Consider the following 55,576-nt stretch of genomic DNA (forward strand, 5'->3'; position numbering starts at 1 on the left):
AACGGCAGATCGCGCGCGAAGCCGTGCATCGGCAAGGGCCGCACGACGCCGCTCGCGTCGCGCCACTCGCCGAGACGGCCGTCCACGCGATGGCGCGCGAGGAACGGGAAAAGCAGGGGATTGCCGCCGCGCACGTGGGCAGGCCGGCTCCAGTCGGCCTCGTCGGGCCAGAAGATGATGGGTTCCGTGCCGACGCTCCACGAGAGCAGCCGTGCACCGAACTGCGGTGCGAGGCGGATCAGCGAATCGTCGAGGGCCAGTTCTACGATGTCTTGGTTCTGGAATAGCGTCATGGATGGACCGTTAGCAGTGACGAGTGGGCGCCCGTTGCGCCAAGCCGTGATTTTGCCCGCGTATCGGCTCGGGAAAAACCCTTGATCGGGAAATCTCGACTTTGGCCGACGTTCGCGCTTCGCCATAATCCACCGTTCGCGCGGCATTGGCCGCGTCGCACGTCACCGGAGTGGGCATGGATCTCGCCATGGCAATGGCGCTCGCGATGTTCGGCATGTTCGCCGGCAGCACGGCGCTTTTCTTCTATCGGATCGGGCGCTGAGCGCGGCGCAGCCGCCCGGCGCGCCTCCCCGTTTTGCCTTGCACAGGGCCACCGGCTCTGCCTTGTTCGCGCTTGCCTTCCACGGCCAGCCCCGCGAGGGCATGTGTCGATCGCGGCGCGCCGGTCCGGGTCGGCATGAACAGGCCCCGCCGGGCGCGCTCGGAGTTTCCCGTTCGAATCTCGTGACAGTTTGTCCCGCTCGGGCGTGACATCGCCCGCAGCCGCACGCCGACGATACCTCGCGCGGCCATGGCTGCCGCGGTCGTTATTGCCCCGGCATGGACCGTGCTTTCCGCCTGCCCTGCAAGCCGCGCGGCACGTGGCCGAGGGGAATCGATCGATGGCATTGGGCGAAGAGCTTCAGGACTGGCGCGGCAACGCCTTGCGCCTCGAAGACGAGGTCGGCAAGGTCGTGATCGGCCAGCGGCAGACGATCCGCTTGATCAACGTGGCGCTCTTCGCGCGCGGACACGTGCTGCTCGAAGGGGGCGTGGGCGTGGGCAAGACGACGATCCTGCGCGCATTCGCGCGCGCGGTCGGCGGCGACTTCGAGCGCGTGGAAGGCACGATCGATCTGATGCCGGGCGATCTCGTCTATCACACGTATGTCGATGCGGAGGGGCGGCCGCGGATCGACCCCGGCCCGCTGCTGCGCCACGGCGAGCGGCTCACCACGTTCTTCTTCAACGAGATCAACCGGGCGCGGCCGCAAGTGCAATCGCTGTTGTTGCGCGCCATGGCCGAACGCTCGGTATCGGCCTTCGATCGCGAGTACCGGTTCGCGCACATGACCGTGTTCGCCGACCGCAACAAGGTCGAGAAGGAGGAAACGTTCGAGCTCGCGTCGGCCGCGCGCGACCGCTTTTTGTTCGAGCTGAACATGCCGGTGCCGACCGATCGCGAGGCGAGACGCTCGCTCGTGTTCGATACGGCCTATCACGACGTCGACGCGCTCGTTGCCGAAGTACGCCCCGGCGTGGTCGCCTGGGACCGGCTCAACGACGCCGGCGCGGCAATCCAGCGCGGCATCGGGGCGAGCGAGGCGATCGAGGGCTACGTCCTCGATATCTGGCAGGCCACCGAGACGCCGCACCGTTTCGGCATTGCGCTCGACGGCGTCGACATGGAACGGCTCGTGTTGGCCGGCGCGAGCCCGCGCGGCATGAGCTCGCTCATGCGTGCCGCCCGCGTCAGCGCCTGGCTCGGGGGCCGCTCGCACGTGAGCCCCGAGGACATTCATGCCGTTTTGCCCGCCGCGCTGGGCCATCGCATCTTTTTCACGCCCGTGTACGAGCTGCGCCGGCACGAAATCGCTCAGGCGCTGCTCGACGAGATCGTCGCGCGGCTCGCGGTGCCCTGACGCATGAACGGACCGCGCGAGATTCACTATCGGCTGCCCGGACGCGCGAGCGGCTTCCGGCCCGGCTCGCACCCCGGCACGAGCTTCGGGGCGGGGCAGATGTTCGCCATGCACGCGCGCCTCGTCGACTATCCCGACCCGCGCCGGCTCGATCTGCGCGCGAGTGTGGCCTCGCCGCGCCGCGAATGGCTCGTGCGCCTGCAGCAGCAGCGCGTGGCCGTGCCCGTGCAGGTGGTGGTCGACGTTTCGCCGTCGATGTATTTCGGTACGGCCTGTACAGGTACGGCCGGCGCAGGGACGGCCCGCTCGAAGCTCGATGTGGTGGCCGATTTCGTCGAGGCACTCGGCTACAGTGCGTTTCGCTCGGGCGATCGCGTCGGCATGTCGGCCTTCGACACCGACGAGCGCGAGGACCTGTTCATGCCGCCGCGCGTCGGCCGCGGCGGCGGCGATCTGATGGCGGCCATGCTGCGCGGCGCTCGCGTCGACGCTCCTGTCCGTGCCCGTCGCCATGCCCGCGACGGCGCGCATGGCGCACACGGCCTTGCGCGCGCGCTTGCGAAGCTGGCGGGCCGCGGCGGGCTCGTTTTCATCGCCTCCGACTTTCACTGGCCGCTCGACACGCTGCCGTCCGTGCTCGACGCACTCTCGCATGCGTGCGTCGTACCGATCGTCGTATGGGATCGCGCCGAGCTGGAGCCGCCGCGAGCCGGCTCGTTGCTCGCCGTGCACGATCTCGAATCGGGGGCGCGCCGCACGCTTTGGCTCTCCGAGCGCGTGCGCGCCAACTGGCGGGCGGCGGTGGCGAAGCGGCGCATGGCTCTCGACACGCTTTTCGGCCGACGAGGCATGAGGCCGTTTTACGTCGAGGGCGAGTTCGATGCCGATGCGCTCTCCCGCTACTTTCTGGAGCAGACGGCATGAGCGCCGGCCGGGGCGGATCGGCGGCAAGAACGGGCGCGGCAGCCTTGCTCGGCGTTGCGGCGCTTGCATATGCCGTATGCGGGTGCGCGGCCGCGGGTGCGCCGCCAGTCGCGTTCGTCGACGAACCGCGCGCGTTCGGCCATACGATTGGCGACGTGCTCACGCAGCGCGTGCTGTTGCATGCGGCGGGGCGCGATTTCGCCGACGTCGCGGCGCCGTCGAGCGGGCGCGTGGGCGTGTGGCTCGAGCGCCGTCCCGCGCGCATCGAAACCGATGCGCTGAAGCGCCGCTGGATGATCGTCGACTATCAGGTCACGAATGCGCCGCGTGGGCTCACGCAGCTCGCGCTTCCCGCTCTTTTGTTGCGTACGAGGGCGGGCGACGTGCTCTCGGTGCCCGAATGGCCGATCAGCGTGGGGCCGCTCGTGCCCGACGGCGCGGCAGGCCCGGGGCTTCCCGCCATGCGGCCCGATCGCGGCCCGCCGCCGCTGGATGTCCGGCCGATCGCGCGGCGGCTCGCGCTCGCGCTCGGCGCATTGGGCGCAACGCTGGCGGCGTGGCTGGGCTGGTGGGGCTGGCGCAATCGGCGGGAAGCCGCACAGCTGCCTTTCGCGCGCGCGTGGCGGCGCATCGAGCGGCTCGGGGCCGATCGGGGCGGGGCTCGCGGTGGTGTCGGCGGCCCAGCGGGGGGCGGCGTGCATACCGATGCGGACGTGCTGTGGCGCATCGTTCATCGCGCTCTCGACGAGACTGCCGGCCGCGTCGTCCACCATCGCTCGTTACCGTCGCTTTTTGCACGCGAGCCATGGCTCGAACCGCTGCGTGCGGAGATCGAACAGTTCTACGTGCGTTCCGACGAGCGTTTTTTCGCCGTGGGCCGGAGCGGCACACCCGAAGGCTCGGCCCCCGGGCATGCCGGCGACGATGCCGGCGAAGCGCTCGTCGCCTTTGCGCGCACGCTTTATCGCGCGGAGAGGAGGCGGCACCGATGAGCATGTCCATCGATTTCGCCACGCCGTGGATGTTGCTGTTGTTGCCGCTCGCGCTGCTGCCGTTCGTGCCGCGACGCGACGACGCGCTGCCGTTTTCATGGTCGGCATTGCTTCCGCCGGATCGGTTCGGACGTATGCTGGACCGGGCGGCGCGCGCGGCGGCCGCGCTTGCAATGGCGGCGATCGTCGTCGGGCTCGCAGGGCCGGGCAATGCGCATCTCGAGGCGCGGCGCACGGGCCATGGCGCGGAAGTGCTCGTGCTCATGGATCGCAGCGGCAGCATGTCGGGCGTCATGGCGAGCCGAGGCGTCAACACCGGTGGCGACTCCAAGAACAAGATCGCGCGCGAGGCGCTCGCCGCGTTCGTCGACGCCCGCCCGAACGATCGCTTCGCCTTCATGTTGTTCGGCATCAGCCCCGTTCTTGCGATGCCGTTCACGTACGATCATGCCGTCATCCAAGACGCGATCGCGGGTACCGCGATTGGCCGCGGTATGCCCGATACGCAGCTCGGTCGAGGGTTGATCGCGGCGATCGCGCAATTCGACGGGCGCGACGCGAGTGCGCATCGTGCGATCGTCATGGTTTCAGATGGTGGCGCGCGGCTCGATGCGGCCGAGCGCGAGCGGATCGCCGAGGGGCTCGCGCGCAATCGCATCGCGCTCTACTTCATTTACCTGCGCAGCAGCGTCTACAGCGCCGCGCTCGATGCGGCCGTGCGCGCCGGCGACGCCTCCCCCGAGGCGGACCTTCATCGCTTCTTTCTGACGCTGCATACCCCTTACCGACTCTTCGAGGCGCGCGACGCGAACACGATGTCCGCGGCGATGAGCGAGATCAACCGGCAGCAGCGTTTTCCGATCACGTTCGTCGAGCGGCTGCCGCGGCAGGATCGCAGCCCGTGGTGCTTCGCGGTGGCGCTCGCCTGCTGCGCCGCGCTCGTGGCCGTGCGCATGGTTCAGGTGCGAGGCTGGTATGAGGCGTAAGACCGTTCATGTTGGATTCGCCGCCGTCGCGTGCGTTTGCGCGGTTCTCGCCGCTTACGAGGCCGTGAGCCTTGTGCGCGCGAGCCGCATCAGCGATGCGCTCGCCGCGGCATCGTCCGCCCGTACCGTTGCCGTCTCGGCCGGTGCCGCGCCGCGCATCGATGCATTGCCTCGACCCGTGGCACTCGCGCAGGCCGTCGCGCTCGCGGCGAGCGGCCAGTACGGCGAAGCGGGGCGGCGTTACGAAGCGCTGATCGCGGGCGGTCCATTGGACGAGATTGGCCGGGCCGCGCTCTTCGATCTCGGCAATCTGTATCTGCGCCAGGGCGCAGGCAACGAAGCGGCGCTCGTGCGCTCGGTGCCGATGATCGAGCAGGCCAAAGCCCGTTACCGCGCCTTGCTGCGCGTCGCCCCGGACGATTGGGATGCGCGCTACAACCTGGAGCGTGCGCTGCGTCTCGTGCCCGAACTTGCCGGCGACGCGGACGAGGCGAACGGGACGACGAAGCGCAACATCAAGTTGCGCGGCGCGAAGAGCGAGGATCTGCCATGACGCGGCGCGCGCGCCTGCGGCACTTCGCGGCGACACGCCACTGGGCGCTCGCCGCGGCGCTGGCGCTGCTCGCCGCCTCGCTCGTGCTGCCGCCGGTACCGCTTTCGCGCGACACGTTCAGCTACCTCGTGACGCTCGACATCACCCAGAGCATGGATACGGAGGACGTGACGCTCGACGGCGCGCCGGCAAGCCGCCTCGCGTTCGCCAAGGCATCGATGCGCGAGGCGCTCGCAAGCCTGCCTTGCGGCTCGAAAATCGGATGGAGCATCTTCACGGGGCAGAGCACGCTCGTGCTGGTTCCGCCGATCGAGGTCTGCCGCAACTTCGATGCGCTGATTGCCTCGCTCGAGGGCATCGACGGCCGTATGCGCTGGACCAACTGGAGCCGCATCGCGGAAGGCGGCGTGTATTCGGCCGTGCGCGTGGCGCACGAGATCGGGCAGGGCACGGCGGTCGTCTTCGTGACGGACGGGCAGGAGGCGCCGCCGCTCCTGCCGTCGAATGCGCCGGAGCGCGACATTGCGGTGCCGGGCGTGGGCGGCTGGCTCATCGGTGTCGGCGGCGACGAGCCGGCGCCGATTCCGAGAACCGACGAAAACGGCGATCGGCGCGGCTACTGGAGCGCTTCCGACGTCGTGCAGATTCCGCCCGCTGCGCGCGAACCGGCCGGCAGCGAGAGCCACGAGGAGCTTTCCGCGCTGCGTGGGCAATATCTCGCGAACCTCGCGGCACGCATCGGCTTCGGCTATCGCCGCCTGCTCGGGCCGGCCTCGATCGCCGAGGCGCTGGGAAACGCCCGCTATGCACGCAGGATGGCGGTGCCCACCGACGTGCGCTGGATCCCGGCACTCCTTGCGCTCGCGCTGCTCGCGTGGCGCTATCTGCCTGCCTTGCGCCGGCCGCGCCGCGCCCGCGCGATTCGGGAATTCCTCCCGGCCGCACCCGTTGCCAGCGAAACGCGCAATGGGCTACCTTGAAGAGGCACCGGCAACGTAATGGTGCGGCGGCGCGCAATCACGGTCACAACGGACGGTCACAACGGACGCTCACAACGGAGAACGAACGATATGCAGGAGACTCGAATCGGAACGAGGCGGCATTGGCGGCCTCGTGCGTTGGCCCTCGGCGCGGTGCTCGCTGTGTGCGCGGCCGCGTCGTCGGCGGCGCCGCTTGCCTATGTCACGAGCGAGAAGGCAGGCGTGGGCGTCATCGACCTCGACAACATGACGCTCGCGAAGACCTTCTCTCTCGGTGCGAGCGGGCCGCGCGGGCTCGGCCTGAGCGACGACGGCAAGCGCTTGATGGTCGCAGACAAGACGACGGGCGAGCTCGCGGCTATCGATACGGAGACGGGCAAGGTCGTGGAGCGTGTCAAGATCGGCAAGAACCCCGAGTACGTGCGCGTCTACGGCGGCTATGCCTATGTGACCTACGAGCCAGGCGACAGCGGCAAGCCTGCCGACAAGCCGGCGGGCAAACCCGCCGGCAAGGCCGGGGCCGATGACGACGAGAACAAGGTGCCGGCGGAGATCGCGGTCGTCGATCTGAAGACGTGGCGCGTGGTGCGTTCGGTGAAGAGCGGCCACGAGACCGAGGGCGTCGAGTTCTCGCGCGACGGCAAGCTCATGCTCGTGACGAACGAGGGCGACGATACGGTGTCGGTCTACAAGACCGGCACGGCCGCGCCCGTCAGGACCATCAAGGTTCAGGCCGGTGGGCGGCCGCGCGGCATCAAGGCCTCGCCTGACGGCAAGGAATACGTCGTCACGCTCGAATCGCTCAACAAGCTCGTCGTGCTCGACGCGAAGGATTTTCACGTCATCAAATCGGTCGACACGAAGCTCGGGCCGTACGGGGTCGCGTACGATCCGTCCGGGCAGCGGATTTTCGTGGCGGCGGGGCGCGACAAGACCTTGCAGGTGTTCGATGCGCACAGCTACGAACACGTGGCCGATGTGCCGGTGGGGCAGCGCTGCTGGCATTTCAGCTTTACGCCCGACGGCAGCAAGGTCATGGTTGCCTGCGGTCGCTCGGACGCCGTTTATGTCGTGGATGCCGAGTCCTATTCGGCGATCGGCCAGATCGGCAACTTGCCGCTCGCGTGGGGCATCGTCACCTATCCGCGCAGCGACGGTTCGATCGAGACGCGTTGACGGGCAAGGCAGGCTTGGGTTGCGGCGCCTGGCAGGCAAGCGCCGCCTTGCTTCGTTTCACGTCGCCGCGACTTTCTCTCGATTCCCGTCAATTCCACGCGTAGCGCATGCCGAGCCAGAAGCCGCGCGGCGCGCCCACGCCGACGAACTGTTCGTTGACGGGGTTCGCGCCGTCGAACGTATGGCCCGGCCCCGTGAACACGTTCGAGCCGAGCACGCCGAAGCTCGCGTAGCGCTTGTCGAGCAGGTTCGTCACGCGCGCGAACACCTGCAACTGCTTCGTCACGTGGTAGGTCGTGTCGAGATCGATGAGGAAATAGCCGGCCAGCTTGCCGTTCACGTCCTCGTTGTTCTCGTCGCCGCGCGCGAAGATACTGCTGCGATAGGTCAGGTTCGAGCCAATATCCCATTTCGGCGTGACGTCGTAATCGAACCGCACCTTGATCGTGTGCGCGGGAATGCCGGGGATATGGTCGCCGCGCTTGACCGTGATGTCGCCATTCGCATCGGCGCTCGAGTTGCTCGCGCTGTTTTCGGTCCAACTCGTGCGATAGGTGGCATCGACATAGCTGTAGCTCGCGCCGACCGCCAGTGGGCCGAACTTCGTGCGTCCAGCCAGCTCGACGCCCTGGCGGCGGGTCTTGCCGACGTTTTGGAAGTAACCCTGCGAGCTGCCGGCGCTGCCGATGAATTGGATGTCGTCGACGAGCGTCGTGCTGTAGACCGCGGCGCTCCAGGTCGTGGCCGCGCCGAGTCGGCCGCGCGCGCCGAGCTCGAACGTTTTCGAAACCACCGGCTTGAGCGCCGGATCGGCGAGAAAGTCGTTCGGCAGCGAGCACGGGGCGTTCGGGTCCGCGCAGGCAAGCTCGATGGCCGTCGGCGCGCGCATGCCTTCGTTGTAGGTCGCGTAGACGGTCAGGGCGTTGGTCGGATTCCAGTTCAGGCCGACGGCCGGGTTGAAGCGCGAAAACACATGGCGTCCGTCGAGCGCCGGCTGCGTGCCGCTCGCGTCGCCGATCGATGCGCTCGACCAGTTATAGCGGCCCGCGAGCGTGAGCGTCCATTGTTTCGTAAGCGAAAGCGTATCGCTCAGGTAGATGCCGTAGTTGGCGCTGCGCGTCTTCGCATCGGTTTTCTGTGTGAAGTCGCCGACGCCGATCGTGGCGCGCGACGCCGTGAAGAACGCGTCCTGCGACGCAGCGGTATAGCGCGAATTCGCGATGTCCGCGGCCACACCCGCGACGAGCTGATTGTCGTGGCCCGCCACGTTGCCGAGCACGGTCATCTGCAGGCTCGCGCCGTAGCTGTCGGTGCTCACCTCGGAGCGCTCGTTCGTCCCTTGCACGGTGTCGATGTCGCCCGTCGTTGCATCGACGGTGCCGTATTCCTCGTTCGTATTGCTGCTGAGGTTGCGATTCCGGTAATGGCGATAGTAGGCGTTGCCGCTCAGCTGGATATGGTCGTTGATGGCGTGCTCGCCCGAAAGCGTCAGGTAGCCGACGCTGTTTTCGTTGCGATCGGGAAAGGTATACGCCTGGCCCGGATTGTCGAGAAACGAACGCGGCAGCGTCTGCGAGCCTTCGAGCGTGTTGTCGGCGCCGCCCGCCGAAAGCGAGAGTGTGGTATCGGCATCGGTATAGCGCAGCTTGCCGAATGCCTGGCGTACGCGGCTCGAGTTGTGATCGGCCCAGCCGTTGTCGTTCGCCGCGTTCGCGGTGAAGTAGTAATCGAGATTCGAGCCGATCGTGCCGCCTTGCTCGATCTGCGCCGTCTTGCGCCCCCGGGAACCGATAGACACCTCCGCTTCTCCGCCTGGGCTCGTCTTGCCGTTCTTCGTCGTGATCGCGAGCGCACCGCCGAGCGTATTGAGCCCGTAGGTCGGGTTCGAGCCCGGAATCAACTGCATCTGGTCGATTGCCGCTTCGGGAATGAGGTCCCAGTTGACCACGTCGCCGAACGGCTCGTTTACGCGCACCCCGTCGAGGAACACCGAGAGGCCCTGCGGGGTGCCGACGAGCGGAGAGGCCGTGAAGCCGCGGTAGTTGACGTCGATCTGATACGGGTTGCCCTGCGCCTCGTTGATGTCGACGCTCGGCAGATTTTTTTCGAAATACTCGGCAAGCGTCTGGCGGTGCTGGCGCTCCAGATCCCGTGCGCGTACGGTCTGCACGTTCGCGGGGACTTGCGCGAGCGGCGTGCCGATGCCGAGGAGCGGTGTCGTGCCGACCACGACGATCGGCTGGAGCCTCGTCGATGCGGCTGCCGCCGCGGGCGGCTCCCCGGCGGTGGCGGACTGCGGCGGTGGTGTGGATCGTGTACCCGCGGGCGAGACGGCGGGCGCTGTCGCAGTCGCCGCGCTTGCCGACGCCGCAGCCGCCGCCGGAGTTTGCGCTTGTGCCGGAATCCATGCGGCGAGCGGCAGGCTCGCCAGTGCCCCGCGCGCCGCCCGGCCGAATGCCGGCCGAAGCACGCGCCTTTTCTTACGGCTCATCGTCTCCACCTCCTGCCCGATATGTTTCGTCGTATTTCGTTATGTTTAGTTGTGCGCACAACCTGTTTCGCGAAAGCGCCATCCGTTGTCTGTCTTTTCCGGTACGGCACGATCGAAAGCTTCGCATGTATAAAACGCGTCGCACTCAGGAGCTTTTCCCGAATTGCCAGGGAACGGTTCCCCGCCCGATGCGACGCACCGTCCTGGCGCGCGCCGCCGGTACAATGCCCGGGTGAGCACACTCGAGCGCAAGACCATGTCCCGTTCTCCGGAGTTGCCGCATCGGCCGCCCCCGCCGGATCGACCGCAAGCGTCCGAGGGCGGCTTTGCACCGCGCCGTGCGGCATGGCGCGATCTCGCATGGGTCGTTGCGGTGACGCTTGCCACGTTCGCGCTCGCCACGCGCTTCGAGCTCGGCGAACATCTCTACCGCTGGACGCGCGGTGCCGAGCGCTTCCAGCTCGACGAACTGCCGGTCGTGCTATGTGTGCTGGCCGCGGGTCTCGCCTGGTTCGCCTGGCGGCGCTATCGCGATGCCGGCCGCGAAATCGCACACCGGCGCATGCTCGAGCACAAGGCCGAGCAACTGCTCGCCGAAAACCGCCGGCTCGGTCATCAGGTGCTGCAAGCCCAGGAACAGGAGCGGCGGCACCTCGCGCGCGAACTGCACGACGAGCTCGGGCAATACTTGAACGCCATTTCGCTCGACGCTGCGCGCATCCGCGACCTCGCGGCGGGGCGGGAACCCGAGGTCCATCGCGTTTCGCTCGGGCTCATGCAAAGCGCCACGCACGTCTACCGCCAGATCGGCGGCATGATTCGCCGCCTGCGCCCCATCGGGCTCGACGAGCTGGGCCTGCCGAGTGCGCTCGAGCACTGCGTCGAGGGCTGGCGCGAGCGCTTGCCCAACGCGTCGTTCGCGTTGGCGATGGAAGGGGATTTCGCGGGCTTGAGCGAGGTCGTCAACATCACGCTCTACCGACTCGTGCAGGAAGGGTTGACGAACGTCTCGAAGTTCGCGGGCGCCTCGCGCGTGGAAATTTTCGTCGTCCGTGGGCCACAGACGCACGGAGGCGGCGCGGGGGCCGACGAGATCGTCGTGACGATGGCTGACGACGGCCCGGGGACCGATCTGAACCTGCCGCGCAGCGGACTGGGCCTCGTGGGCATGCGCGAGCGTGTCGAGGCGCTCGGCGGCGAGTTTCATGTCGCCAGCCGGCCAGGCGAAGGTTTCGTTCTGTGCGCGAGGGTGCCCGCTCAGGCGGGGCTTGAGGAGCCCGTGAGCTGAAGTCCGAGCCGGTTCGCGATCTGCGCGAGCTGCACGCCGTTGTCGACGCCGAATTTTTGCCGGATCGACGACTGATGGTTGGCCACCGTCTTTTGCGAAAGCCCCAGTTTTTCGGCGATCGTGGGCAGCGTGAGGCCCTGCACGAGCATGCGCAGCACTTCGAATTCGCGCGCCGAGAGCTGGCGGCCCGGCATGCCGTCGATGGCGGCCGCGCGCATCGCAAGCGAACGCGAAATGTCGGGGCTCAGGTAGGTGGTGCCGCGCGCAACCGTGCGCACCGCATCGACGAGCGCATCGGGAGCGCTCGCTTTCGTCACATAGCCGAGTGCGCCGGCGTCGAGCGCGCGCCGCACGAAGAGCAGGTCTTCGTGCACGCTGAAGATCAGTATGCGCGCGTCAGGCTCGCGCGCGAGCATGCGCCGCATCGCTTCGATGCCGCTGGCGCCGGGCAGCGAGACGTCCATGACCACGACGTCGGGCGCAAGCGCGCAAAAGCGCTGGTAAGCCTCGGAGGCATCGCCCGCTTCGCCGCATACCGAAAGGCTGCCGCTCAGCTCGAGCAGGCGCCGGTAGCCCTCGCGCACGACGGCGTGATCGTCGACGAGCAAGACGCTGATGCCCCCTCCGTTCACCGGCTTGCCTCGGAGTCGTCCGGCCCGCTGCCGCCGCCCCGCTCGGGTGCTGCCTGCGGCCCACGCGCCGCAAGCATGCGCGAGTTCGCATCGTTGCGGAAAAGAATCGGCTGCTCGGTGGCGCTCGCCATGTCCTGTTGCGCGTGCGCGCGCTCGACCACGCGCACGATCTTCTCGTGCGAGGCCGATTTGTCGCAAACGGGATCGGCCTCGGCCGCGTCGCCGGTGAGCATATATGCCTGGCAGCGACAGCCGCCGAGGTCCTTCGTCTTCTCCTCGCAACTGCGGCACGGCTCCTTCATCCAATCGAGGCCGCGAAAGCGGTTGAACGCGTCGCTCCCGTACCAGATCTCGGCAAGCGGCGTCTCGGCCACGTTCGGAAAGTCGAGCCCGGGCAGGCTGCGCGCCGCGTGGCAGGGCAGCGCGGTGCCGTCGGGCGCCACACCGAGAAACACGGAGCCCCAGCCGTTCATGCAACGCTTCGGGCGCCGCTCGAAGTAATCGGGCACGACGAAGAAGATCCGGCACTTGTCGCCGTGCGACTGGCGATAGCGTTCGACGATGGCTTCGGCGTGCTCCAACTGGGCCTGAGTGGGCATCAGCTGGGCGCGATTCGCGTAGGCCCAGCCGTAGTACTGCGTATTGGCGAGCTCCAGATATTCGGCACCCATCGCGAGCGCCATTTCGATGATTTTGTCGACGTGCGGCAGGTTGTAGCGATGGAGCACGCAGTTCATCACCATCGGGAAGCCGTGCTGCTTGATCGATGCCGCGACGCGGCGCTTGAGCTCGAACGTGCGCGTGCTGCTGAGGAAGTCGTTGAGCTGCTGGGTCGAATCCTGGAACGACAGCTGGATGTGGTCGAGCCCGGCTGCCTTCAAATCGTCGAGCCGCTTGTCTGTGAGACCGATGCCCGAGGTGATCAGGTTCGTGTAGAAGCCGAGTTTGCGCGCTTCGCCGACGAGCACCTCGAGATCGTCGCGCAAAAGAGGCTCGCCGCCCGAGAAGCCCAATTGCGCCGCACCCAGCGCGCGCGCCTCGCGCAGCACCTCGATCCACTGGGCCGTGTCGAGCTCGCGCCGGTTCGCGGCATAGTCGACCGGGTTGTAGCAGAACACGCAGTGCAGCGGGCAGCGGTAGGTGAGCTCGGCCAGCAGCCACAGCGGCGGGGCGATGCCCTCGCGCGCGGGCGCGGCCGACGGCGCGGGAGGAGTCGATAGATCGGTCATGACGCTACTCCAGCCAGCCGCGCCTTTGCGCCTCGGCAATGAATGTGCGGACTTCGTCGCCGATACCGCTCGCGTTGAAGGCCGATTCGAGATCCGCGACGAGCGCGTCGACATCCCGGGTGCCGTCGCAGCGTTTCAGGATCTCGGCCGCGCTCTGGTTCAGCTTGACCATGCCTTCGGGGTAGAGCAGCACGTCGGCGTTTTGCGCGGGCTCCCATTGGAGGCGAAAGAGCGGCTTCAGACGTGGCCGCCCGCTATCGGATGAATGCTCGCTCATGACGGGAACGCTCTCTCGATGGCGTCGAGCATCGACCAGAGAATGTCGAGCTTGAACTGCAGAATGGTCAGCGCGCGCTCCTGCTGCTCGCGGCGCGTGAAATGGTCGAGCGTAACCTTCAGACCATGCTCGACATCGCGTTGCGCGAGCGGAATGCGCGAGCGGAAGTAGGTGAGCCCCTCGGGCTCGATCCACGGGTAGTGCTGCGGCCACGTGGCGAGGCGATCCTTGTGAATCTGTGGCGCGAACATCTCCGTGAGCGACGAGCATACCGCTTCCTGCCAGGGCGCGCGGCGCGCGAAGTTCACGTAGGCGTCGACGGCGAACCGCACGCCGGGCGCGACGTGCTCGAGCGACCAGATCTCGTCGCGTGCGAGGCCGACCGCTTCGCCCAGGCGCGCCCATGCCTCGATGCCGCCCGCGTTGTCGCCGTAGCCGTCGTGATCGAGAATGCGCACGACCCACTGGCGGCGCGTCTCGCGATCGGGGCAGTTTGAGAGGATCGCGGCGTCCTTGATAGGGATATTGATCTGGTAATAGAACCGGTTCGCCACCCAACCGCGAATTTGCTCGCGCGATGCCTGCCCGCTGTTCATGCGGACGTTGAACGGGTGATGAATGTGATAGCCGGCGCCCTTGGCGCGCAACTGCGCTTCGAACTCTTCCCGGCTCCACGCGGGCAGCGTGGGGTCCACGGCGCGCACGGGCGCGGTCCCGTAGGTGTCTTTGGCGTTCATCGGCCTTTGTCTCCTTCGTATGGAGCGGGCGCGGCAGCGCCCGCTCGTGCGGCTCGCTCATGTTCGAGCCGTCTCGTTCAACCTGCCGAGCGCGCGCCTCGCTGGCCGGGCAGGCGGTCCCGCCTCAAAGCTCGAACATCATTCCGTCTTCCGCCACTTCGATGCCGTGCTCGGCCAGCGCGCGCCGCTCGGCTCCATCCTCTATCAGAATCGGGTTCGTGTTGTTGATGTGGATCAGCACTTTGCGTACGGGGCGCGAGGCAGCCGCCGTGATCGAGTCGAGCACTTCGATCATGCCGCCCGGGCCCGATTGCGGCAGATGGCCCATGTCCGCAGCCGTCTTCTTCGAGAACCCGAGCCGGATCATTTCGTCGTTGGTCCAGGTCGTGCCGTCGACGAGCAGGAGGTCGGCCTCGCGCATGGCCGCGAGCACGTGCGGTTCGAGCACGCCGAGGCCCGGCGCGTAGAACGCGCGCTTGCCCGTTGCGACGTTCTCGATGACGAGCCCGATGTTGTCGCCGCGCTCGGGCGCTTCTCGATGCGGGGAATAGGGCGGTGCCTTGCTCGTGAGCGGCAGCGCGACGATCCGCACGCCCGGCAGCGCATCGACCGACAACGGCGAGCCGTCGAGGGCGATCGTGCGATGATCGACGCCGCAGTAGTGGCCGAGAATGGGGCCGATCGGAAAACCGGTGCTGAGATCCTGCCAGACGGGGGCCGTCGTGTAGAGCGGCAGCGGCGTGCCGCGCTCTCGCAGCATCAGCAGCCCCGTGACGTGATCGATCTGCGCATCGATGACGAGCGCGGCCGCGATCCCCGTATCGCGCGCTTGCCGCGCGGGTTGCAGCTCCGGGTTTGCGGCGATCTGGGCAAGCAGATCGGGCGATGCGTTCACGAGCAGCCAGTCTTCGCCGTTCGCGCTCACCGCAATCGACGACTGTGTGCGGCGCTTCGCTTTCACCGTGCCGCGGCGTACGCCGTCGCAGTTGCGGCAGTTGCAGTTCCACTGCGGAAAGCCGCCCCCGGCTGCCGAGCCGAGTACCTTGATCTTCATACCGTGCCGCCTTTTGCGCGTGTTCGCCGCGATTTCGAGCGCCGCGGCAGCATCGTCTCCATGAGGCCGTCGCGGTCGATAAGTTGATGCTTGAGCGCACCCAGCATATGGAGCGCAACGAGTCCGATCATCGCATACGCGAGCACATCGTGCGTTCCGAAGAAGACTGCTCGCAAACCCGGATCGTCCCAACCCCATTTCGGCAGCAGCAGCCCCCAAAAGCGCGTGCCGTACGTATTGAACGAGGAGCCGAGATAGCCGGTGAGCGGCAGCGCGAGCATCCCCACGTATAAAAAAACCTGCGTCGTGCGCGCGGCGGCGCGTTGCCACGGTCGCATCGGCGGCAACGGCGGCCGATGGACGGCCGCGCGCACCATGATGCGGATAAGCACAAGCAGGAAAACCGTCAGCCCCAGCGACTTGTGCAGATTGATCAGCGTCGCCTTCATGGGCAGCCCTTTCGGCAGCCCGACCATGTAAAGGCCGAGCGCCAGAAGGGCAATGATGCAAATCGCGATGAGCCAATGCAGCACGATCAGCGAACTCGCGTAGCGGTGCGCATCGACGCCCGCAGGCAGGGGCTCGCCGCGCGGGGAATAAGGGGTCGTCATCGCCATGTCCGTGTTTCGTCCATCCATATCCTCATTGAGCGCCGCGATGCGCGCGAGTTCGATCGCAGCGTGCCGGTTCAGGCCGCGATCAGTATTTCCCCCCGTCCGTCGACGGCGAGGTCGCCTGCGAAGCGCACCGGAAGCCGTCGCGGGTCAAGCGTCGAAAACGGTGCCATTTCGGTGGCGAGGTGCTTCACGAACAGGGACCAGAACACATCGAAACCGCGCCCGCCCGCGACGAACGTCTCCGGTAGCCGGTCCGGCCGGCGCGCGAGCACGAGCGTGCCGCGCCGCATGCCGTAGCCGTAGTGCGCCCCCACGCGGCCGGCGACGCAGATCGAGCCGGCCACGAGCCGCGACGCCGCATAGGCGCCGCAGTCGCCGCCCACGAGCACGAGCCCACGCCGCATGCGGTCGCCGAGGCGCTCGCCCGCGTTGCCCGCGATGGCGATCGTGCCGCCTGTCATGCCTTCCATTTCGCCCGCCCGCGCGCCTGCTGCGAAGTCGCCGCAACGGCCCGCGACCGTCAGGCGGCCACCGCGCATTTCGCAGCCGAGGTAGTCGCCCGCGTCGCCTTCGATCGCGAGCGTGCCGGCCGTCATCTGCGCGCCGGCATAGTCGCCCACCGCGCCGCGCACGATCAGGCGGCCGCCCGCCATGCCCGCAGCCAGATTCACCAGCCAGCGCACGTCGCCCTCGATGACGAGCGCGGGCCCGTCCTGGGGCGCGCCGGCCGCATTCGACGCCGCGGCCGCGGCCGCGTCGGCGGGCTCGGGCGGATCGGCCGTCGCGCTGCGCGATATGTCGAAAAGATCGCCGGTTGCGACCGATTGGTCGCGCGAGCGCAATCGCAGTCGCGCAATCGCATCGAGCGGCATGTCGGCGAGCGCGGCGGGCACGAGCGGTGCGCCGTCGATCGAAAAGCCGGGGGGCGCCTTTACGCGCAAGATCGTCGTGCTCATGTCGAACGGCTTCCTGCGACGCCTTCGGAAAGGCGGTGGAGAGGAAAGTGATAGGGGCCGAGCTTGCCGCCGTAATTGCCGGCCGAGATGCGCAGCACGCCGGCCGCGCGGCCGAGCCCCGTGGCCGCGGCGATGCCGGCTGTCATCGCGGTGCCCACGTCGGCTTCGGTCAAGCCGTCGATCACGATCTCGAGCACGCTGCCCACTTCCGCCGTGAGCTCGCTGCGCGTCGAAAGGCCCGTGAGCGTCGGGCAGAATGCGTCGTTGGTGGAAGCCGTCGCACCCGCGTATTTCGAGCCCACCTTCGAGCCGGAGCGCACGACGCCGCCCGGAAAGGGAAGGATCACACCGCGCAGCGCGCGCATGGCCGCGACGGCTGCCTCTGCCGCGGCGAGCGTCGCGTCGATGTCGCGCCCGAGCAGGAGCAGGTTGCCGCCGCCGACGGCCTTCACGGTCTGCACGGCATCTTCGCAGACGAACTCGCCGTCCATTACCGGCACGCGCCAATAGCGTTTGCCGCCGATCATCTTCGCGATCTGCCAGCCGTCGCCGAAAAAACGCAGCCGGCTGCCGAGCCCCGCGTTGTCGGAGAGCGGCGCGGTGCTCGTCGCGGCATCGATACCCGCGTAGACAGCCGTGGTCGGGCACGTCAGCACGCATTGGCCAACGCGCCGTTCGAGCTGCTTGGCGAGCTCCTTCGAGGAGACGGCGAAGAGCAGTACCGATACGCCGGGCCGGCCATCGGGGGTTTCGTCGGGGCTGCAGTCGCGCTCGATACCGGCCTCGCAGCCGCAGCCGATCACGGAGGTGGCGAATCCCGCGAGCGTGTTCGCGGCGTGGCGCGCCCAGACCGGCGTGTGCGCCGTGATGACGAGGCGCGTGGCCTTCATCGGGAATGCTTCCGCGAACGTGTCGTCGATGACGGTGCCGTTGATCGAATAAGGTGTGCTCATCGTCGCTCGGCCGTCAACGTGGGGTTTGCGCGGCGCGCGGGTGGACCAGGCATTCGACGGGCAAAAGCCGCCCGCCGCGGCAGCAACTGCAGATCTCGTCGTCGCTGATCGCCGCGTGGGCGGCGTTCGTCGTCAGCTGCCGCTCGGCAAAGGCGCGCAGCGTCTTTTCGATGCCACGATCGTACTCGGGCTTCACGAAATGAATGCCGCCCGTCGGCGCCGCGAGCAGCGTGCCGTCGCGCGCGATCAGTTCGCCATCCTTGAACACGTAGGCGGGGCGCGAGAACATCCGCTCGCGATCGGGCTCGTCGCGGTAGACGGCGATGTCGGCCGCCGCGCCCGCGCCGAGATGCCCGCGATCGGCGAGGCCCAGCAGGCGTGCCGGGCCCGCTCGCGTGACGATCGCAACCTCGTAGAGCGAGAACTCGCGCGTGAGCTCGGGCAGCGCGCTGGCCACCTGCGCCTCGGGGTGCAGCTTCGCGAGTTGCTCGGCGCGAAACGACTTGTCCATCAGCAGGCGGATCAGGTGCGGATAGCTCGTGAACGGGCCGCCGTTCGGATGGTCGGTAGTCATCGACACGCGCCACGGATCGTCGACGAGCAGGAAGATCTCGAGCCCGATGATCCATTGCAGCGCGTTGACGTAGCTTTGCTCGCGATAGCGAAACGGCACGACGCCGCAGCCCGCGTCGCATTCGATCTCGCCGAGCACCCACTTGCGCGGTTGCGCATAGGGTGCGTTCTTGAACTGCATCATGGTGTCGCCCGACGCGGTGACGGTCTGGCCGAAGATCACCTGGCCGACGTCGATCGTGACGTTGGGCCGCGCATTGACCGCCTCGGCAATCGCGCGCGCACCCGACGAGAACTTGCGCGGGCCTTCCACGCCGTAGCTGTGGAACTGAATGTGCGTCAGGTGGATCGGCAGCCCCTCGGCCGCGTCCATCGTCGCGATCGTCGAGGCGACGTTGCCGGGCACGCCGAGGTTGCTCGAATGCACATGCAACGGATGCGGCACGCGCAGCTCGGTGAGCGCGCGCGTGAGCGTGCGCAGCACGTCGCGCGGGGTGATGCCGTATTTCGCGTGCGCTTCGTCCACGTCGAGCGAGCGCTGATTGAACTTGAATGCGGAAATGCCGCCGGGATTGACGACCTTCACGCCGAGCGCCTTGCTCGCGTCGATGGTCCAGCCCACGTAGTCGCGCACCCGCTCGAAGTTCTCGCGGGCGGACAGCAGTTGCAGGAACAGCTCGTCGTTGCCGAGCATGACATAGGCGCCGTGGTCGATGATCGGCGTGTCGCCCATTTCGAGGTGCGTGTGGCGCGCGTTGCTCGGCATCATCGCCGGCTCGAATGCGGCCGTGTAGCCCATCTCGGCGTAACGGTAGCCCGTTGCCAGCGTGCCCGGCGTGCAGGTGCCGCACGACGGCAGGCGCAGATAGCGGCCCGCACCGTCGCGCTCGTTCTCGATCAGCGCATCGACGGATGGATCGTGCGCAGCGGCCGCGATCTCGCGCGCGCGATGGTCCTCGGGCAAAAGCAGGCGGGAAAGGTTCGTCTTGCCGCCGCCGATGTGCGAGTGCAGATCGATGCCGCCCGCCATGACCACCATGCCGCTCGCGTCGTACTCGCTGTCCACCGGTGTGCCGGCCGGCAGATCGACGATGCGGCCGTCGCGAAACACGAGGTCGCGGCGCTCGCCGTTCACGCCGTGGATCGGGTCGTACACGGTGCCGCCTTTCAAACGGATCGTCGTCATGACTGCGCGTTCCCCCGGCTCGGTGTCAGTCGTTCGGTCAGGCGCGCGGCAACCGCCGCCACCGACGCGAGCGGAGCACCGCGCGCGGCCGTCAGCGGTGCCACGACGGAGCCGTCCAGGCGGAACAAATGCCCGTCGGTATCGATGGCCGGGCTCGCCGCGGGAATGAAGACGGTGCCGCTGCCGCGTGCGCTGGCTGCCGCGCCAAGCGACGGATGCCCGATGACGATCGCCGGCATGCCCGCAGGCAGCGTATCGGGCAGCGCGAGCGGGCCGAACGTTGCAATCCAGACGAGCGCATCGGCATCGCCCTGTGCCAGAAGCCGCGCGCTCCGATAGCGGTGCGCATCGTGCTCGGGCTGGCCCGTGCCGGCCGTGCGCGCGACGCAAGGGACGACAAGCGGCAACGGCAGGCCCGAGAGCCAGGTGACCACCTGATTGGCCGTTGCCGCGCCATCGTCGCCGCCGAGCGCGAGCGCGCCGGCGCGCGTCGTGCGGTTGATCGTCTTCACGATGCGCTGCAGGCCTTCGATCAGCAGGGCGGGTTGCGTGCCGGGCAGCGCGGCCGGCTCGTAGACGAGCACCGCATACTGTGCCGCGGCCACACGCGCAGCCAGTTCGGCGAGCGTGTCGGCCATGGCGTGCGCGCCGCCGCCGAGCGTTTGAAGCGTTTGCGGCAGGCGGCCTTCGGCGAGCGCGGACCAGACGGCGATAACGTCGAACGGGTCGGCATCGGGCAGCAGCGTTTGAGTGGCCGCCTCGGGCACCGCCTGCGCGGCTTCGGGGTCTTGCTCGCAGCAGAGGAACACGCATTCGCGTGCGAGCGCGTCGTTCCCGCCGAGCGCGCGTGCGTAAAAGCGCGGATAGCGATCGGACGGGCGGCAGCCGAAGACGATGACGAGGTCCGCGCGGCTGCGCACTTCGGAGAGCGTCGTGAAGAACGCGCCGCGGTCCTGCATGACGCGTGTCGCCGCGCTCAGCGAGGCGCCATGCAGATGATCGAGCGTGGCCCCGCACGCGGCGGCGAGCGCATAGAGCGCGCGCGTGCCGGCCACGTCGGTCGCGAGGCCGCCGACGAGAGGCCGCCGCGCGGTGCCGAGCATCTGCGCGGCGCGATCGAGCGCCGCATCGAGCGTGGCAGGCTGGCCGTCGACCGAGGCGCCGGCTTGCGCATCGCCGGGTCCGAATGTGGCCAGCGCCTCGGCAAGACGCGGGCAGGCGCCGGCCGACGCGAGCGTGCCGTCCGCGCCGACTTCGACCGTGAGGTCGTCGCACAGCAGCGGGCAGAACGGGCAGGTCCAGTCGTGCACGGTTCTGGGCGCCGGTGTGGCCGAGGCGCCGGCCGTCGAAGGATCGTTGGACGAATGTGGCATGCGGCCCGTCCAGCAAGGTCTATGCCGACGCGTACCGCATGGATGGCCTGGGCACCGCGCCGCGCGCTTGCATCGGTACCGGCACGCCGCAGGGGGCCGGCGATGCGTGTGGTTTGCGGATGCGAAACCGCGCCGCCGCCGCTATCCGGCGTTCCATCCGCGTACAGGTTGTGTGCCGAACTGGAGCAGAGTGTCACCTGCTCCCGGGCTTTGGCGGCATCAGCTTGCCATTCGTTTACACCCCGCTGCCATGCGGCATGGGTGGCATGGAACTTGTGTGCCCCGGGCCTGCATCAAGCTCGAGGTTGCTGCGCCGCAACGAGACCGAGCCGTTCATCGTGCAGCGCGGAAGCGACGAGCCAGGCGCGCGCGCCCGCCGCGGCGGCGCGGGCGAGGTCATCCGCCGCGCGAATCCCGCCCGCGCCGACGATGGTCGTCTCCGGTGCGGCTTGCGCGCCGATGCGTGCGAACGTGGCGAGGTCCGGCCCGCCGTAGCTGCCGACCTGATCGAGTGTCATGACGATCACGCGTGCGGGCCACGCGGCTGGCCCGAGCGCGAATGAGGAATCGGCAACGAGCCGTCCGCCGCGATGATCGAGCGAGAGGATCGGCTCGAAGCCGCCCGCTTCGGCCTCGGCGATCGCACGGACGTCGCGCAGCGATTCCGTGCCGAAGACGGGTACGAGCCGTGCCTGGCCGGCGTCGGGCGCGGGGCCGGCCGCCTCGATGCGTTCGAACATCGAGCGCATCGAGCGGTAGTCGGCAAAGCCGCCATCGAGCCAGATTTCGGCTTCGGGCAGCTCGGCGCGCAGCGCGGCGAGCACGGCGGCGTGGTCGCCGTGCCCGAGAATGGCGTCGAGATCGGCGATATAGAGCGCGCTCGCGCTGCATGCGTGAACGAGCGCGCGAGCGAGCGGAATCGGTTCGCTCGTCGCGGCGAGAGCCGAGCGCAGCGGGCGATAGTTGGCGCGCTCGCCGCGAACGGCGCGTACGGCTTCGCCGCCGAGCAAGTCGAGTACCGGTATGACCAGCATGGGGTGCGTCCTTTGACCAAGATCTTTGTTTACGAGTATCTCACCGGCGGCGGTATCGACCCCGAACTGGCAACAGACGGCAGCCTTGCCGACCTCAGCGCGCTGATGGGCGATGGCCGCATCATGCGCGACGCGCTCGTGTCCGAACTGCGCAAGCTCGGCGGCGTGCGCGTGAGCTTCGCGAGTTCGCGCTTCGAAGCGCTGAGCCTGCGAGACGGATCATGCTGCCCCGCGCCCGGCGAGTCGATTCCCGCATTCGTCGCCCGCGTGGCGCGCGCCCACGATTATGCGTGGGTGATCGCGCCCGAGTGCGACGATCTGCTGCTTCAACTGCACGACGCGGTGGGGCCGCAGCGCTGGCTCGGCTGCACGCGCGAGGCTATCGCGCTGGCGTCGAGCAAGCGTGCGACGGCAGCCTGTCTCGCTGCGCATGGCATCGCGGTGACCGAATCGCTCGATCCCGCCGGCGACGGCGAGCCAGGCGAAGGGCCGTGGGTCGTGAAGCCCGATGACGGCGCCGGCAGCCTCGATACGTTCGTTTTCGATTCCTACGCTGCAGCCTGCGCCGACTACGACACACGCGCGAGCGCGGGCCGCGCGCCGGTGCTGCAGGCCTGGGTCGAGGGGGAGCCGCTGAGCCTTTCGCTGATTTGCCGCGAGGATGGCGTCGAGCTCGTCAGCGTCAATCGGCAGCGGATCAGCTTCGTCGAGCGCCATGCACCGGGTGCGCACATGCGCATCGTCGAATGGGGCGGCGTGGCGGTCGATCAGATCGATCTCGGCAGCGTGCGCGCACAGACGCTCGCCTCGCTCGCGCGGCGCACGGCGGCCGCGCTGCCCGGGCTGCGCGGCTTCATCGGCATCGACCTCATCTGGCATCCCCGGCGCGGTCCAGTCATCGTCGAAATCAATCCGCGGCTCACGACGGCTTATGCGCATCTCGCCACCTCGAGCGGCGGGCGCCTTACGCGCGCGCTTCTGGCGGCGCACGGCGTGCCGTTCGCCGAAGAACGCTCGCCGCGCATCGCGTCGGCCTGGGGGCGGCCCGAGCGTGGAGTGCAGCTGTGAGCGCCGCCTGGCTGGGCACCTCGAGCGGGCCGCTGACGTTCGGTTGGGATGTGGGCGGTGCGCACCTGAAAGTCTGCGTCGCGGATGCGGCGGGCTGCGTGCTCGACGTCGGGCAGTGGGCCTGCCCGCTGTGGGAAGGGCTTCATCATCTGCGCAGCGCGATCGATCTCGTCTTTGCCCGCTGGCCTGCCGCGCTCTCCGACGATGCGCACCATGCGGTCACGATGACGGGCGAAATGGTGGACCTCTTCCCGAGCCGCGAGGAAGGCGTCTGCATGCTTGCCGATGCGCTTGCCGAGCGATTGGGGCGCCGCCTGTCGTTTTTCGCGGGCGCACAGGGCTGGGTCGAGGCCGGGCAGTGCGCCGAACGCTGGCGCAGCGTAGCCTCGGCGAACTGGCTCGCGACCGCGAGCTGGGTCGCTGCGCACCGGGGCGACGCGGTGCTCGTCGATATCGGCAGCACGACGACCGACATCGTGCCGATCGCCGGTGCACGCGTGTGTGCGCGTGGCGCCGACGATGCCGGGCGGCTCGCGACGGGCGAGCTCGTCTATCAGGGCGTCGTGCGCACGCCGTTGTGCGCGCTCGCATCGCGCATCGAGTTTGGCGGCGTGCAGGTGAACGTGATGAACGAATGGTTCGCGACGACAGCCGATGTCTATCGGCTGACGGGCGAACTCGATGCTGCCTGCGACCTCCATCCGAGCGCCGACCGTGGCCCGAAGACCGAAGCGGCGAGCCGCGTCCGTCTCGCACGCATGATCGGGCGCGACGCGAACGAAGCGACAGCCGATGACTGGCATCGCTTCGCGATGGCGTGGCGTGCGCGGCAGCTCGAGGAGGTAGCCGAAAATCTCGCGCGCGTCGAAGCAGCCGTGGGCCGATCGGGCCGATCGGGCGGATGGGCCCGATCGGGGGGCCCGCCGCTCGTGGGTGCCGGTTGCGGCCGTTTTCTCGTGGCCGGGCTGGCGCGCGATCTGGGCCGCGAATACATCGATTTCGCCGATCTGGTGAAAGCGCCGAATGCCTGCGGCGACTGGGCCTCCACCTGCGCGCCAAGCGTGGCCGTGGCGCTCATTGCCGGCCAGCGGCGGGTGTCGATCGGGCGGGCCGCATGAGGGCCGCCGCGCACGTCGCCATGTCAGGCAAGGCAGGGCAGGCAGGGAAGGGAACACGTAGTCAACGGATGCGAGGATAACGGTCATGTGGGTGGTCAAGATCGGGGGAAGCCTGAGCCACGACCCGGCGCTGCGCAAGTGGCTCATCGAGCTCGTGGAAGTAGGCGGCGGCCGCGTCGTGATCGTGCCGGGCGGGGGCGATTTCGCGGACAAGGTCCGGCAATACCAGGCCGAGTGGCGCTTCAACGATCTCGCCGCGCATAACATGTGTCTGCTCGCGATGACGCAGTATGCGCTGCTGATGCAGGGGCTCGTGCCCGAACTCGTGCTGGCCTCGAGCGAGGCCAAAATCCGCCGCGCGTTGCGCGACGGCCGCGTGGCGGTGTGGGTGCCGACCGCGCTCATGCGCGATGCGCCCGATCCGATGAGCAACTGGGAAACGACGTCGGACAGCCTCGCCGCGTGGCTCTCGACGATGCTCAACGCCGAGCGGTTGACGCTCGTGAAGTCCTGCCCGATCGATCCTGCCGAGCCGCTCGAATCGCTCGCGGCAGCCGAGGTCGTCGACCGGCGCTTTCTGAGCTACGTTGCCGACGCGAACTACGTGGTGGAAGTCTTCAACAAGGACAACATCGACGGGATGCGCGACCGCCTGCCGGACGCGCGTGCCCCATGGGCCGCCGATCAACCCGGCGGCACGCTTTAGGACGGACAGGCTTCGATAGAAGAAACGGCGACGCGCCGGCGCTCAGGTCCTTGCGACAGGCTGCCTGAGCGCATCGAGGGCACCGTCGGCACCGTCGGCGCCGGCGCCCGCGCTCGTGTGCAGCGCCTCGGCCCATTGCGCGACGCGCGCGGGATCCAGCGCCGAGCCGCGTCCATCCACGCACAGCGCACCGCGAAAGCCTGCGATATCGGGCGCCAGCGCGCGGATCTGGGCGAGTTGCGCCCAACCGAGCGAGCCCGCGATGCCGCACATCGTTCCCTGCTTGCGAGCGCGGGCAAGACAGCGATCGAGCGTGGCCGCGTCTACGTGATCGAAGAGCGTGCGCCCGTCTTTGCCGGCCGTATCGAACATCAGCCCGACGAAGCCGAGCGACGCGGCATGCTCGACGAGTTCCGCATCGAGCCCGGTATCGCAGAGCAGGACCGGTACCACGGCCGCGGGCAGGCTCGCCAGTGCGTCGAGGCAGCGGCGCGCCTGCGGCCCCGGTGTGATCCCGACCTTCACGTAATCGACGCCGGTGCCGGCCACGTCGATGGTGCGTGCGACGATCTCGTCGACGTCGCAGCTTTCCACATCGCCGATCGTCGCGCTGATCGGCTTGACGGGATACTGCGCACGCAGCGCGGAGGCGATGCGCCCGATCTGGCTCACGGGCAGGGCGCCGAGCGCGCCCGTGCGCGGCTCCTTGAGGTCGATCAGTTCGGCGCCGGCCTGTGCGGCGGCAAACGCCTCTTGTTCCGAGCGAACGCTCGCAAGCAATGCGGTCATACCGTTTCTCCGAAAAGATCTTGAGGGGATTTCACCGCGGCGCGCGTGCGCCGTACGAAAAAGAGTCGTGGGTACGTGGCTCAGTGCGGCACGCGCGGTGTGTTCCACTCGTTCGCGCCGGCCGGCGTGCTCGCGCGATGGCGGGCAATGGCGGCGACGAGCCAGCCCCATGCCGTGCGTTCGTGCTCGCCGGCCGTCTTGTCGATGGCGATCTGCAGGTAGCTCATCTCGCGATCGACCTTCTCGGTCGACAGCATGAAGAGGCGGCTCACGAGCACAGAGCCTTCGATCACCGCAGCCTGCGCGCGGTTGAAGCCCATGAACGGTGCGTGCTGTTCCTGATGAACGGGCCGCAGGTAAAGCACGGGTCGTTCGGCGTCGTCGTCGATGCGTTCGAGTTCGAGCTCGGTGTGCGCGAGCGATTCGGCCAGCCGCGCGCATGCCACCCGCGTGGCGGCCACGGTGGGCCACTCGGTGGCGCAACGTGTCACACAGCCGGCGAACACGCGCACGTCGGCCGTGAAATTCAGCACGGCCGCACGCGTCGCGACGATGTTATCGAGCGTGACGGACGGCCGGAAAGGGGAAAGAACGGCGAAGCCGCCCTCGTAGCGCACGCCCATCGGAGCGATGTGCGGCCGGCCGTCGCTGGAGGTTGTGGTAACGATCGTCTCGAAGATCATGGCGGTCATCAATCACAGTGCCGATCGGCCGGCCGGGTTTTCACGAAGGGACAGCTCAATTCCGAAGCAGGGGCCGCATGACGCGGCCCACGCCGGCTTATCGAGTCGCGATGTACATCGTGATTTCGAAGCCGAAACGCATGTCGGAATAGCTAGGTGTCGTCCATTGCATCGAAAGTCCCTCCATACAGTGTTTCGAGAAGTTGCCGTGGGCGCCGGCACCATACCGGACGTCCGAGCGGCGGCCCGGTTCACGCAAGCTTCGTGCCCGGCGCAATCCGGAATCGGACAGCGCACACCTGGCGGACGGCATTCGCCACAGCGGCACTTGCGAATCAGTATGACAGCTGGTTCGCTCGGATGCACGCCTCGCAAACACCAATAAAGGCAACGACGAGGACGGTGCGGCGCGCCTCGCGAAACGTGCTTCCGCAGGGGTGGCATCACTGTCGCGAAATCGCAGCAAAGTGTGCCATCGCATGCGCGCCGACCACGTTCGTCTGTCACTGCCCAGGCGTCGATTCGCTTCGCGGGCATCGTCATCATGAGCGAACGCATCGTTTTCGACATACGTCGATTTCGCAATCGAGCTTCACGATCCGCAATCGATAATGCATCGCTTAATTCCTGGGAATGAAATCGTGATTTCCCAATGGCTTCGAGCTTGCCTAGAGTGCGAATCAAGCGCTTCGCTTCCAGACACTGCAAAGCGCGCTCTCGTCAAACTCGAGGACACGTCATGAACGATTTCAGCAAGGCCGCCGTCGAGCCGGCACGCACCCCGCGCGAACGCTATACCGCCGGCGTGCTGAAGTACCGCGAAATGGGCTATTGGCAACCCGACTATACGCCGAAGGATACGGACGTCATCGCGCTCTTTCGCATCACGCCGCAAGCAGGCGTCGAACCCGAGGAGGCCGCGGCGGCCGTGGCAGGCGAATCGTCGACGGCGACGTGGACCGTCGTGTGGACGGACCGCCTCACCGCATGCGACATGTATCGTGCAAAAGCCTATCGCATCGATAGAGTGCCTTCATCGCCCGACAGCGAGCCGCAGTACTTCGCCTATATCGCTTACGAGCTCGATCTGTTCGAGGAGGGCTCGGTTGCGAACCTGACGGCCTCGATCATCGGCAACGTGTTCGGCTTCAAGCCCTTGAAGGCTTTGCGTCTCGAAGACATGCGCATTCCGGTGGCCTATCTGAAGACGTTTCAGGGCCCGCCCACCGGGATCATCGTCGAGCGCGAGCGTCTGGACAAATACGGCCGGCCGCTGCTTGGCGCCACCGTGAAGCCGAAGCTCGGGCTGTCGGGCAAGAACTATGGCCGCGTCGTATACGAAGGCCTCAAGGGAGGGCTCGATTTCCTGAAGGACGACGAGAACATCAATTCGCAGCCGTTCATGCACTGGCGCGACCGCTTTCTCTTCGCGATGGAAGCCGTCAACCGCGCGCAGGCCGAAACGGGCGAAGTGAAGGGCCACTACCTGAACGTGACGGCCGGCACGATCGAAGACATGTACGAACGCGCCGAATTCGCGAAAGAGCTGGGCTCGTGCATCGTGATGATCGACCTCGTGATCGGCTGGACCGCGATCCAATCGATGTCGAAATGGGCCCGTCGCAACGACATGGTCCTGCATTTGCATCGTGCAGGCCATGGCACCTATACGCGGCAGCGCAATCACGGCATTTCGTTTCGCGTGATCGCCAAGTGGCTGCGCATGGCGGGCGTCGATCACGCTCACGCGGGCACGGCGGTGGGCAAGCTCGAGGGCGATCCGCTCGCAGTGCAAGGCTATTACAACGTGTGTCGGGAATCGCACAACGAGGTCGATCTGTCACGCGGGCTCTTTTTCGAGCAGCCGTGGGCCGGGCTGCGCAAGGTGATGCCGGTCGCTTCGGGCGGCATTCACGCGGGGCAGATGCACCAGTTGCTCGATCTGTTCGGCGACGATTGCGTGCTGCAGTTCGGCGGCGGCACGATCGGCCACCCGGCCGGGATACAGGCCGGGGCGATCGCGAACCGCGTGGCGCTCGAAGCGATGGTGAAGGCTCGCAACGAGGGCCGCGACATCGTGAACGAGGGACCAGACGTGCTCGAGGCCGCCGCGCGGTCTTGCACGCCGCTCAAGCAGGCGCTCGATGTGTGGAAGGACGTCACGTTCAACTACGCATCGACCGATACGCCCGACTTCGCGGCGACGCCGAGCGTCGCAGCCTGACGTACACGCCGCGCCGCGATGCGCGGCGGCCGATGAAGCGCCGCGGCCCGCATGCGCGGGAGGCGGCAACCCGATAAACGGTGCCCGCCGAAGGCGGGAGCGAGAGCGATGCGCAAGCACCGCCGGGGCGCCCGTGTTCGTCGTTCGGTTCGGAAGGATAGGGCGGGCACCGGGGCATCAACCATAGAGAGGTTTTGTCATGCGAATCACGCAAGGGACGTTTTCTTTTCTGCCGGAGCTGACCGACGAGGAAATCGGTCTGCAAATCGACTATGCGCTGCAGCAGGGCTGGGCCTGTTCGGTCGAATTCACGGACGACCCCCATCCGCGCAACACGTACTGGGAAATGTGGGGCCTGCCGATGTTCGATTTGCGCGACGCCGCCGGCATTCTGCAGGAGGTGCGTGCCTGCCGCACGACGTATCCCAACCATTACATCAAGGTCAACGCATTCGATTCGGCGCGCGGCTTCGAAACCATGCGGCTCTCGTTCATCGTCAACCGTCCCGCGCACGAGCCGGGATTCAAGCTTACACGCACGGACGACAAGGGCCGCATGCAGCGCTACAGCATGACGAGCTACGCGAGCAACGCGCCCGCAGGCGAGCGTTACGGCGCAAAGGGTTGAGCGAAGACGCCGCTGCGCGCGATGGCGCGCGGCGGCGCGAACCGAACGGAGGATTTCGATGACTGACCTTGCCACGCTGTCACCGCCCGAGACCGCTGCCGATGCCGCGCATCGCGCATCGCCGGCTCCCGAGGCGCCGCCGCGCGCGCAAAGCGTCGACCTGGCGGGACTCTATCGCGACTCCGGCATCGCCGACGTGCTCGACGAGCTCGATCGCGACCTCGTCGGCCTCGTGCCGGTCAAGACGCGCATTCGCGAGATCGCGGCGCTGCTCATCGTCGAGCGGGCCCGCTCGCAGCTCGATCTCGCGAGCGGGGCGCCCACGCTGCACATGTGCTTCTCGGGCAACCCCGGCACGGGCAAGACGACGGTGGCGTTGCGCATGGCCGAGGTGCTGCACCGGCTCGGCTATATCCGCCGCAATCACCTCGTGTCGGTCACGCGCGACGACCTCGTCGGCCAGTACATCGGGCATACGGCGCCGAAAACGCGCGACGTGCTCAAGCGCGCGATGGGCGGCGTGCTCTTCATCGACGAGGCGTATTACCTCTATCGCCCCGAGAACGAGCGCGACTACGGCCAGGAGGCCATCGAAATCCTGCTGCAGACGATGGAGAACCAGCGTGACGATCTGGTCGTGATCCTGGCTGGATACGCGTCGCGCATGGAGACTTTTTTTCAGAGCAACCCCGGATTCCGCTCGCGGATCGCGCATCACATCGAATTTCCCGATTACGAGGAGCCCGAGCTCGTCGTAATCGCCGAGCGGATGCTCGGGGCGATGCACTACGAGTTCGACGACGGCGCGCGCGAGGCGTTTGCCGAATACGTCGCGCGCCGCACGCGCCAGCCGAATTTCGCCAATGCGCGTTCCGTGCGCAACGCGCTCGATCGCGCGCGGCTGCGCCAGGCGCGGCGGATTTTCGCCGCCGCGCTGGCGAGCGGCGCCCCGGTATCGACCGACGCGTTGAAGCGCATCGGCGCGGAGGACATTCGTGCGAGCCGCGTCTTCGGCGACGGCGAGCAGGCGGACGACGAAGCGGACCAACAAGCAGGCGGAGCGGGCGGGGCCGAGCGGCCGGCGCACGCCGGAACGTCGCCGCCGGGAAGAATTTAGACGAGACTCAGGAGAGCGCCATGCAGGACGGACGTACGACCCTATCGAAGTTTCTGATCGACACACTGGACCGGCAGCCGTCGCCGGTCGCGGCCGCCGGGCTTTCGGCGCTCTTGATCGACGTCGCCGCGGCGATCAAGACCATCTCTTCCGCGCTCACACGGGGTGCGCTCGGCGGTAATTACGGCTCTGCGCAATCGGTCAACACGCACGGCGAAGAGCAGAAGAAACTCGATATTGCAACCAACGAGATCTTCGTACAGCACTGCGAGTGGGACGGCCTGCTCGCGGCGATGGTCTCCGAGGAAATGGAGACTGTCTATGCGATCCCATCCGAGTACCCGCGCGGCGAATATCTGCTCGCGTTCGATCCGCTCGACGGCTCGTCGAACATCGACATCAACGGTGTGGTCGGCTCCATTTTCTCGGTCCTGCGCTGCAAGGAGGGCAAGGGCGACGAAGCGGCTTTCCTGCGGCCGGGCCATGAGCAGGTTGCGGCCGGGTATGCCATCTACGGACCGTCGACGATGCTGGTTCTCTCCGTGGGCAACGGCACGCACGGCTTCACGCTCGAGCGCGACGTCGGCAACTTCGTCCTTACTCATTCGGATATCCGCATTCCGGAGGACACGAGCGAATTCGCGATCAACGCGTCGAACGAGCGATTCTGGGAGGCACCGGTCCGGCGCTACGTTCAGGAGTGCAAGGATGGCCGCACCGGTTGCCGCGGGCGCGATTTCAACATGCGCTGGATCGCGTCGATGGTCGCGGAAGTGCATCGCATCCTGATGCGCGGCGGCGTATTCATGTACCCGCGCGACTTCAAGACGCCGAACATGCCGGGCCGCCTGCGCCTGCTTTACGAGGCGAACCCGATGAGTTTTCTGATCGAACAGGCCGGCGGGGCCGCGAGCACGGGGCGCGAGCGGCTGCTCGACGTGGTGCCGGGCACGCTGCACGAGCGCGTGCCCGTGATTCTCGGCTCGCGTGTCGAGGTGGAGCGCATCGGGCGCTACCACCGCGAGTTCGATCGTGGCGAAGACAAGCCGTTCACTTCGCCGCTCTTTCAGCCGCGCTCGCTCTTTCTGCCCGAAGCGCCGGTTTGACGGTACGCGCGAGAACGCATCGATCAGATCACTATCAGGAGACTCCACGCATGTCCGTCAAGCATCCGATCATCGCCGTGACCGGCTCGAGCGGCGCCGGCACGACGACCGTCATGAAGAGCTTTACCCATATCTTTCGACGGGAGCACATCAACGCGCAGGTCGTCGAAGGCGACGCGTTTCACCGCTACGACCGCGCCGGCATGCGCGAGGCGATGGCCCGGCACGAGCGCGACGGCTTTCGAAACTTCAGCCATTTCGGTCCCGAGGCCAATCTGCTCGCGGAACTCGAGGGGTTGTTCGCGAGCTACGCCGAAAGCGGCGCGGGCCGTTATCGACATTACGTTCACGACGAAGGCGAGTCGAAGCTCTACGGCCAGGAGGCCGGCACCTTCACGCCCTGGAAAGACGTGGATGCCGAGAGCGATCTGCTTTTCTACGAGGGGCTGCACGGCGCGGCCGTGACCGACGAGGTCGACATTGCGCGTCATGCGGATCTGCTCGTGGGCGTCGTGCCGACCATCAACCTCGAGTGGATCCAAAAGCTGCATCGCGACCAGACGATGCGCGGCTACTCGCACGAGGCCGTGGTCGATACGATCCTGCGTCGCATGCCCGACTACGTGAACTACATCTGTCCGCAGTTCTCGCGCACGCATGTGAACTTCCAGCGCGTGCCGACCGTGGATACGTCGAATCCGTTCATCGCGCGCGAGATCCCGCAGCCCGACGAGAGCTTCGTCGTGATCCGCTTCGCGCGGCCGAAGGGCATCGACTTCCAGTATCTGCTGACGATGCTGCACGACTCTTTCATGTCGCGGCCGAACGTGATCGTCGTGCCGGGCGGAAAAATGGGGCTGGCGATGCAGCTCATCTTCACGCCGATGATTCTTCAATTGATGGACCGGCGCGCGCGTGCCTGAGCCGGCACCGCGCGCCCCATGGGAGGCATGCTCATGAATGCCGCAGCTGAACCGTCCGTGTCTTCGTCGTCCGCAACCGCGCGCATGGCCAATGCGCTGCGCATGCTCGCCATCGACGCCGTGCAGCAGGCGAACTCGGGCCACCCGGGCATGCCGCTCGGCATGGCCGAGATCGCCGTTGCGCTGTGGGACCGACATCTGAAGCACAACCCGCGCAATCCGCACTGGCCCGATCGAGACCGCTTCGTACTCTCGAACGGTCATGGATCGATGTTGCTCTATGCCCTCCTGCATCTGACGGGCTATGAGTTGCCCATCGACGAACTGCAGCGTTTTCGGCAACTGCACGCCAAGACGCCGGGGCATCCCGAAGTGGGCGTTACACCCGGTGTCGAGACGACGACGGGGCCACTCGGTCAGGGGCTCGCGAATGCAGTCGGCATGGCGCTGGCCGAGGCGCTGCTCGCGCGTGAGTTCAATCGGCCCGGGCACCGCATCGTCGATCACCGCACGTACGCTTTCGTCGGCGATGGCTGTCTGATGGAAGGCATCTCGCAGGAGGCGATTTCGCTGGCGGGCACGCTGCGGCTCGAGAAGCTCGCCGTGCTCTACGACGACAACGGGATATCGATCGACGGCCATGTCGAGGGGTGGTTCGCCGACGATACGCCGGGGCGGTTTGCCGCGTGCGGCTGGCACGTGGTGCGCGACGTGGACGGCCATGACGTCGAGGCCGTCGACCGCGCGATTGCCGAAGCGCGCGGTGCCGGGCGGCCGACGCTCATCTGCTGCAGGACCGTGATCGGCCGTGGCGCACCGACCAAGGCCGGCACACATGACGTGCACGGCGCGCCGCTCGGTGCGGCCGAGATCGCGGCCACGCGCGCGGCGCTCGGCTGGTCGCATCCGCCGTTCGCCGTGCCGCAGGACGTGCATGCGCTGTGGGACGCGACGGTGCGCGGCGCGCAGGCCGAAGCGCAATGGACGCAGCAGTTTGCCGCCTATCGCGAGCAGTATCCGCGCGAGGCGGCCGAGTTCGAGCGGCGTACGCGCGGCGCGCTGCCCGAGAGCTGGGAGGCGGCGCGACGCATGATGGTCCATACGGCCAACGATGCCGCGCAGTCGATCGCCACGCGCAAGGCTTCGCAACTCGCGATCGAAGCGCTTGCGGCGAGCCTGCCGGAGTTGCTCGGCGGCTCGGCCGATCTCACGGGCTCGAACCTCACGAACTGGTCTTCGGCGAAAACCGTGCGCGTGGATGCCTCGGGCCTGCAGGGCGGCAACTATCTGCATTACGGCGTGCGCGAATTCGGCATGTGCGCGGTCATGAACGGCGTGGCGCTTCATCGCGGCTATCTGCCGTTCGGCGGTACGTTCCTCACGTTCTCGGACTATGCGCGCAACGCGCTGCGCATGGCCGCGCTGATGAAAACGCGCACGGTCTTCGTCTTCACGCACGATTCGATCGGCCTGGGCGAAGACGGTCCGACCCACCAGCCGATCGAGCACGCCGCAAGCCTGCGGCTCGTTCCCGGCCTCGATGTCTGGCGCCCCTGCGATACCGTGGAGACGGTTCAGGCGTGGGCCAGCGCGGTCGAGCGGGCGGGCCCGTCGTGCCTGCTGCTGAGCCGGCAGAACCTGCCGTTCGTCGCGCGCGGCGCGGCGCAGATCGAAGCGATCGCGCAAGGTGGCTACGTGTTGCGCGACTGGCCGCAGAGCGATGCCGCAAGGCAGAGCGCGCAGGTGAGGCGCGTCGTGCTGATCGCGACGGGCTCCGAAGTCGCGCTCGCACTCGCCGCACTCGAGCCGCTCGCCCGCGAGGGCGTCGCCGCGCGCGTCGTGTCGATGCCTTCGACGACGGTCTTCGATCGCCAGAGCGCCGCCTATCGCGATGCGGTGCTTCCGCCGGGCGTGCCGCGTGTGGCGGTGGAGGCGGGCGTGACGGGATTCTGGCGCCAGTACGTCGGGCTCGAGGGGGCCGTGGTCGGCATCGACACGTTCGGCGAATCGGCGCCGGCCGGCGCGCTCTTCGCGCACTTCGGGCTGACGGCACAGGCCGTGGCCGACGCGGCGTGCCGCGTCGCCGCCCCGTGAGACAAAAACAGCGAAGCACAGACGGTTTCGAATCGGAAGGAGTCCACCATGGCATTCATCGCTTTGCGTCAACTGCTGGACCACGCCGCCGAACACGGCTACGGCGTGCCCGCGTTCAACATCAACAACATGGAGCAGATCCACGCGATCATGGAGGCGGCCGAGGCCACGTCGAGCCCCGTCATCCTGCAGGCGTCCGCCGGCGCACGCAAGTATGCGGGCGAGCCCTATCTGCGCCATCTCGTGCTGGCCGCGCTCGAAGCGCATCCCGACATCCCCGTCGTGCTGCACCAGGATCATGGCGCGAGTCCATCGGTCTGCCAGCAGGCGATCCGCTCGGGATTCACGTCGGTCATGATGGACGGTTCGCTGATGCCCGATCAGAAGACGCCGGCCAGCTACGAGTACAACGTCGAGGTCAGCCGCCGCGTCGCGGATGCGGCGCATGCGGTCGGCGTATCGGTGGAGGGCGAACTCGGGTGCCTGGGCTCGCTCGAGACCGGGCAGGCAGGCGAGGAGGACGGCGTGGGTGCGCAAGGCACGCTCTCGCACGATGCGCTGCTGACCGACCCCGATGAAGCGCGCGCGTTCGTCGAGGCCACGGGCGTCGATGCGCTCGCGATCGCGATCGGCACCTCGCACGGCGCCTACAAGTTCACGCGCGAGCCGACCGGCGACATTCTCGCGATCGATCGCATCGCTCGGATTCACGAGCGCATTCCGAATACGCACCTCGTCATGCACGGCTCGTCGTCGGTGCCGCAGGCGTGGCTCGAGGTGATCCGCGAGTACGGCGGCGAGATACCGACCACCTACGGCGTGCCGGTGGAGGAGATCCGGCGCGGCATCGCGCACGGCGTGCGCAAGGTCAACATCGATACCGATATCCGGCTCGCGATGACGGGCGCGATGCGCAAGACGTTTGCCGAGGCGCGGTCCGAATTCGATCCGCGCCGTGCGCTGAAGGCGGCCACAGCCGCTGCGAAGAGCGTTTGCGTCGAGCGCTTCGAGGCATTCGGCTGCGCGGGCCAGGGCGCGCGCATCAAGCCGCTGCCGCTCGAGGCGATGGCCCGGCGCTATCACTGACTGCTTGCCGCGGCGTGACGTCCCGCGTTTCCGGTACCGGGCGGCCCGGATGCGCTGGACTGCCGCGGCGGCAGCCCCACGGGGGCGAACGACTCATGCGCGCGAGGTGCGGCGACCGGCTGCCTGCCGCGGCGTCAAGCCTTTCGATTCGGCAAACGGGCGGCCCGAATCGAAGGCTGCCGCGGCGGCAGCTTTGTCCCCGGATGGCTCGACGGGCTGCTGCGCGCTGTTGCAAGTCAATTCGAATCGGCCCGGCACGCTCGCTTATTCTTTCTGAGCCTTCATCGTGGTGCCCGGCGCGCAATAAGCGCCGAGATCTTCCTCGGGCTGGTCGAGCGCGCATCCCCAATCGAGCGCCTGGTCCTGGTTGAAGCGCTTGCCGAGCTGCCAGGCGATCTCGGCGCGCGCAAGCTGCACGCCCATGTAGAACGCGTGGCCCGCATCGTCGCCGAACGAAAGACGCGGGTAGAGCGCGAATGGATCGGTCTCGCGCCAATGTCCGTCGCGGTTATAGACGTGCAGGCCGTCTTCGGCCACCTGCACCCGAAAATTCGGGTCGCGCACGCCGCGCGCGAACTCGTCGATTTCGTCGCGGCTATAAGGAAACGGCCGTTTGTCGTGCACGGTCGCGAGCGCGCCGCCCATGCCTTTGGGCAGCACCTTCGCCTCCCGCGCCGCATGCATGACGCGCCGCGCGACATCGGCTTCGCGCACCGCGCGCCGCGCATGCAGGCTCACCGACGTGGTCAGGATCGCCGCGACGCGCAGCTCGGCCGCGAGCCCGAGCAGCACCGCGTTGATGCCGCTCGTATCGGCCTCGGTCAGCTCGGTGACGTTGCCGACGCCCATCATGATCGGTGCATCCGGGTAGCGCTCGCGCAACGCAACGTAACGTGCGATCGAGGTGGCAAGGCCGAACGGGATCGGATCGAGAATCGGATCGGCGAGATAGGCGCGCCCGCGTGCGCTCATCGCGTCGATCGCGGCGTCGAGCGACGCCGTATCGCCCGGCTCGCGCGCGACGAGGATCGGCGTGGCCGCCACTTCGTCGGCGATCCAGAGCGTATCGACGTTCAGGCTCATCAGATAATCGGCGCCTGCGCGCCCACCGCGCAGCAGCTCCTCGCTGCGCATCGAATCGACGCTGACGCGAAATCCGTCGGCCTTCAATGCCGCGACGGCATCCTCGAGATGGGGAAAGGGCGTTTCGGGCAGGCAGCCGACATCGATGACATCGGCACCCTGCGCCGCATAGACCTTCGCGCGCGCGACGATTCCGTCGACGCCGAGCCGCGGCGCGTCCACGATCTCGGCGAAGATCGCCGTGTCGTAGCGCGACAGATCGACGGGCCGGGCCTCGCGCCCGAAAAACTGCGGCAGGTCCTTGACTTCCTCGGGGCCGCGTTCGATTCGGATGCCGTAATGCGCGCTCAACGCCTCGAGATCGCCGCGGCAGCGGCCCGGCACTATCACGCGCTGGGCCGCGATGGGCGCGGGCAGTCGCCTGCGGATCATGTCGGCCGTCATCAGCGCGGCCACCTGCAGGCCGAGTTCGCGGATTTCCCAGGTGAACGGCGTGGGCGCCATGCCGTCGAGCACGCGCTTGAGGCTCGGCTCGGCAAGGCGCCCGGTCAGGAAGAGGATATGGTCCATGCGAGGTCGAGCGTGGCGAGCCGTTCGTCGAGCGCCGTCTTCAGTTCATCGAGCGAGGTGACGAGCGTCGTGTGCTCGAAGCGCGCGAGGCGCGCGACGTTGTCGAGCTCGATCGCGCGCGGCTTCAGTTCGACCCATTCGTTCGGGCTTTGCGTGACGACGGTCGGCTCCGTATCGCACGCGTAGACGATGCCTGGAATGCACTGTTTGCCGGCCTGTGCATACATGTTCGTGGGCAGGGTATCGGAGATGCCGAACGCGCACTTGGCAACGGTGTTGCTCGTGGCCGGCGCGATGACGACCGTGTGATAGAGGCCGTGATAGAGCATGCCGACGGGTACGCCGCTCGCGCTGTTGTCGCGAATCACGCGGAAATGCTGCCGCAGCCGCGCGATCGGCCAGCCGTAAAGCGGCAGCACTTCCTCGCCGGCGCGCGAGAGGAAGAGGTCGGTGCGCGGCAGTTGCAAGGCGAGCGCGAGCGATTCCTCAAGCATGTGACCCGAGCCGGTCACGCACCAGGCGAAACGTGCATCAGGTTTGAAGTCGGTGAGTTGGCGAACGGGCTCTCGGGTCATGCGTTCAAGGTCGGAGGGCAGCCGTCGTGCGACAGCCGGATATGCAGGCGATGCATCTTGCGGTAGAGCGTGTTGCGGCTGATGCCGAGCGCCTTGGCCACGTTGCTGACGTTCCATCGGTACTCGTCCAGCATCGAGAGCACCGTTTCGCGCTCGTTGAGCTGGATCGCGTTGAGCGAAGAGATGTCGGCGTCCTCGGTCAGGTGCGGCATGCCCGGCGCCGATTCGATGCGTGCCGGGGCCTCGGGCTGCTGCGCCGCGACCGGCTGGCCCTGCAGTACTTCGGGGGGCAGGTGCGCGAGCTGGATCGGCTGGCCGTCGGAAAGCGCGACCGCCATCTGCAGGACGTGGCGCAACTGGCGGATGTTGCCGGGCCAATGATAGCCGAGCAGCGCGCGTTGCGCGTCGGGCGTGAGCTCGGGCGGCTCGTCGGTTTCGGTTTCGAGCAGATGATGGATGAGCGGCAGCTTGTCCACGCGTTCGGCGAGCGGCGGCAGATTGATCTCGATGCCCTTCAGGCGGTAGTAGAGATCCTCGCGGAACTGGCCGCTCTGCACGAGTTCGAGCAGATTGCGGTGGCTCGCGCTGATGAGCTGGAAATCGACCTTGACCGTCGTCTCCGCGCCGAGCGGCGTCACTTCGTGCTCCTCGATCACGCGCAGCAGGCGCGCCTGGAGCGCGAGCGGCATGTCGCCGATTTCGTCCAGAAAGAGCGTGCCGCCGTTGGCCTGCACGATCTTGCCGCGCCGGCCCTCGCGCTGGGCGCCGGTGAATGCGCCCGCCCGGTAGCCGAAAAGCTCGCTTTCGATCAGGTTCTCGGGCAGCGACGCGCAGTTCACCGGGACGAACGGGCCGTTGGCGAGCGGGCTGATGCTGTGCAGCGCTTGCGCGAACACTTCCTTGCCTGTGCCGGTCTGGCCGCGCAGGACGATCGGGATCTTGCGCTGGATCACCCGCGCCGCGAGCTGGATCTGCGAAGCCATGCGCGGATCGCCGAATTCCAGGTGCGCGATCTTGTCGAGGCGGCTGGCCGCGGGGCTCGCCTCGCGCCCACCGCGCCGCGTGGCCGCGGGCTCGGGTGTCGGGATGCGCGTCGTGCTTGCCGTACGTGTGGCGCTCGCGTTTTGCGGGGTTTGCGCAACCAGGAAGAAACGGTTCGTGCCGTTCGCGCTGTAGACCGTGATCGGATGGAACGAGCCGCGGATGCTGCGCGCGATCATGTCCTCGATCGACGCGTTGAACGCTTCGTCGATGCGTTTGCCGCGCAGCTCGTCGAGCGTGCGGTGGCCGAGCTGGAACGCCGCGCTGCGGTTCGCGGCGAGGATCGTGCCTTCGTCGTCGACGGCGAGCTTGCCGCCGTGCAGCGTGCCGACGAATTCCGGGCGGCTGTGAAACTGGATCATGTTGACGTGCCGATAACGCGCGCTCAGCAGACGGTTCTCGATCATCTGGCGCGACATGCCCACGAGCACGAGCGAATGCTGCTGCAGCAGGCGTGAGCGGCTCGTCACGTCGAGCACGCCCGCTATCTCGCCGCGATCGTCGAAGATCGGTGCGGCGGAGCAGGTGAGCGACGTGTAGCGCGCATAGAAATGCTCGTGCTGGCACACGGCGATGCAGTCGCGCTCGGCGATGCAGGTGCCCATGCCGTTCGTGCCCGCCTCGCGTTCGCTCCAGAGCGCGCCGATGCGAAAGCCGTCGGCGGCCACCGCCTCGGCGAACGGCGCGGAGGAGACCTGATGGACGATCACGCCTGCGGCATCGACGAGCACGACGGCCAGCTCCGGGTCTGCGAGCTGTTGATAGAGCGTCGTCATTTCGAGCTTCGCGCAGGCGATCAGGTCGCTCACGGCCTCGCGCCGCGCGTCGAGTTCATAGTCGGTCAGCACGGGCGGGGTGACGAAGCGGCCCGGGTCCAGCTTGAAATCGTTCAGGCAACGTGCCCACGATTGAGTCACGGGCTCGCTCATCGGGTGAGACGGCAGGTGGTGATTGACGACGTTGAACACTTCACGGACATGCGAGGTGGCGTCGGCGAGCAATGACATGGGGTTGTCTCCATCGGCACCGACTCGCGCGGCCTGCTTGCGGCCGGCGCGGTCAGGCGCTCCGTTTCACGTTGTCCCCTGACGCCGCGGTTTCTTCTGTCCGCGTGCGCGACGACTGTTTTCGGGTTTCCATATCACCGGATACAACATTGTTGGCCCCGGCGTGCAAAAACTCTACCCTCGATGGCGCCCGTGTTCAATAAGAAGTCGCATCAGGTACGGATGACCGCGCCCGCTTCTTGCTTTACTGATACGAGCCGTCGCTGGCCGGTCGGCCGCCCCGGTCAATGTTGCAGCGGCGGTACACGTTGTCGCGCACGACCGCGCACTGTCTTCATTTATACGATATTTGCCGCATGCCGGTGGAGCAGCAATTATGGACCGCATCGATTCGACCCGCCTTTCGAGCACGACTTCCGAGCCCGAGCCTCGCTACGGCGGAGCGCCCGCTGAGCAATCCGCTGCCGCGGATGCGCTCGATATCGTTTTCATCGAGGATTTCGTGGGCGAGACGGTGATCGGCATCGATCGCAGCGAACTCGATACGCCGCAGCCCGTGCGGATGAACATCGCGATCGGCCTGCCGTCGTTGCATGCCTGCACGACCGATCGCATCGAGGACACGATCAACTACGCTGCCGTGCGCGAAGCGCTGCATGCGCTTCTCGCCTCGCACGGCGTGCAATTGCTCGAGGCGCTCGCGGAGCAGGTGGCCCAACTCGTTCTCCGGGATTTCGGTGCGCACTGGGTGCGCGTCTCGCTCGCGAAGCCGGCAAAGTTCGACGACGTGCGCGCCGTGGGCGTCGTGATCGAGCGGCGGCGCGGTGCGCGGCGGCGCGACGAGCCGATTTGGGCTTCGCTCGGCGCGGGGCTCGTGCCGAAGCGGCCGAACTGACGAACCGGCCGAACCAGCCGAACCGACGAACCGGGAGAGAGCCGACACCGGTAAGGTGCCGGATAGCCGGCCGCCAGCGCGCCCGCGCGCTATTGCGCAGGGGTCACTTCGCGGCGGTTACGTCGCCGGTGAGCCCGCAGGCACGGTACGCGCTCGCTTGCAACGTACGGAATGCCTTCGTCTGCTTCTTCGCGTGATCGACGCGGAACTCCGCGCCGCCTTCGCCGCCCAGCGACGCGTACCGGGCGAACGTCGACTGATCGACGAATTCGTCATAGGGTAGCGCCGCCGCCATCTTGTCGATGACGCACGAGCATTTGTAGACGTTGGCAAAATCGTGACCGTTGTCGTCCATGCACGTGAGCACATACTCGACGCGGCCTTGCGTGGGGTAGTCGTAGCCCGTATGCGAGGCGGGTGACGGCGTGCCGCCGCCTGCGGCCCAGCTCTGGGCCGCCCAGACGAGGCAGGCGCCGGCCAACGTCGCGCGACGTGTCTTGATCATACGTGTGCCTCTTTCGAACGTCTCCTGCCCACCTACGATACGCCGCTTCGCATTCGCGCGCATCCGGGCGGTTGTGCTGCCGCGCGGCTCTCGCGAGCCGCGCAGGTCGAATGCCGCCTGATCAGTTCGGGGCGAACGGGTGGGCGACGGCTGCCTTCTTCTCGACGACCTCGGCTGCGGTCGGCGTGCCCGCGACCGCGCGCTGGATTGCTTCGCGCGTCGCCTTGTAGTTGTATTCCTGGATCTTCTTGTCGTCGTCGGCCAGCCAGTGGATGAACACGCCCACGCAGACGAAGATGTCGTCGGCTTCGTCCTTCGGGATCGTGCCGTCCTCGACGCTGTCCGCCACGGCCATCGCAACGCCGTGCTGAGCCGGGCCGAACATCTGCACGGCCTGTTTCGCGCCCTTGATCGTGACCTTGTTGAACATCACCGTATTCGGCTTGGTCGCCAGGTTCGGCGCGACCACCGCGAGCAGCGTCGTGAAACCGTCCTTGTTGTTGGTGAGCGCGTTGCAGAAGGCGGTCTCGGCGGCCGAGCCGCGCGGCCCGAGGATGAGGTCGATGTGCGCAACCTCGTTGCCGTCCCCGACGAGCGATTCACCTACCATGACGCGGTTGATCTTGGCCATGCTGTTCCTCCGATTGGGTGGATATGGAGTTTCTGATTGGCGCCCTCGAGCGATGCGTGCGGCGCGCCACTCACGCGAGGGCGCATGCTGGGCGCGCGCTTGGACAAGCGATGCACGGTGGCCCTACCTAACAGGTTTCATGCCAGTCACGCGGTGCGCTCCGGCGAGGCGGTCCGTGCGCCCGACAGGGCGAGCGCGACGAAGAGTGTCGCGACCGTGAGGTCCGCGCTGGTACCGGGGTTCAGTCCGCGCGCCTTGAGTTCGGCGTCCCATCCGGCGAGCAACTCGCCGGCTCGCGCGGGCTCGCCGCGGGCCATCAGATCCCGCCAGAGGCGCTGGTATCGGCACGCCTCGCCCGTGACACTCTGCGCCACGGCCAGGCCGTGCTTGCGCACAATGTGCGAATCGGGCCAGCCGGCGAGGAACGTCAGGAACACGTCGAGTGTGGCGTGCCCGGGCGCCTCGCCGGGGCCGGCCGCGCAGGCGGCTGCGAGGCCCGCGCCGAAGATGTCGGCGAAACCGTTCGCGTACTGGCGGGCGATGCTGTCGCGCTCGGCGGCGAGCGCCATCGCCGCACGCAGGCCCACGCTCGGCGGCGCATGCACCGATTGTTCGGGCGCGTCGCCGAGTCCGCCCGGGTTGGCGAGCGCAATGGCGCGATAGGCCGAGCGCGCATCGTCGAGGTCGAGCCGCGCAAGCACGGCTTCCGTGGCGGCGTGCCAGCCTTGTGCATCGGGCTGGGCGGCCAGGGTATCGAGCGCGGCGGCCAGCGGCGCAACGAGCAGCACGATGCCGAGATTCGTGTTGCAACCCACGGCCGCGCGCGTGCGTTCCACCGCGCCGAGCACGCGCGCGCCAACCGGCGCGCCGCGGCAAAAAAGCGGTGCCTCCGCTGCGCGGGCCGACTCGATGAACTGGGCTGCCACCATACCGTGCCCCGCGCTGCGCTCGCTGACGTTGCCGGGTTTGGCGACGGCCACGTCGAGCCGGCAGGCCGCGAGAAAAGCTTCGCGCGCGAACGCCGGGGCGCGATCGCGGAGTTCGTCGATGGCCTCAGGCATGGCGCGGGGCCAGCTCGACGACGTGTGCGCCGCGTGCGCCGGCGAGCTTGCGCTCGAGGAGGTCGTCCACGAGCGCTGCGGCGATATCCACCGGGGTGACCGACTGCAGGCCCCGCCAGGCGGCCACGCCGTTGACTTCGAGTACGAGCGGCCGGTTTTCGTCGCCGGCATCGGCGATCAGGTCCACGCCGGCGTAGTCGAGATCGAGCGCCCGGGCCGCGCGCAGCGCGGTTTGCGCGAGCGCCGGCGCGAGCTCGGCCCCCTCGCAGCGCGCACCCTGCGCGAAGTTGTGGATCCAGCCGTTGCCGCCCACGCGGCGCATCGCGGCCACCGCGCGCGCCCCGATCACGAGCACGCGCCAGTCGAAGCCGGGTGCGCCGCTTTCGACGTAGCGCTGCAGGTAGGCGACATGACGGTAGGCACCGAGCGGCGGCAAGGTGGTGGCGTGGAGCGGCTCGGATTCGTCGGCCGGCGTTTCGGCGGTTGGCGATGCGCAACGCGCTGCGGCGGCCGGTGAGGCGGCAACGCGCGGGCGGGCGGCGCCGAGCCGCAGCAGGCCATGGCCTTGGGAGCCGAAAAGCGGCTTGAGCACGAGCGCGCGGCCGGCCGCGGCTTCGCGCATCAACAGCCGCTGAGCGAAGGCCGTCGATTCGCCGGCCCACGCCGCCGGCGTCGGCACGCCGTGGCGATGGAGCAAAAAGCTCGTCATCGATTTGTCGACGCTGCGCTCGATCGCGCGTGCGTCGTTGTACACGGGCACGCCGAGTTCGCGCAGTGCGTGAAGGATGCCGAGCCGCAGCGTCACCTGTTCGAACGTGCCGCCCGCGATGCCGCGCACGAACACGGCATCGGGCAGCGCATGGCCGAAGCCGGGGATGACGAGGCCGTGCGGCGCCCACGTCGTGTCGATGCGGCAATCGGCAAGATCGACGCAGCGCGCATCCGCGCCGCGCGCGCGAAAGGCTTTCTTGAGCCGGCCGGTATGCCACCCGGTCTCGTCGGTCATGATCGCGATGCGCAGCCCGCGGTCGGCCGCGCCCGCATCGATGGAGCAGGACGGGGGCATCGTCATTCGGTCCGGTCCGCAGCGGCGTTCCAGTGGCGTTGCAGCACCGCGTACTCGAGGCTGCCGCCATGCCATGTCTTGCCGCTTTCGAGGCTGCTGACCCACACTTGCGCCGGTGCGAAGAGCGCCGCGTCGATCTGATAGAAGTCGTAGTTGAACGACGCGAAGATTTCGGCAAACGGGCGGCCGTAGTCGCGCGAGTTCGAGGCCGGCAACTCGGCGGCGAGCCGCTTTGCGGCCGCGTCGTGGCGCACCGTCAGATGCACGCGCCCGCCATAGAGAATCGCGTCGTTCGTGCGGCCCATCGCTTCGATGCCGTCGGGGGCCGGGGGCGGCAGCGGGGCGCAGCCCGCGCCCGCCACGATCTCCCCGAGATCGACGCCGAGCACGTGCGTTTTATGCAGGGCCACTTCGACCACGCGCGCGATCACCTGGACCGTGCCCGCAATCGAATGCGTAGGCGTGACGGCGATCGTGAGCTGCCCGGGCGCTAGCGCGCAATCGCCGAGCACCTTGTCGATCACGACCTGCGGCGGCATGCGGTCGACTTCGAGCACGAGCGCGCCGCGCGTATGCCGGTCGCGATAGCCGAGTTCGTCGAAAAGCGGTTCCTTGCCGGCGAGCGCGCGCGCGGGCCCGGAGCCGAGCGAGAAGAACTTCTTGCCGCCGGTTTGCTCCTTCGTCGCCGCGAGGCTCCAGCCCGCGTACTGGCTCGCGAGGCACGCGAGCACGGGCGACGAGGTTTGCACGTCGATCATCGTCGGCCAGAGCGGCTCGGCTTCGACGCTCGTGCGGACCGCCACGCGCCCGAGCCCGCCCATGCAGATGCGCGCGATGAGCACGCCCGCTTCGAGGCCGCCGGGCGCGTCGATGCCGGCATCGACGAGCACCGTGCCGCCGTCCGTGCGCGTCGCCGCTACACCGAGACGGGCGGCATCGTCGACGAGCCGCTGGACGAGACGCTCGCTGAGCGCATTGACGCTGAGGGGCGCGGCGGCCCCGGCTTCAGGCGGAGTAGGCGACAAAGGCATGATTGGGGGGCTCGTAAAGGGTTTCGGTCCGCTGCAGCACCGCCGCGCGCTGGTGTTCGAGCGCCTGGCGGACCGCTGCGGGCGTGCGTGCCGATGCAACGATCGTGCAAAGCGGCTCGTGCGCGCCGATGCGCGTGCCGGGCATCGGCACGTCGCGGCACGCGGGGTCGGCGAGGCAGGCGTCGCTGAGTGCCTGCGTGCAGACGAGCGCGCTCGGCGCGAAGACGACTTGCTGGCCGACGCAGGTCGAAGGCGGGCCTTCGTCGATGCCGGTCTCGCCGGGCAGGCGACCGTGGCGGCACGCGTCGAGGTGCCACGCGAGCAGGCCGAGCGGCCAGCGCTGCGGCCAGGCGGCTTCGTAAAGTGCCATCGTGGCGGACGGGCGCGCGTTGATCTCGAGTACCGAGATGTCACCGTCGTCGTTCAGCAGAAAATCGAAGCTGTTCAGGCCCACGAGCGCCGTCTCGCGGCAAATCCGGGCGATCGCATCGCACACGCGTGCGGCGCACGCCGCCGGCAGCGCGACCGGGCCGATGGCGCCCGTGTACAGATACGGCAGGGTGCCGGCGGCCGTGCTCGATTGCTCGGCGAAACCGATCACGCGGGCTTTGCCGCGCGCGGCCAGAAAGAGCGCCGAGCAGGCGCGGCCCTGCGCCTCGCGCTGAAAGTAGCCGCGGCCGATATCGCCATCGCGGGCCTCGCCGGCACGTACGATGTGCGTGCCGCCGCAGCCGTCGGCGCGCTTGAACAGCCATCCGGGGCCGGGCGGGCGCGCGAACGAAACGGCGGGGTGCGCGATGCCGAGCGCGTCGAGCAGTGCAAAGAAGCGGTGCGGGTCGCGCACGGCGGCCGCGGGTGCGCGATTGCCGATGAGCGGCGGCAGCCCGCGTGCCTCGGCGAGTTCGTCGACGAATGGCTCCGTCCCGCTGCCGGCGATCCATCCGATCATGCGCGGCAGCCGCGCAAGACGGCGCAGCGCGTCCGCCACGCGGGCGCGATCGATCGACAGGCCGGGGCCGGCCACGTCGAACCAGATGGACGAGGCTGCGCGCGTGTCGCGGTCGCCGAACGCATCGAGCGCGGCGACGCGCAAGCCAGCCTGAGCGGCCGAGCGGGCGAGCATGCGGGCGGAGAGCCCGGCCACCGCGACGAGCGGCGCGGTGCATGAAGGAGTGAGCGGTGCCATGGCAATCGGCGTCATTCAACGAGGCGGCAGCCGCATCAACCGAGGCCCGCGGCGACTGCGCGCGCTTCGGCAAACGCCTGCGGAAAGCCGAGGTAGACGGGCTTGCTGCTCGTGCGCATCTGAACGAAGAGCCGATGCTCGACTTGATACTTCACGTTGCCGATCGCGAGTGCGCCGATGCCGATCGGGCTTGCATCGCCGTTCGGGCCAATCGGCTTGCCGTCGTTCATGACGTTGACGCCCGCGATGCCCTCGGGCGGCACGGCATTGACGTCGGCCGCAATGATCAGCCGCCGCGCGTGCGCGAGATCGTCGGCGCTTGCGACCTGGATGCCCGCCGTGGCTGTTGCCATCAGGATCTCGGTGTCGGCAAGCGCGGCGCGCAGCGTGTCGCTCGAGGCGGTGCTCGTGGCAGTGGTGTGAATGCCGAAGCGGGTGTTGATCTCCTCGCTCACGTGTCTGGCCCGCTCGAGCGAGCCGTGGCTTGCGATCGTGACGTCGGCGCCCAGCGAGGCGGCCATCGCGGCGGCTATGCGTCCGACCGCGCCCGTTCCCCCGAGGATCAGCACCCGCTTGCCGCCGAGTTCCATTTCATGTGTGCGCTTCAGATGCCGTTCCACGAGCGCGACGAGCGCCGCGGCGGTCGTATACGAGCCGCTCGGATCGGCGAATACGGAGACTTCGAAGGGCGGCACCATCGCCTTGCGGGCGGTCTCGAGCATGTCGGCCGCGAGCATGACGTCGCGTCCGCCGATGAAAATCCCGGTGCGCGAAACGCCTTTCGGGCCGCGCGAGAAGATCGCGTCCTGGGTGAGGTTCGTCACCATGTCGGCTTCGACGTTGCAGTAGGGCACGATGACCTGATAGCCCGCATCGGCTGCCATGTTGACGTCGAACGGGCTCATCTGCGGTGTGGCCGTGAGCATGTGGAGGATGTAGGGCCTTTCTGTTGCGGTGGCTTCTGACATGGCAAAAGACTCTGGTCGTGAGCGGTTATGGGCGGCGCATGAAGAACGAAAGAGGGCGGGCGGCGCACGGGGGCGCGGCGGCGCTCATGCCGCGTCCACGCGCTCTTCGCGCGCGCCGGCCACGCGAACCACGGCGCCGCGATTGCGCGCCCGGACCACGGCGCATTCGATGTGGGGCTTGCCACGTGCAGCCGCGCGCGCGGCTGTCAGCGCATCGTCGGCCTCCTGCGCGCTAGCCAGGAACGCGAAGCCCGTGGGCCCCCAGGAGGTCTGACCGATGCCGGCCATGCGTTCGGTCGCGGCTGCGCGCAGCGAGGTCTCCACGTCGGGGCTCGCGAACACACCGCCTTGCACGGGCGCGAAGTACTCCCCGATCGTTTGCTGCAGTTCGGTGACGCCTGCGGCGAACGCCGTGAAATCGGCTTCGGCCGCCGCCGGCATGATCCGCATCAGCGCGAGATGGCACAGGTGCGCGGCGAGGTGTTGCGGAAACGGCGCGAGCGTGGCGAGCCCGCGCCGCTCTGCATCGCCGGACAATCCCTCGCGCGAAGTATCGGTGACGAGCAGCACGCGCCATTCGTCGGGAAACGGCTGGCGTGAGACGAGCGGCGGCACACCTGCGGCCTGTACGCCGCGGCTGCTGCCCCCATCGAGCAGCAGGCCCCCCGAGTCGAAGCCGAGAATGCCGATGCCCGAGCGGCGGCCCCGACCGAGCAGATGGGCGATTTCGGCGGTCGTGGCCGTATGGCCCGTGAGCCGTGCGTAAGCCGTCCCCACAGCCAGAGCGAGTTGCGTGCCGGAGCCGAGACCCGTGTGTGCGCGCGGCGTGCGCACCACGTTGCAGACGATGGGCTTCGCGCCGTACGCCTCGCGCAGCCGGTCGAGACACCAGGCGATGCGCGCGCGTTCGCCGGCGGATGCCGCACCTTCGATGGAATCGGCCGCGGCCATGCGGGCCTCGATATGGGTTCCCTCGCCGTCGATGACGAGCCCGAGACTGCCGAACGCGCGCCCGAGCGTGCCGCTCGGATCGAGAAAGCCGAGGTGGAGCCGGGCGGGGGCATCCACGCTCACCGCGCTGCGCGGCGAATGACGGCGAAAATGAAGCGGCATCGCTGGGTTCCTCGTTGGGCGTGACGGCCGGGCCGCCGAGGCGCCGCACCCTCGGGCGGGGCGCGGGCGCGCCGGCAGGCCGGCAGATGGCGGGATGGGAAGCAGGAGGCGTACCATGGCCCGCCGCGCCCCGTCGCAGCGGGCTCTCGAATGTGCGGGGCACCTCGGCGTCGCCGTCGTGTGTGCGCCTTGCTCTCAGCGGTTTGTGCCGTGCGAGACGCACTGTGTCACCCGATCGGCGCGGGTGCCCGGCCGGGCCGATCGGCGCGCAAGTGTGGCGGCGGCCGGGTAGTGGTAGTGGTGGCGGTGACGGTGGCGGACTCAGCCCTGCGGGGCTGCCTTGGGTGCGTCGTATTTGATATAGCGGAAGCGCTGGTCGTCGGCCGGCGTGCCTTCGAGCGGCCCGCCTTCCCGGCCGGGCTGCCACTGCACGACCTCCTCGATCCTGGTGGCCAGCGCAAAGTCCTTGTCCGTGATCCCTTTGGCGCTATGGGTCTTCAGCTTGACGATGACGAACGCATACGACACGGTGAGGTCGGGATGGTGCCAGGCCGCCTCGGCCAAGTGTCCGACGGTCATGACGACCATCAATGTGCCTTTCCAGCTTTCCGTGCGGTATTTCCGGCGCAGCCACCCGTCCTCCATATACCAATGTTCGAGCGGACCGACGAGACGCGCGCTGATCTCGTCGTCGGAATACACCTTTTCGGCTTGGCTCATGGTTGGGGCTCCACACAGGAAAAGCGAGCCTTGGCAAAGCGGCTCGAAGGAAAAACAAGGCTGCAATTGCCGCGCCAGCGCATCGCCCCCGCCGGCAGGAACGACGCCTTCATGCCTGCGGGCCGACTCGCGCGAAAAAGAGCGCGTCATGGGACAGCCCGCTGCTATCGCGGAATTGACACAGTATGTCTCGCCCCGCGCGCAGGGGACCGGACGATTCGTTGCGGCGTCGCGGAAAACGCATAACGTGCACCGCCGCGCAAACCGCCCGGCGCATGCCACGCGGCCTGCGCCGAAAGGCCGCGCCAAGGGGCTCGGAGCGGGGCGGCATCGGCGGCCGGGCGTGCGGCAGCGCACATCGGCATGGAATATGCGTTCGCCCGCCATGCGCCAGGAAGCTCGCCGTCGAAGCGGGATAAAGCGGCGCGGATCGTTACCCGCATTCGAGAGAGCGCGCCCGGTGCGATGAGGTAGCGTGGGTCATTCGTGAGTTGAACAGCAAGACAATTCTGGAGGAGACATGAACTTACGCACCATGGTTCTTGGGCTCGCCGTCCTCGCAACGGCGGGCTTTACGACACTCGCAGCACACGCGGATGCAGAGCTGGACAATGCAATCAAGAACCCTGCTAACTGGGCGGCGCAGGCGGGCGATTATTCGAATCATCGCTACAGCACGCTCAAGCAGATCAACACGGGCAACGTGAAGAACCTGCAGGTCGCCTGGACGATGTCCACGGGCGTTCTGCGCGGCCATGAAGGCTCGCCGCTCGTCGTGGGCGACACGATGTACATTCACACGCCGTTCCCGAACAAGGTGACGGCGATCAACCTCAAGGATCAGACGTTCAAGTGGGTTTACGAGCCGAAGCAGGAAGACCAGGTGGTGTCGGTGATGTGTTGCGACACGGTCAACCGCGGACTGGCCTATGGTGACGGCAAGATCTTCCTGCAGCAGGCCGACACCACGCTCGTCGCGCTGAAGGCCGATACGGGCGACGTCGTCTGGACGGCCAAGAATGGCGATCCGAAAAAGGGCGAGACGAACACGAACGCGCCGCACATCTTCGGCGACAAGGTGCTGACCGGCATCTCGGGCGGTGAGTTCGGCGTGCGTGGCCGTGTGGTGGCCTACGACATCAAGAGCGGCAAGCCCGTCTGGACCGCGTACAGCACGGGTCCCGACAACGAGATCCTCCTCGACCCGGACAAGACGATGACGTGGGCCGACGGCAAGATGCAGCCGGTCGGCAAGGATTCGTCGCTGAAAACCTGGAAGGGCGATCAATGGAAGATCGGCGGCGGCACCACGTGGGGCTGGTATGCGTGGGATCCGAAGCTGAATCTTGTCTACTACGGCTCGGGCAATCCGGGCACGTGGAACCCGACGCAGCGGCCCGGCGACAACAAGTGGTCGATGACGATGTTCGCGCGTGACCTCAACACGGGTATGGCGAAGTGGGTCTATCAGATGACGCCGCACGACGAGTGGGACTACGACGGCGTGAACGAGATGATCCTGGCCGATCTGCCGATCGACGGCAAGCAGGTACCGGCGATCGTTCACTTCGACCGCAACGGCTTCGCCTATACGCTCAATCGTGCGACTGGCGAGTTGCTCGTGGCGCAGAAGTACGATCCGGCGGTCAACTGGGCCGATCGCGTCGACATGAAGAGCGGCCTGCCCGTTCGCAACGTTGCCTACTCGACGCAGGCAGCCGGCGCCGACCACAACGTGAAGAACATCTGCCCGTCCGCGCTCGGCTCGAAGGATGAGCAGCCGGCTTCGTACGATCCGAACTCGAAGCTCTTCTTCGTGCCGACGAACCACGTCTGCATGGACTACGAGCCGTTCGAAGTCGACTACACGGCCGGTCAGCCGTACGTCGGCGCAACGCTGTCGATGTATCCGGGGCCGAAGTATACGGGCGTCGGCGGTGCGAACGCGGGCCATACGGTCGAGAACGCGATGGGCACGTTCATCGCATGGGATGCGGCGAAGGGCAAGATCGTGTGGGCCAAGCCCGAGAAGTTCTCGGTGTGGTCGGGCGCGCTCACCACGGCCGGCGGCATCGGCTTCTACGGTACGCTCGAAGGCTACCTGAAGGCCGTGGACCTGAAGACGGGCAAGGAACTTTGGAAGTTCAAGACGCCGTCGGGCATCATCGGCAACGTCTTCACGTACCAGTACAACGGCAAGCAGTACGTAGGCGTGTACTCGGGTATCGGCGGCTGGGCCGGCATCGGTCTCGCGGCTGGCCTGAAGAAGTCGACCGAAGGTCTCGGCGCGGTTGGCGGCTATCGCGAACTCGCGAAGTACACGGCCCTCGGCGGTACGCTCTTCATCTTCGCCCTGCCGGAACGGAGCTGATCTCACCACGGCAATGAAGCGCCCGCACGTGCCGCTTGGGCGGTGCGTGCGGCGCTCCCCCCCAATACGACATTCATCGAGATTTATCGATTTCCCAGCCCGCGGCGTGCCGACTTGCGCTGCAACCGGTTCGTCGCGGGCAACGACTACTATGTTGAAGGAGACGTTGGTATGAAAGGCCGTTCAATCTTGTTGCTGACGACAATCACCGCCGCCGTCGTCGCATTACCTGTCGTCTACGCCCAGAACAAACCGGCGATGGCACAGCAGGTGGCGTACAAAGTCGTTGATGGCAGCAAGGTCGACGACAATACGCTGCAGGGCTGGAAGACCTGGCGCGCGCTCGATTGCCAGCGTTGTCATGGTGCCAAGCAGGAAGGCCTCGTCGGCCCGTCGCTGATCGATGCGTTCAAGGTAATCGACAAGGACGAATTCAAGCGCACCGTTTTCGGCGGCCGTGTGGCGAAAGGGATGCCCGATTTCAGCGCGAGCGAGCGCATGCAGAAGAATTGGGAGAATCTTTACGCTTATCTGAAAGGGCGTTCGGACGGCAAGATCAATCCGGGCGATCTGCACCCGCTCAACGGTAACTGATCCGAATGCCGCGACTTGTCCGGAGGTCATCGATGCGTCACAGCAAACGAACGTCTGCCCACGTCGCGCTGTCGGCCGCCGCGCTTTGCTGCGCGGCGCTCGCGAGCGCCGCCGTGCGCGCGGATGGGGCCGATCTGCCCAACAACGACGGGGCGGACGGGGTACTGCGCGTATGCGCCGATCCGAACAACATGCCGTTGTCGAACGACAAGGGCGAAGGCTACGAGAACAAGATCGCGAACGAAATGGCGCATGATTTCGGCTACAAGGTCGAATACACCTATTTCCCGCAGCGCATCGGTTTCGTGCGCCATACGCTGCGCGAGAAGGCCGAGAACAGTCAGCGCTACAAGTGCGATTTGATCGTCGGGGTGCCGAAGGGCTATGACCTCACTTCGACCACGCAGCCCTATTTGCGCTCGACCTACGCGATGGTGCTGCCGAACAAACCCGAATTCGCCGGCATCAAAACGCCCGAGGACCTGCTCAAGCTGCCGCCCGACCAACTGCACAAGCTGCGCTTCGGCATCTTCACGCAAACGCCGGCCGTCGACTGGCTGCTCAATCATGGGCTCATCGATCAGGCGCGCTCCTATCAGGTGCAAACGGGCGATCCGAAGGCTTACCCGGGCGAGATCGTCGAGCGCGATCTGACGAACGGTAACGTGGACGTGGCGTTCCTTTGGGGGCCGATTGCCGGCTACTTCGCCAGGCGCGCCGGCGACCAGGTCCGCATCGTGCCGTTCCCGCCGGAAAAAGACGTTCATTTCGACTATCAGATATCGATGGGCGTGCGATACGGCGAAAAGGCTTGGAAAGACAAGGTGGATCAATGGATTGGCGCGCATCAGGACAAGATCGACCAGATCTTGACGAGCTATAGCGTGCCGCTCTTGAAGCCGGTAGACGTTCCCGAGTCCAAAGGCGGCGCGCAATGAGCGCGCTCGCGTTGTCATGGCGCCGCCGGCTGAGCGGCGCGGTCTGCGCCTGCGCGTTCGTGGCGGGGGCCCCGGTTGCCCTCGCGGCCTCGGCGGCTTCCGAACCGCAGTCGTCGCCCGAGATCACCGCGGCCGAACATCTCATCTTCACGGTCGAGCACTTGCACGGCGTCGCGCCGCGAACGGAGCTCGATTACGAACTCGTTGCGTCCGGCGAGGGCGCGAAGGCGAACGACGTCGTGCGCGTGCTCGTCACGAGCCCGGGCAATGCGAAAAGCGACGCCCAGGTGACCGACCGCAGCGGCGCGGTGACGCTCCCCACGGAAGGGCTTCCGTGCAATCCTGTCATCATCTACTTCCTCGAGCGGGACATCTCGGAGATGCAGGCACTGACGGGCGGCCAGCGCCGCTATTTTCAGAAGCGGCTGCGCATCGCGCTGGCGGAAGGGCCGAAGATCGCCACGGCCACGAGCCGGATCGGCGGCAAGAGCGTCCAGGTGCGTCAGATCGTCGTCCAGCCGTATCTGCACGACCCCAATGCCCAGCGCTTCACGCGTTACATCGGCAAGCGGTATACGTTCGAGTTCGCCGACGGCTTACCCGGGCAGGTCGCGCTGATTCGTACCGAAATACCGGGGCCGAACGACGATTTCGCCCATCCGGTGAGCACTGAGACGCTGACGTTCCAGGCCGCCGTGACAAAACTCCGGGAGCAGCCCAAAGCTCCCGCCGCGAAGCCAACCGACGCGCCGCGCGCAAGCCGTTGAGGTTTGGCGGGCGGGCGTCCTGAGGAAGGTCCGTATCACCGTGAATTTCGTGCGCTCGCTGACCTTGCGGCAGCTGCAGATCTTTATCGTGGCGAGCCGGCATGCGAGCTTTGCACGCGCGGCCGAAGAACTGCATTTGACGCAGCCCGCCATTTCGATGCAAATCCGTCAGCTCGAGGATGCGATCGGCATGCCGCTCTTCGAGCGCGTGGCGCGCAAGCTCACGCTGACCGAGGCGGGCGAGCGGCTCACGCACCACGCAAGCCGCATCCTCGGCGAAATCAAGGATGCCGAAGATGCGATGATGTCGCTGCAATTGGCCGATAGCGGCTCCATTGCCGTCGGCATCGTCAGCTCGGCCACTTACTTCGCGCCGAAGCTGCTCGCGCTTTATTCTCGGCAGTATCCCAAGGTCGACGTGCACTTTTCGGTCGGCAATCGCGAGTCGCTGCTGCGGCTGCTGCAGGACAATGCGATCGACCTGGCGCTGATGGGACGGCCGCCAGCCGAGCTCGATACGACCGTCGAGCCGCTCGCCTACCATCCGCAGGTCGTCATCGCGCCGAGCGATCATCCGCTCGTGGGCGCGAGCCGCTTCGATCTGCAGGAGCTGCGCGGCGACACGTTCTTGCTGCGCGAGCCGGGTTCAGGCACGCGCATGGCCGCCGAGGAGATGTTCCGGCAGCATCTTTTCACGCCCGCGAAAATCGTGACGCTCGGCAGCAACGAAACGATCAAGCAGGCCGTGATCGCGGGCATGGGCGTGAGCCTCATTTCACTGCACACGCTGCAGCTCGAACTGCGCACGAGCGAGCTCGCGATTCTCGACGTCAACGGTACGCCCATCGAGCGAACCTGGCAGGTCGTGCACATGCGTACGAAGCAGCTTTCCCCCACGTGCACGCTCTTTCGACGCTTCCTGCTCGAGCACACAGCGCCTTACCTCGAGCGGGAATACGGAGGCTACGTGCCGCACAAGCTGCGCCCGCGCGTCGAAGAAGCCTGAGGTGCGGTGCGTGCGCCGGCACGCCGGGTCACCACAGTTCGCGCGCACCGTAGTAAAGCATGCCTAAGGCGACGGCCGTGCGGCGCAGGGACAGCGGGTAGGGGAAGCGTCGATGCCGCAACGAGGCGAAGCGCTCGAATGCCCCGCGTTCGCCGGCGATCGCCTCGGCGATCACGCGGCCCGCGATGCCGGTCAGCGCCACGCCATGCCCACTGAATCCCTGAGCGTAGAAGTAGTTGCCGTCGATCATGCCGAAATCGGGCGCGCGATTACGCGTGACGTCCACGAAACCGCCCCAGCCGTAGTCGATCGACACGTCGGACAGTTGCGGAAACACGGCCAGCATGCGCGCCCGTATCGATTCCGCCAGCGCCTCCGGTGCGCCCGTGGCGGAACTCGCGCGTCCGCCGAAGAGCAGGCGGTCGTCGGCCGAAAGCCGGAAATAGTCGAGGAATACGTTGTTGTCGCAGATAGCTGGCCGCCCCGCGATCAGCGCATCGGCCCGTGCGCGGCCGAGCGGCGCCGTCGCCACGATGTACGAAGCCACGGGGGCGATGCGCGCGGCCACGGCGCGCGGCAGCACATGCTCGAGCGTCGCGTTGCCGCAGGCAACGACATAGCGGCAACGCACCTCACCCGTGGCGGCCCTCACGACCGGCCGCTGCCCGCGTACGACTTCGCGCACGGGGGAGCGCGCAAACAGCATCGCACCCTCGCGGCGCGCGGCATCGGCAAGACCGAGGCAGTACTTCAGCGGATGCAAATGGCCGGAAAGCGAATCGTGGGTGCCTGCGAGGTACCGCGAGGAGGCGATGCGCGCGCGAATCGCGTCCTCGTCGAGCCAATCCAGGCCGGGGTGGCCCCAACGGCTCACTGCCGCTTCCATCCAACCGCGCAGTTCGTCGACTCGCTTCGGCTTCGTTGCAACCGTCACGTAGCCAGGCATGAAGTCGCAGGCGATGCCGTAGCGCGCGATACG

54 protein-coding genes (2 of these 54 running past the window's edge) are annotated in these 55,576 nt (G+C 67.4%); 25 read left to right on the forward strand and 29 right to left on the reverse strand.

All coding sequences use genetic code 11. The features are described 5' to 3' along the window. Positions 1-293 carry the 5' portion of an aldose epimerase family protein gene (locus U0034_RS17325; protein ID WP_085227138.1) on the reverse strand. It extends 622 nt beyond the left edge of the window, so 293 of the gene's 915 nt are visible here — the first part of the coding sequence; its start codon is at positions 291-293; its stop codon lies beyond the left edge, outside the window. Between the two features lie 146 nt (positions 294-439). On the opposite strand from U0034_RS17325, the gene U0034_RS17330 reads away from it, so the two are divergent. From U0034_RS17330 to U0034_RS17365, 8 genes are all read left to right on the forward strand, one after another. After that, positions 440-556, forward strand: a complete 117-nt coding sequence (locus U0034_RS17330; protein ID WP_199187022.1) for a UDP pyrophosphate phosphatase — start codon at positions 440-442, stop codon at positions 554-556. Positions 557-896: 340 nt separating this feature from the next. Continuing rightward, positions 897-1,916 (forward strand): AAA family ATPase, encoded by a 1,020-nt coding sequence (locus tag U0034_RS17335; protein WP_085227140.1) that lies wholly within the window; start codon positions 897-899, stop codon positions 1,914-1,916. A gap of 3 nt (positions 1,917-1,919) precedes the next feature. Further along, on the forward strand, positions 1,920-2,840 hold the full coding sequence (locus U0034_RS17340) for a DUF58 domain-containing protein (protein WP_085227142.1): 921 nt from the start codon (positions 1,920-1,922) through the stop codon (positions 2,838-2,840). Further along, positions 2,837-3,832, forward strand: coding sequence for a hypothetical protein (locus U0034_RS17345; RefSeq protein WP_085227145.1), 996 nt, complete (start codon positions 2,837-2,839; stop codon positions 3,830-3,832). The genes U0034_RS17340 and U0034_RS17345 overlap by 4 nt, the downstream gene beginning before the upstream one ends. Then, positions 3,829-4,818, forward strand: a complete 990-nt coding sequence (locus U0034_RS17350; protein ID WP_085227147.1) for a vWA domain-containing protein — start codon at positions 3,829-3,831, stop codon at positions 4,816-4,818. Before U0034_RS17345 ends, U0034_RS17350 begins: the two co-directional genes overlap by 4 nt. Then, positions 4,808-5,371, forward strand: coding sequence for a hypothetical protein (locus U0034_RS17355; protein ID WP_085227149.1), 564 nt, complete (start codon positions 4,808-4,810; stop codon positions 5,369-5,371). Before U0034_RS17350 ends, U0034_RS17355 begins: the two co-directional genes overlap by 11 nt. Next, positions 5,368-6,351, forward strand: coding sequence for a vWA domain-containing protein (locus tag U0034_RS17360; RefSeq protein WP_233211788.1), 984 nt, complete (start codon positions 5,368-5,370; stop codon positions 6,349-6,351). The genes U0034_RS17355 and U0034_RS17360 overlap by 4 nt, the downstream gene beginning before the upstream one ends. A gap of 90 nt (positions 6,352-6,441) precedes the next feature. Beyond that, entirely contained in the window at positions 6,442-7,527 is a 1,086-nt protein-coding gene (locus U0034_RS17365; RefSeq protein WP_085227151.1) for a cytochrome D1 domain-containing protein, read from the forward strand. Positions 7,528-7,615: 88 nt separating this feature from the next. Here the strand turns inward: U0034_RS17365 and U0034_RS17370 are convergent, their stop codons facing one another. Then, complete coding sequence (locus tag U0034_RS17370; protein ID WP_085227153.1) at positions 7,616-10,018, reverse strand: TonB-dependent receptor; 2,403 nt, start codon at positions 10,016-10,018, stop codon at positions 7,616-7,618. Between the two features lie 256 nt (positions 10,019-10,274). Here U0034_RS17370 and U0034_RS17375 point away from each other — a divergent pair, with 256 nt between their 5' ends. Beyond that, on the forward strand, positions 10,275-11,306 hold the full coding sequence (locus U0034_RS17375) for an ATP-binding protein (protein ID WP_085227155.1): 1,032 nt from the start codon (positions 10,275-10,277) through the stop codon (positions 11,304-11,306). On the opposite strand, the gene U0034_RS17380 is transcribed toward U0034_RS17375, so the two are convergent. The 11 genes from U0034_RS17380 to U0034_RS17430 all read right to left on the reverse strand — a co-directional run bounded on the left by U0034_RS17380 (position 11,276) and on the right by U0034_RS17430 (position 21,927). Further along, positions 11,276-11,938: a response regulator gene (locus U0034_RS17380; RefSeq protein ID WP_085227157.1), complete on the reverse strand. Its 663-nt coding sequence runs from the start codon at positions 11,936-11,938 to the stop codon at positions 11,276-11,278. The genes U0034_RS17375 and U0034_RS17380 overlap by 31 nt on opposite strands. Next, on the reverse strand, positions 11,935-13,167 hold the full coding sequence (gene pqqE / locus U0034_RS17385; RefSeq protein ID WP_085227159.1) for a pyrroloquinoline quinone biosynthesis protein PqqE: 1,233 nt from the start codon (positions 13,165-13,167) through the stop codon (positions 11,935-11,937). Before pqqE ends, U0034_RS17380 begins: the two co-directional genes overlap by 4 nt. Before the next feature lie 4 nt (positions 13,168-13,171). Next, the gene (gene pqqD, locus U0034_RS17390) at positions 13,172-13,444 is read right to left on the reverse strand and encodes a pyrroloquinoline quinone biosynthesis peptide chaperone PqqD (RefSeq protein ID WP_085227161.1); all 273 of its coding nucleotides are present in this window, start codon (positions 13,442-13,444) and stop codon (positions 13,172-13,174) included. Further along, positions 13,441-14,181, reverse strand: coding sequence for a pyrroloquinoline-quinone synthase PqqC (gene pqqC / locus U0034_RS17395; RefSeq protein ID WP_085227163.1), 741 nt, complete (start codon positions 14,179-14,181; stop codon positions 13,441-13,443). The genes pqqD and pqqC overlap by 4 nt, the downstream gene beginning before the upstream one ends. Positions 14,182-14,305: 124 nt before the next feature. Then, complete coding sequence (gene pqqB / locus U0034_RS17400) at positions 14,306-15,235, reverse strand: pyrroloquinoline quinone biosynthesis protein PqqB (protein WP_085227165.1); 930 nt, start codon at positions 15,233-15,235, stop codon at positions 14,306-14,308. Next, entirely contained in the window at positions 15,232-15,846 is a 615-nt protein-coding gene (locus tag U0034_RS17405) for a cytochrome b (protein WP_085227268.1), read from the reverse strand. Before U0034_RS17405 ends, pqqB begins: the two co-directional genes overlap by 4 nt. 77 nt (positions 15,847-15,923) lie before the next feature. After that, a complete protein-coding gene (locus U0034_RS17410; RefSeq protein WP_085227166.1) occupies positions 15,924-16,808 on the reverse strand; it encodes a formylmethanofuran dehydrogenase subunit C in 885 nt (294 codons plus the stop codon). Continuing rightward, positions 16,805-17,761, reverse strand: a complete 957-nt coding sequence (gene fhcD / locus U0034_RS17415; protein WP_085227167.1) for a formylmethanofuran--tetrahydromethanopterin N-formyltransferase — start codon at positions 17,759-17,761, stop codon at positions 16,805-16,807. Before fhcD ends, U0034_RS17410 begins: the two co-directional genes overlap by 4 nt. Before the next feature lie 13 nt (positions 17,762-17,774). Then, positions 17,775-19,520, reverse strand: a complete 1,746-nt coding sequence (locus U0034_RS17420; RefSeq protein ID WP_085227168.1) for a formylmethanofuran dehydrogenase subunit A — start codon at positions 19,518-19,520, stop codon at positions 17,775-17,777. Then, the gene (locus U0034_RS17425; RefSeq protein ID WP_085227169.1) at positions 19,517-20,893 is read right to left on the reverse strand and encodes a molybdopterin-binding domain-containing protein; all 1,377 of its coding nucleotides are present in this window, start codon (positions 20,891-20,893) and stop codon (positions 19,517-19,519) included. The genes U0034_RS17420 and U0034_RS17425 overlap by 4 nt, the downstream gene beginning before the upstream one ends. A 293-nt stretch (positions 20,894-21,186) precedes the next feature. Then, complete coding sequence (locus U0034_RS17430) at positions 21,187-21,927, reverse strand: HisA/HisF-related TIM barrel protein (RefSeq protein ID WP_085227170.1); 741 nt, start codon at positions 21,925-21,927, stop codon at positions 21,187-21,189. Between the two features lie 12 nt (positions 21,928-21,939). Here U0034_RS17430 and U0034_RS17435 point away from each other — a divergent pair, with 12 nt between their 5' ends. The 3 genes from U0034_RS17435 to U0034_RS17445 all read left to right on the forward strand — a co-directional run bounded on the left by U0034_RS17435 (position 21,940) and on the right by U0034_RS17445 (position 24,819). After that, entirely contained in the window at positions 21,940-22,995 is a 1,056-nt protein-coding gene (locus U0034_RS17435; protein ID WP_085227171.1) for an ATP-grasp domain-containing protein, read from the forward strand. Then, positions 22,992-24,113: a hydantoinase/oxoprolinase family protein gene (locus tag U0034_RS17440; RefSeq protein ID WP_085227172.1), complete on the forward strand. Its 1,122-nt coding sequence runs from the start codon at positions 22,992-22,994 to the stop codon at positions 24,111-24,113. Before U0034_RS17435 ends, U0034_RS17440 begins: the two co-directional genes overlap by 4 nt. A gap of 85 nt (positions 24,114-24,198) precedes the next feature. Next, positions 24,199-24,819: an amino acid kinase family protein gene (locus U0034_RS17445; RefSeq protein WP_085227173.1), complete on the forward strand. Its 621-nt coding sequence runs from the start codon at positions 24,199-24,201 to the stop codon at positions 24,817-24,819. Positions 24,820-24,861: 42 nt separating this feature from the next. Here the strand turns inward: U0034_RS17445 and U0034_RS17450 are convergent, their stop codons facing one another. The 3 genes from U0034_RS17450 to pqqA all read right to left on the reverse strand — a co-directional run bounded on the left by U0034_RS17450 (position 24,862) and on the right by pqqA (position 26,463). After that, on the reverse strand, positions 24,862-25,608 hold the full coding sequence (locus tag U0034_RS17450) for a (5-formylfuran-3-yl)methyl phosphate synthase (protein WP_085227174.1): 747 nt from the start codon (positions 25,606-25,608) through the stop codon (positions 24,862-24,864). A gap of 80 nt (positions 25,609-25,688) precedes the next feature. Continuing rightward, the gene (locus tag U0034_RS17455; protein ID WP_085227269.1) at positions 25,689-26,291 is read right to left on the reverse strand and encodes a DUF447 domain-containing protein; all 603 of its coding nucleotides are present in this window, start codon (positions 26,289-26,291) and stop codon (positions 25,689-25,691) included. A gap of 97 nt (positions 26,292-26,388) precedes the next feature. Beyond that, complete coding sequence (pqqA, locus tag U0034_RS17460; RefSeq protein WP_035468154.1) at positions 26,389-26,463, reverse strand: pyrroloquinoline quinone precursor peptide PqqA; 75 nt, start codon at positions 26,461-26,463, stop codon at positions 26,389-26,391. Between the two features lie 567 nt (positions 26,464-27,030). Between pqqA and U0034_RS17465 the strand changes: the two genes are divergently transcribed. From U0034_RS17465 to fba, 7 genes are all read left to right on the forward strand, one after another. Beyond that, complete coding sequence (locus U0034_RS17465; RefSeq protein ID WP_085227175.1) at positions 27,031-28,515, forward strand: form I ribulose bisphosphate carboxylase large subunit; 1,485 nt, start codon at positions 27,031-27,033, stop codon at positions 28,513-28,515. 199 nt (positions 28,516-28,714) lie between these two features. Next, a complete protein-coding gene (locus U0034_RS17470) occupies positions 28,715-29,143 on the forward strand; it encodes a ribulose bisphosphate carboxylase small subunit (RefSeq protein WP_085227176.1) in 429 nt (142 codons plus the stop codon). A 58-nt stretch (positions 29,144-29,201) separates the two neighbouring features. After that, positions 29,202-30,260, forward strand: a complete 1,059-nt coding sequence (cbbX, locus tag U0034_RS17475; protein ID WP_386092078.1) for a CbbX protein — start codon at positions 29,202-29,204, stop codon at positions 30,258-30,260. Positions 30,261-30,280: 20 nt separating this feature from the next. Continuing rightward, positions 30,281-31,366: a class 1 fructose-bisphosphatase gene (locus U0034_RS17480; RefSeq protein WP_085227177.1), complete on the forward strand. Its 1,086-nt coding sequence runs from the start codon at positions 30,281-30,283 to the stop codon at positions 31,364-31,366. Between the two features lie 50 nt (positions 31,367-31,416). Beyond that, a complete protein-coding gene (locus U0034_RS17485; RefSeq protein WP_085227178.1) occupies positions 31,417-32,289 on the forward strand; it encodes a phosphoribulokinase in 873 nt (290 codons plus the stop codon). 33 nt (positions 32,290-32,322) lie between these two features. After that, a complete protein-coding gene (gene tkt, locus U0034_RS17490) occupies positions 32,323-34,383 on the forward strand; it encodes a transketolase (protein ID WP_085227271.1) in 2,061 nt (686 codons plus the stop codon). A 48-nt stretch (positions 34,384-34,431) separates the two neighbouring features. After that, entirely contained in the window at positions 34,432-35,469 is a 1,038-nt protein-coding gene (gene fba, locus U0034_RS17495; protein WP_085227179.1) for a class II fructose-bisphosphate aldolase, read from the forward strand. Between the two features lie 264 nt (positions 35,470-35,733). Here the strand turns inward: fba and U0034_RS17500 are convergent, their stop codons facing one another. From U0034_RS17500 to U0034_RS17510, 3 genes are read right to left on the reverse strand one after another with little or no spacing between them, the layout of a single operon-like run. Then, entirely contained in the window at positions 35,734-37,122 is a 1,389-nt protein-coding gene (locus tag U0034_RS17500; protein WP_085227180.1) for a DUF6513 domain-containing protein, read from the reverse strand. After that, entirely contained in the window at positions 37,101-37,697 is a 597-nt protein-coding gene (locus U0034_RS17505; RefSeq protein WP_085227181.1) for a flavoprotein, read from the reverse strand. The genes U0034_RS17500 and U0034_RS17505 overlap by 22 nt, the downstream gene beginning before the upstream one ends. Continuing rightward, positions 37,694-39,745, reverse strand: a complete 2,052-nt coding sequence (locus tag U0034_RS17510; RefSeq protein ID WP_085227182.1) for a sigma-54-dependent Fis family transcriptional regulator — start codon at positions 39,743-39,745, stop codon at positions 37,694-37,696. Before U0034_RS17510 ends, U0034_RS17505 begins: the two co-directional genes overlap by 4 nt. Positions 39,746-40,121: 376 nt before the next feature. On the opposite strand from U0034_RS17510, the gene U0034_RS17515 reads away from it, so the two are divergent. Continuing rightward, entirely contained in the window at positions 40,122-40,640 is a 519-nt protein-coding gene (locus U0034_RS17515) for a dihydroneopterin aldolase (RefSeq protein WP_085227183.1), read from the forward strand. Positions 40,641-40,743: 103 nt separating this feature from the next. On the opposite strand, the gene U0034_RS17520 is transcribed toward U0034_RS17515, so the two are convergent. The 9 genes from U0034_RS17520 to U0034_RS17560 all read right to left on the reverse strand — a co-directional run bounded on the left by U0034_RS17520 (position 40,744) and on the right by U0034_RS17560 (position 48,921). Next, the gene (locus tag U0034_RS17520) at positions 40,744-41,145 is read right to left on the reverse strand and encodes a hypothetical protein (RefSeq protein WP_085227184.1); all 402 of its coding nucleotides are present in this window, start codon (positions 41,143-41,145) and stop codon (positions 40,744-40,746) included. A gap of 121 nt (positions 41,146-41,266) precedes the next feature. Further along, positions 41,267-41,776 carry a formaldehyde-activating enzyme gene (fae, locus tag U0034_RS17525; protein WP_085227185.1) on the reverse strand — a complete coding sequence of 170 codons (510 nt, stop codon included), beginning with the start codon at positions 41,774-41,776 and terminating at the stop codon, positions 41,267-41,269. 146 nt (positions 41,777-41,922) lie between these two features. Further along, the gene (locus tag U0034_RS17530; protein WP_085227186.1) at positions 41,923-42,837 is read right to left on the reverse strand and encodes a triphosphoribosyl-dephospho-CoA synthase; all 915 of its coding nucleotides are present in this window, start codon (positions 42,835-42,837) and stop codon (positions 41,923-41,925) included. Further along, positions 42,830-43,903, reverse strand: coding sequence for an ATP-grasp domain-containing protein (locus U0034_RS17535; RefSeq protein ID WP_386092250.1), 1,074 nt, complete (start codon positions 43,901-43,903; stop codon positions 42,830-42,832). Before U0034_RS17535 ends, U0034_RS17530 begins: the two co-directional genes overlap by 8 nt. Before the next feature lie 2 nt (positions 43,904-43,905). Beyond that, positions 43,906-44,934, reverse strand: a complete 1,029-nt coding sequence (gene mch, locus U0034_RS17540; protein ID WP_085227188.1) for a methenyltetrahydromethanopterin cyclohydrolase — start codon at positions 44,932-44,934, stop codon at positions 43,906-43,908. After that, a complete protein-coding gene (locus U0034_RS17545) occupies positions 44,909-46,120 on the reverse strand; it encodes an ATP-grasp domain-containing protein (RefSeq protein ID WP_085227272.1) in 1,212 nt (403 codons plus the stop codon). Before U0034_RS17545 ends, mch begins: the two co-directional genes overlap by 26 nt. A gap of 35 nt (positions 46,121-46,155) precedes the next feature. Next, positions 46,156-47,088, reverse strand: coding sequence for an NAD(P)-dependent methylenetetrahydromethanopterin dehydrogenase (locus tag U0034_RS17550; RefSeq protein ID WP_085227189.1), 933 nt, complete (start codon positions 47,086-47,088; stop codon positions 46,156-46,158). An 84-nt stretch (positions 47,089-47,172) separates the two neighbouring features. Further along, a complete protein-coding gene (locus tag U0034_RS17555; protein ID WP_085227190.1) occupies positions 47,173-48,201 on the reverse strand; it encodes a beta-ribofuranosylaminobenzene 5'-phosphate synthase family protein in 1,029 nt (342 codons plus the stop codon). Between the two features lie 321 nt (positions 48,202-48,522). Further along, on the reverse strand, positions 48,523-48,921 hold the full coding sequence (locus tag U0034_RS17560) for a 4a-hydroxytetrahydrobiopterin dehydratase (protein ID WP_085227273.1): 399 nt from the start codon (positions 48,919-48,921) through the stop codon (positions 48,523-48,525). A gap of 535 nt (positions 48,922-49,456) precedes the next feature. Here U0034_RS17560 and U0034_RS17565 point away from each other — a divergent pair. The 5 genes from U0034_RS17565 to U0034_RS17585 all read left to right on the forward strand — a co-directional run bounded on the left by U0034_RS17565 (position 49,457) and on the right by U0034_RS17585 (position 54,597). Then, the gene (locus U0034_RS17565; RefSeq protein ID WP_233211798.1) at positions 49,457-51,292 is read left to right on the forward strand and encodes a methanol/ethanol family PQQ-dependent dehydrogenase; all 1,836 of its coding nucleotides are present in this window, start codon (positions 49,457-49,459) and stop codon (positions 51,290-51,292) included. A gap of 171 nt (positions 51,293-51,463) precedes the next feature. Further along, positions 51,464-51,886, forward strand: coding sequence for a c-type cytochrome (locus tag U0034_RS17570; RefSeq protein ID WP_085227274.1), 423 nt, complete (start codon positions 51,464-51,466; stop codon positions 51,884-51,886). A 32-nt stretch (positions 51,887-51,918) separates the two neighbouring features. Then, positions 51,919-52,824 (forward strand): substrate-binding domain-containing protein, encoded by a 906-nt coding sequence (locus tag U0034_RS17575; protein WP_085227192.1) that lies wholly within the window; start codon positions 51,919-51,921, stop codon positions 52,822-52,824. Then, entirely contained in the window at positions 52,821-53,591 is a 771-nt protein-coding gene (locus U0034_RS17580) for a hypothetical protein (protein ID WP_233211787.1), read from the forward strand. The genes U0034_RS17575 and U0034_RS17580 overlap by 4 nt, the downstream gene beginning before the upstream one ends. 40 nt (positions 53,592-53,631) lie before the next feature. Then, positions 53,632-54,597, forward strand: coding sequence for a LysR family transcriptional regulator (locus U0034_RS17585; protein ID WP_085227193.1), 966 nt, complete (start codon positions 53,632-53,634; stop codon positions 54,595-54,597). 28 nt (positions 54,598-54,625) lie between these two features. Here the strand turns inward: U0034_RS17585 and U0034_RS17590 are convergent, their stop codons facing one another. Continuing rightward, on the reverse strand, positions 54,626-55,576 hold the 3' portion of the coding sequence (locus U0034_RS17590; RefSeq protein ID WP_085227194.1) for an NAD(P)/FAD-dependent oxidoreductase. The gene runs 372 nt beyond the window's last position; only the last 951 of its 1,323 coding nucleotides appear in the window; its start codon lies beyond the right edge, outside the window; the stop codon is at positions 54,626-54,628.

The organism is Trinickia caryophylli (genome assembly GCF_034424545.1).
Lineage (GTDB): Bacteria > Pseudomonadota > Gammaproteobacteria > Burkholderiales > Burkholderiaceae > Trinickia > Trinickia caryophylli.

Excerpts from the sequence above, each read along its gene's own strand:
- U0034_RS17360 (WP_233211788.1), top strand. The coding sequence starts at position 5,368 with ATGACGCGGCGCGCGCGCCTGCGGCACTTCGCGGCGACACGCCACTGG.
- fba (WP_085227179.1), top strand. The coding sequence starts at position 34,432 with ATGGCATTCATCGCTTTGCGTCAACTGCTGGACCACGCCGCCGAACAC.
- U0034_RS17375 (WP_085227155.1), top strand. The coding sequence starts at position 10,275 with ATGTCCCGTTCTCCGGAGTTGCCGCATCGGCCGCCCCCGCCGGATCGA.
- U0034_RS17430 (WP_085227170.1), bottom strand. The coding sequence starts at position 21,927 with ATGCTGGTCATACCGGTACTCGACTTGCTCGGCGGCGAAGCCGTACGC.
- U0034_RS17575 (WP_085227192.1), top strand. The coding sequence starts at position 51,919 with ATGCGTCACAGCAAACGAACGTCTGCCCACGTCGCGCTGTCGGCCGCC.
- U0034_RS17505 (WP_085227181.1), bottom strand. The coding sequence starts at position 37,697 with ATGACCCGAGAGCCCGTTCGCCAACTCACCGACTTCAAACCTGATGCA.
- U0034_RS17355 (WP_085227149.1), top strand. The coding sequence starts at position 4,808 with ATGAGGCGTAAGACCGTTCATGTTGGATTCGCCGCCGTCGCGTGCGTT.
- pqqE (WP_085227159.1), bottom strand. The coding sequence starts at position 13,167 with ATGACCGATCTATCGACTCCTCCCGCGCCGTCGGCCGCGCCCGCGCGC.
- tkt (WP_085227271.1), top strand. The coding sequence starts at position 32,323 with ATGAATGCCGCAGCTGAACCGTCCGTGTCTTCGTCGTCCGCAACCGCG.
- U0034_RS17545 (WP_085227272.1), bottom strand. The coding sequence starts at position 46,120 with ATGGCACCGCTCACTCCTTCATGCACCGCGCCGCTCGTCGCGGTGGCC.
- U0034_RS17345 (WP_085227145.1), top strand. The coding sequence starts at position 2,837 with ATGAGCGCCGGCCGGGGCGGATCGGCGGCAAGAACGGGCGCGGCAGCC.
- U0034_RS17510 (WP_085227182.1), bottom strand. The coding sequence starts at position 39,745 with ATGTCATTGCTCGCCGACGCCACCTCGCATGTCCGTGAAGTGTTCAAC.
- U0034_RS17560 (WP_085227273.1), bottom strand. The coding sequence starts at position 48,921 with ATGAGCCAAGCCGAAAAGGTGTATTCCGACGACGAGATCAGCGCGCGT.
- U0034_RS17520 (WP_085227184.1), bottom strand. The coding sequence starts at position 41,145 with ATGATCAAGACACGTCGCGCGACGTTGGCCGGCGCCTGCCTCGTCTGG.
- U0034_RS17580 (WP_233211787.1), top strand. The coding sequence starts at position 52,821 with ATGAGCGCGCTCGCGTTGTCATGGCGCCGCCGGCTGAGCGGCGCGGTC.
- U0034_RS17470 (WP_085227176.1), top strand. The coding sequence starts at position 28,715 with ATGCGAATCACGCAAGGGACGTTTTCTTTTCTGCCGGAGCTGACCGAC.
- U0034_RS17480 (WP_085227177.1), top strand. The coding sequence starts at position 30,281 with ATGCAGGACGGACGTACGACCCTATCGAAGTTTCTGATCGACACACTG.
- U0034_RS17515 (WP_085227183.1), top strand. The coding sequence starts at position 40,122 with ATGGACCGCATCGATTCGACCCGCCTTTCGAGCACGACTTCCGAGCCC.
- U0034_RS17570 (WP_085227274.1), top strand. The coding sequence starts at position 51,464 with ATGAAAGGCCGTTCAATCTTGTTGCTGACGACAATCACCGCCGCCGTC.
- U0034_RS17555 (WP_085227190.1), bottom strand. The coding sequence starts at position 48,201 with ATGCCGCTTCATTTTCGCCGTCATTCGCCGCGCAGCGCGGTGAGCGTG.
- U0034_RS17350 (WP_085227147.1), top strand. The coding sequence starts at position 3,829 with ATGAGCATGTCCATCGATTTCGCCACGCCGTGGATGTTGCTGTTGTTG.
- cbbX (WP_386092078.1), top strand. The coding sequence starts at position 29,202 with ATGACTGACCTTGCCACGCTGTCACCGCCCGAGACCGCTGCCGATGCC.
- U0034_RS17420 (WP_085227168.1), bottom strand. The coding sequence starts at position 19,520 with ATGACGACGATCCGTTTGAAAGGCGGCACCGTGTACGACCCGATCCAC.
- U0034_RS17485 (WP_085227178.1), top strand. The coding sequence starts at position 31,417 with ATGTCCGTCAAGCATCCGATCATCGCCGTGACCGGCTCGAGCGGCGCC.
- U0034_RS17445 (WP_085227173.1), top strand. The coding sequence starts at position 24,199 with ATGTGGGTGGTCAAGATCGGGGGAAGCCTGAGCCACGACCCGGCGCTG.
- fae (WP_085227185.1), bottom strand. The coding sequence starts at position 41,776 with ATGGCCAAGATCAACCGCGTCATGGTAGGTGAATCGCTCGTCGGGGAC.
- U0034_RS17455 (WP_085227269.1), bottom strand. The coding sequence starts at position 26,291 with ATGATCTTCGAGACGATCGTTACCACAACCTCCAGCGACGGCCGGCCG.
- U0034_RS17425 (WP_085227169.1), bottom strand. The coding sequence starts at position 20,893 with ATGCCACATTCGTCCAACGATCCTTCGACGGCCGGCGCCTCGGCCACA.
- U0034_RS17340 (WP_085227142.1), top strand. The coding sequence starts at position 1,920 with ATGAACGGACCGCGCGAGATTCACTATCGGCTGCCCGGACGCGCGAGC.
- U0034_RS17365 (WP_085227151.1), top strand. The coding sequence starts at position 6,442 with ATGCAGGAGACTCGAATCGGAACGAGGCGGCATTGGCGGCCTCGTGCG.
- pqqD (WP_085227161.1), bottom strand. The coding sequence starts at position 13,444 with ATGAGCGAGCATTCATCCGATAGCGGGCGGCCACGTCTGAAGCCGCTC.
- fhcD (WP_085227167.1), bottom strand. The coding sequence starts at position 17,761 with ATGAGCACACCTTATTCGATCAACGGCACCGTCATCGACGACACGTTC.
- U0034_RS17550 (WP_085227189.1), bottom strand. The coding sequence starts at position 47,088 with ATGTCAGAAGCCACCGCAACAGAAAGGCCCTACATCCTCCACATGCTC.
- U0034_RS17500 (WP_085227180.1), bottom strand. The coding sequence starts at position 37,122 with ATGGACCATATCCTCTTCCTGACCGGGCGCCTTGCCGAGCCGAGCCTC.
- pqqB (WP_085227165.1), bottom strand. The coding sequence starts at position 15,235 with ATGAAGATCAAGGTACTCGGCTCGGCAGCCGGGGGCGGCTTTCCGCAG.
- U0034_RS17530 (WP_085227186.1), bottom strand. The coding sequence starts at position 42,837 with ATGCCTGAGGCCATCGACGAACTCCGCGATCGCGCCCCGGCGTTCGCG.
- U0034_RS17335 (WP_085227140.1), top strand. The coding sequence starts at position 897 with ATGGCATTGGGCGAAGAGCTTCAGGACTGGCGCGGCAACGCCTTGCGC.
- U0034_RS17405 (WP_085227268.1), bottom strand. The coding sequence starts at position 15,846 with ATGACGACCCCTTATTCCCCGCGCGGCGAGCCCCTGCCTGCGGGCGTC.
- U0034_RS17565 (WP_233211798.1), top strand. The coding sequence starts at position 49,457 with ATGGTTCTTGGGCTCGCCGTCCTCGCAACGGCGGGCTTTACGACACTC.
- pqqC (WP_085227163.1), bottom strand. The coding sequence starts at position 14,181 with ATGAACGCCAAAGACACCTACGGGACCGCGCCCGTGCGCGCCGTGGAC.
- U0034_RS17370 (WP_085227153.1), bottom strand. The coding sequence starts at position 10,018 with ATGAGCCGTAAGAAAAGGCGCGTGCTTCGGCCGGCATTCGGCCGGGCG.
- U0034_RS17410 (WP_085227166.1), bottom strand. The coding sequence starts at position 16,808 with ATGAGCACGACGATCTTGCGCGTAAAGGCGCCCCCCGGCTTTTCGATC.
- mch (WP_085227188.1), bottom strand. The coding sequence starts at position 44,934 with ATGCCTTTGTCGCCTACTCCGCCTGAAGCCGGGGCCGCCGCGCCCCTC.
- U0034_RS17465 (WP_085227175.1), top strand. The coding sequence starts at position 27,031 with ATGAACGATTTCAGCAAGGCCGCCGTCGAGCCGGCACGCACCCCGCGC.
- U0034_RS17450 (WP_085227174.1), bottom strand. The coding sequence starts at position 25,608 with ATGACCGCATTGCTTGCGAGCGTTCGCTCGGAACAAGAGGCGTTTGCC.
- U0034_RS17535 (WP_386092250.1), bottom strand. The coding sequence starts at position 43,903 with ATGCCCCCGTCCTGCTCCATCGATGCGGGCGCGGCCGACCGCGGGCTG.